Raw genomic sequence first — 52,003 nt, 5'->3', positions numbered from 1 at the left:
ATCTGTTTTGATAAAGTTATTGTTGAGATAAAGGCGGCGAAAGAGATATGTGATGAACACCGTGCTCAATTGCACAACTATTTAAAGGCAACAGGGATGACTGTTGGTTTACTGGTCAACTTTGGACACTATCCAAAAGCAACCATAGAACGTATTGTAAAATAAATTTCCGCTTAAAGGCAACCACGGACTACTCGGAAGAAGAAGAAAAGATGGTAACCACGGAACACACGGAACACACGGAATACACGGAAAAAAAGGGAAGAGGATAAGTGGGAAGGGTGTGTAAAATATTATTGGAAGAAGAAGTATATGCTTCATGAAGATGTATTATAAAATAAATGTCCGTGTATTCCGTGTGTTCCGTGGTTATTCGTATTAAAGGCAACCACGGAATACACAGATTAAAAAATTAAATATTCGTAGTTCAACATTAAATATTTTGCCAAAAATTGCAAAGAAATTACTGCTAAATGAAAACAGTTACCCTGTGAGCTGATTTTTGTTAACTTAAGCTGAAATTAATATACATTTGAAGATGTTAAACAGAAAATATCATATTTTGTTATTTGCGATAATCGTTGCCACCCCTCTTATCGTCTATCTCAATTCTCTGGCAAATACGTTTGTTTATGACGATTACCTCACGATAACTAACAATCACTTTATTCGTGAATGGCGTTATCTTACCGCACTTTTTAGCAAAAAATATGCTGCTGTATCTAATGAACTGACGTACCGCCCCATTGTTACCCTTTCGTATTTTATCGACTATGCCCTCTGGGGGTTAAGACCTGCAGGATACCACTTCGTCAATAACATTATCCACACCATAAATGTGGTTTTGTTGTATTTTCTGGCGCATCGGCTTTTTGGGAATCGTATAGTCTCTTTGATCTCATGCCTGATGTTTTCCATACATCCGGTATTTTCTGAGGCAGTAAATGCCATAAGTTATCGGGAGGATCTTTTATCTGCGACCTTTTTGTTGATTGCGTTTATTTTTTTTCTCAAATCTTCAGATAAAACGGCATGCATAAGGAATCTTTCTGCCTTTTATGCGGTATCCCTGATTGCCTATTTCTTTGCGTTATTATCAAAGGAAATGGCAATTACCTTTCCCCTCCTTGCATTTGCCCATGATTTTATTTTTAAAAGAAAAGAAATTGCCAGCCGCCAGTGTGCCGGTATGCTTCCGTGCAGTGTTTATTTTCTAAGGGGCCGTTTTGTTACCCACTATATTGGATACATTATTATTAGCGGCATATATTTGTTTTTACGATTCAAGGTATTTAAAAATTCGGGAGAAGTGATATTTTATCCTGAAAAAAGCATCTTTATAAACGCCCTTATGATGACGAAGGTAGTTGGGTATTACCTTAAACTTTTCTTCATTCCCATGCCCTTAAATGCGGATTATGTTGTTCCTGTTGCGTATTCTGTCTTCGATGGGGCATTTATTATTTCTCTTATGGCAATCTGCTGCACTATGGTGTTGGTGAAAAAAAGTTGTTTTTCCGGGAAGTGGGTTTTTGCTTTTACCTGGTTTTTTGTAACGCTTTTGCCCGTGCTTAACATTGCCCCTCTGTTAAATATAATGGCGGAAAGATATCTTTATATCCCGGGCATAGGATTTACCCTGTTTGCGGGCCTGGCATTTAACAAAGGCTTTCAATGTTTTTACAGAAGAAGGCATTATTTTCTGTCATTTGCTGTGATAATTTGTTTTTTGCTGATGTGGGGGACAATACTGAGAAACGGGATCTGGCTTAATGAATTTACCTTTAGCACGGAAACGATACGCCGTTCGCCAAAGAGTTACAGGATTTACAATGGCCTTGGATATTTTTATTACAATAATGGTTTAATCGATAAGGCAATTCGGGCATTTGAAGGCTCTATACAGGCAATGCCAACACATCCGAAGGCGCACAGCAATCTCGGCGCTGCGTATTCTCTGAAAGGAATGCAGGATAAGGCGATTGAAGAACTGCAATTTGCCGTTCGGCTGAGGGAGCAATACCCTGAAGCGCATAACAATCTGGGACTCCTTTATAAAAGAAAAGGCATGCCCGACATGGCGATTAATGAATATGTGGCAGCGCTTAAAACAAACCCCTATTATGCGGATGCGCATAATAATCTTGGAAGCGTTTATATTGACACGGGAAGGTATGAAGAAGCCCTTTCTGAATTAGAAAAGGCATTAAAAATCAGAAGCAACTTCGCGCTGGCGCACTATAATATGGCGGTAATCTACTTCAAAAAGGGCCAAGTGGAAGATGCGTATAATAAACTTTTGGAAGCATACAAGTTGGATCCCGGCAATGCCGACGTGCATCTCAGTCTTGGAGTTGTTTATAAAGACCATTTTCACGATACTGCCAAAGCCCTTTTTCACATAAAAGAGTCATTGCGTATAAATCCACAGCACAAACAGGCGGAGGAAATGAGGAAGGTTATCAGGGAATTAAATCCATAAGAAAGTCGGCAGTCTACAATCGGCAGTCGGCAATCGGCAAATTGCAGATTGCAGATTGAGGATTGAGGATTGGAAACTGGAGACTGAGGACTGTTTTCGTGCTTAGGCGGGTTAAAAGGGAGTGAAACCGCAGATTATCATACCATACACACTAAAACCACAATGGGATACCCCATTTTTTTTGTTGCAAAGAACAGATGGTCTTTGCTATACTTTGCCCTTATATTGTTTGTTTTAACGATGAGTTAATAGGTATTTACACATAGGGCAATGTGGGTATTTTTAAAGGATTTGGTGTTTCGATGATAAGTAAAGAAGCAAAACAGAAAATTATTAATGATCTTAAAATTCATGAAAATGATACAGGTTCTTCAGAAGTGCAGATAGCTTTGCTCACCGGACGAATCAATCATTTAACGGGCCATCTGAAGGTGCATAAGAAAGATCACGCATCGAGAAGAGGATTGTTGCAGATGGTAGGCAATCGTTCCGCGTTACTTAATTATTTGTCAAGAACAGACCGCGAAAGATACAAAAAACTAATAAATAAACTAGGTTTACGCAAATAAATCTAAATTCCTGGAGGAATCAATATACATACCCACACCAATGCATAAGACAATTAAAACTAACCATTCCTTTGCTGGTCAATGGAAAATTAAAGAACATAGATTGAGAGGTCAAAATGGCACAATTTAAAGTGGAGAAGTTGATCGGCAATAGAGCGCTTAGCATAGAAACAGGCCGGGTAGCAAGGCAGGCCGATGGCGCCGTATTAGTGCAATATGGCGAAACTATCGTATTGGTTACAGCGGTTTCTGCATCAGAAGAAAAGGGAAATGTAGATTTTCTTCCACTTACCGTCGATTACCGGGAAAAGACATATGCCGCCGGGAAATTTCCTGGCGGTTTTTTCAAGAGAGAAGGAAGGCCTTCTCAAAAAGAAATCCTCACCATGCGCTTGATAGACCGCCCTATCAGGCCGCTCTTCCCAGATACGTACTTCCGCGAAGTTCAGGTTATGTCAATAGTACTTTCCGCCGATAAGGAAAATGATCCTGATATACTTGCGATGGTGGGCGCTTCCGCCGCATTATCCATTTCCAGCATTCCCTTTAGCAAACCTACCGGCTCGGTAAGGGTTGGGCAAATTGAAGGGAAATTTATTATCAACCCCACACATGCCGAGTTGGCACAAAGCAGCATGGACATTGTTGTCTCCGGAACAGAGGATGCCGTTATGATGGTTGAGGCGTCTGCAAAGGAAATTCCCGAAGAACAGATGGTGGACGCCATTATGTTTGGACATGCGGCTATAAAAGAAATCATAACTCTTCAACACGAACTTATTGAAAAATGCGGAAAAGAAAAGCAAATTGTTGCTCCTTCCAGGATGAATAAAGAACTCATGGAAGAAATTAAACAAAAATATTATACCGCTATTGTAGAAAAGAATCTGACTCCGGGAAAAGGATACAGAAAAGAAGCGCTTGATGAAATACTTGCGGCCATAATTAATGAATACTGTGTAGAAGGCATCGAAAATGCACCTACACCAAAAGAAATTAAAGCAATATTTGAGACTGTTGAAACAGTTGTAGTCCGGGAGCAAATAGTATCCAAAGGATTGCGGCCTGATTCCCGTGGATTGAAGGATATAAGGCCTATTACCTGTGAGGTTGGCATTCTCCCCAGAGTACATGGTTCTGCTTTGTTTACAAGGGGAGAAACACAGGCAATTGTTGTGGCAACCCTAGGTACCACGTCGGACGAACAAAAAGTGGACGGACTTGAAGATGAATATTCAAAGAAATTTATGCTGGATTACAATTTCCCGCCTTTTTGTGTTGGTGAAACAAAGCCGTTACGAGGGCCTGGCAGGAGAGAAATCGGGCATGGAGCATTGGCGGAGCGGGCACTGGCAGAAGTCCTTCCGCCACCGAACAAATTCCCTTACACAACCCGTGTGGTGTCTGATATAACCGAATCTAACGGGTCTTCTTCGATGGCATCAGTTTGCGGCGGGACGCTTGCCTTAATGGATGCCGGTGTGCCTATAAAAGCTCCTGTAGCCGGCATTGCTATGGGTTTGGTGAAAGAAGAAAACAGTGTATGTATTTTATCTGACATACTGGGGACCGAAGATCACCTGGGAGATATGGATTTTAAGGTTGCAGGCACCGCTCAGGGCGTAACCGCTTTGCAAATGGATATAAAAATTGCTGGAATTACTGAAAAAATAATGCGTGATGCGCTGGCGCAAGCCAGGGAGGGTAGGCTTCATATTCTTCAGGAACTGGAAAAAGTCATTGAAAAACCGAGAGAAAAAATTTCTGTATACGCGCCAAAAATTGTACAGATTAAAATTAACCCGGAAAAAATCGGAATGATTATTGGCCCTGGCGGAAAAAACATAAAGAAAATACAGGAAGAAACCGGGGCAAAAATTGAAATTGAAGATGATGGAACGGTAATCATTTCCGCAACCCTTGCGGAATCGGCAGAAAAAGCAAAAACATGGATTGAAAATATGACGAAGGAAGTTGAGGTTGGGAAAACGTATAAGGGAAAAGTTTTATCAATAAAAGAATACGGGGCGTTTGTTGAAATAATTCCCGGGCACGATGGCTTGGTACATATTTCCGAGCTTTCCGACGGATATGTTGAAAAGGCGGGTGATGTTGTGGAGGTAGGCCAGGAAATAATGATAAAAGTAATCGGCATAGATGACCAAAAAAGAGTCAAATTGAGCAGGAAAGCTGCTTTAAAGGAAAGCGAACAACCCCTCACTCCTAAGAGTTAAAATTAACTATAATTGGGTATAATATTTGGGAAAATTTCAAAAAGGAGGACGTATTAGAGATTCTGTAAACAAATAATATATCTATTTTATATCTTTTTTATCTTTTTAGGAGGATGTAGAACCATACGGTAAAGAAAAATGTTGCTAAGTTTGTTCGTTTTTTTAAAGTGGTAAGTATTAAATATAAGGAGAATGAGATAATGGCGATTGGCAAGGTTAAGTGGTTTGATGCAAAAAAGGGTTTTGGTTTTATCGAGCAAGAGGGTGGAGGAGACGTCTTCGTTCACTATTCCAATATTGGCGGTGACGGATTCAAAACACTCGAAGACGGAGAAAAGGTGGAATTTGAAGTCGTCGAAGGAGCGAAAGGTCTGCAAGCCCAAAAAGTTAATCGCGTAGCTTCTTAAAAAATATATAAAATATCATTTAACGAGCCGGGAGGAAGCAAATTCAGCCATCTTCCTGGCTCTTTTTTTTAATAAAAAAGTGGTTCAATATCTGATCGGCGCTATTGCGTCTGTAATAATCGTAGTTCCGTTAGCATATTACTATTATAACAGGGGGATAATTCGTAAAACAAAAGAACTGGAAAAACGCACGATTGATTCTGAACGATTGGCGTTTGCCGGTACATTGGCAGGGGGACTTGCCCATGAGATTAAAAACCCGCTAAGCACTCTAAACATTCACCTACAACTTCTAAAAGAAGACCTGCAAAGTATCATTGGCGCTCCAGGAGACGACACCTGGAAAGTTTATAGAAAAATAGAGATTATCCAGAAAGAAGCACTAAGATTAGAAGAAATCCTGAATGATTTTCTCCGGTTTGCCAAAGGACAAAAACTGGAATTAGAATACTGTGATGTTAATGAAATTCTAGATGAAGTAATCAACTTTGCAACACCGGAAATCAAACAAAAAAATGTCGTTGTTCTTAAAAGCTATCATCCCGGTTTGCCTTTATGTTATATTGACAGTAAACTTATAAAACAAGCCTTTCTTAATATTATTATCAACGCGCAGCAGGCTATGGAAGATGGAGGGGAACTTATGATTCGAACCTCAAAAATAAAAAAGTCGGTACAAATAGATATCACAGATACAGGCCATGGCATTCCCAACGATTCGCTCAATAAAATCTTTCAAGTGTACTATTCTACAAAAACTGCCGGCACCGGGCTCGGGCTCCCTACTACGAAAAGAATTATAGAAGAACACAGGGGCACAATTAGCGTTCAAAGCCAGGAAGGCAAAGGTACAAATTTTACCATACAATTACCCATAAACCTCGAAAATGTCTCAGTATAATACAACAATTCTGATCATCGATGATAACGAAGAACATGCGAATGCTACGGCGGAAGCAATACAAAAGGTAGGATATAAATGTATTGTTGCTACCAGTGGCAAAGAGGGTTTAAAGATTATTGAAACAGAAGAGATAGACGTCGTAATTACCGACCTGATTATGCATGATTTCAGCGGCATGGAAATTCTTAAAGCGACTAAGGAAAAATTGCCCGAAGCGGAAATTATTTTGATAACAGGATACGGCACTGTGGAAACAGCCGTTGATGCCATGCGAAAAGGCGCCGCTACCTTTCTTCTGAAACCAATTAATATTAACCATCTGCGCGCAGAAATTAATAAACTCGTTGAAAAACAAAATCTGGTTAGAAATAACATATTGCTCCAGAAACAGCTTGATGAAAAATACGGCCTTACTGGAATTATTGGCAACAGCGCCAGTATGCAAAAGGTATTGACCATGGTAAATCAGATTTCCGGAACGAATGCCACCGTACTGATTACCGGGGAAAGCGGCACAGGGAAGGAACTGATAGCAAAAACCATACATAATAACAGCCTGAGGAAGCATAATCCTTTAGTAATCCTTAATTCTGCCGCAATTCCGGAAAATATTCTTGAAAGCGAATTGTTCGGACATGAAAAAGGGTCATTTACCGGGGCGTTGTATCAGCGGAAGGGGAAGTTTGAATACGCACACCGCGGCACTTTCTTTCTTGATGAAATAGGCGACATGCCTCTTTCCGCACAAGCGAAACTGTTGCGTGTGTTAGAAGACGGGGTGATTACGCGCATCGGCAGCAATGAGTCCATTGAAGTAGATGTGCGCTTAATCGCTGCCACTAATCAGGAACTTGGAAATCTTATAAAAGAAGGAAAATTCAGGGAAGACCTGTACTTCAGATTAAATGTTATTCGCATCAAACTGCCTCCTCTCCGCGAACGGCTTGAAGATATTCCATTGCTCATTGACGCATTTATTCGGGAATTTTCCAGATTATATAGTAAGGAAATTTTGCAAATTACCCCTGAAGCCAGAAAAATATTATTAAGATACCAGTGGCCGGGCAATATCAGAGAACTAAAGAATTGCATAGAAAGCATGGTAGTTATTACCACAAAAAAATATTTAGATGTAGAAGACCTGCCCGACCATATCGAAAAAAAGAGCGACGAGATGCCCGCCTCTCATGGTTTGATGGCGGGAATGACTATGGAGGATGCAGAAATAGAACTCATTAAATGCACATTAGCCAGTGTGGGAGGCAATAGAGAAGAAGCCGCCAGAATGCTTGGGATTGGTGAGAGAACTCTTTATAGAAAGCTAGACCTTTACCGCTTGAAATAAAAAAGATGGTAATAATTTAGTACCTTATCGAGAACTTCTTTGCATTTTTTGGCAAAATATTTAATTGTCCCTTTTGCAAGCTACAAACTACAATCTACAGTCGGCAATCGGCAGATTGCAGATCGAGGATTGAGAAATGCTGGCTATGCCAGTTTAGGTAACACTTGAGTCTTTTTCAAAAAACTAAATTGTTACAAAATATGAAAATCTTTCGAATAATTAATTCCGTATGTTAGAAATCAGAGTATGCGCCAATTGCAAAAGAAGTCTTTCCAAAATTGATATTGAATCAGGAAATGCATTGTATCAGGAAGGTGGAACGGTAATCTGCGGCGCTTGCCTTGCCGGACAAACAAAAACGGAAGAAAAATGTGAAGAAAATGACTATATCATGGAATCGATATTACGCGAAGTAAAGAATATTAACCGCACTCTTACCTATGAACCCGCCTCCTGGTTGCCAATCATGGCCTCTGTAATACAGTGTTTTGTATTTGGTTCCCTCATTTTTGCCTACCTTCACCGTAATGGAGATGTTCATTCCTATCTATTACTAGCCATTGTTTTTCAAATAATGGCGCTGACCTTTTTCGTGATAAAAAAATAACAGCGAAATGTTACTTGACTTTCACAGGCAGTGTTATATAATCAATAATCATTATTGAATGGTAATATTTTCATATTAAAGAACGGAGGGAAATATGGGTATACAAGTAGGGCAATGTGCACCTTGTTTTACACTGCAAGGTGTTGTGGGTGAAAAATTTGAGGATTTTAGTCTGGATAATTATAAGGGTAAGTGGGTGGTGCTGTTTTTCTACCCCCTGGATTTCACTTTTATTTGTCCAACGGAAATAACGGAATTTTCAAAGAAAGACGGAGATTTTAAATCGCTCAATACCCAGGTATTGGGGGTAAGTATTGACAGCGTATTCTCACACAAGACCTGGCTTAAGGATCTTGGGAAACTTAATTACCCGCTGCTCAGTGATATAACAAAAGAAGTCTCAAGAAAATATGGAGTGTTGATTGAGGATAAAGGTATTGCGTTAAGGGGCACATTTATTATTGATCCTGAAGGAAAAATAAAATACCAACTCGTTCACGATTTAGGTGTTGGAAGAAGTGTTGAAGAAATTCTGAGAGTGCTTAACGCTTTACAGACCGGAGAACTTTGCCCTGTTGAATGGAAACCGGGAAAGAAGACCTTGGGTAAGGGTTAATATAAATCCAAAGGCAACTATTCAGCGCAAACATATTGCGCTGAATAGTTGCCAAATATTTTTCAATACACGATTTTTGATGAAAGCTCCGATATCTATAATGTTCAATACCACGAAGAAAAGTCTTTTGTCGTTCCTCATACATCACACACCTTTTTTTACCTTTTCAAGGTTACTGATGGTCGCCTGAGATACCCTGGATTTCATAGCTAATGTAACCTGATAAATACCTTTTTGACTGGCATGTTCATGCAGAATAACCGCTCCAATATTATTAGGTATGATGCCACCAGGATTTCTTTGCAGATATCGAAAAAATATATTTTACCTGTCAGGAGGAAATTATGACAAAAACATCTTTTGCCGCAGTACTCGCAGCCGTACTATCTATTTGTGTTTTCATTAATCATGCACATGCCGTTATGACCGGACTTAGTACGGAAGAACTCACAAAATCATCGCATGCCGTTGTCACGGGTACTGTTGAGGATGTTCAATCGTACTGGGGCAGTGACAGAAAAACTATTTTTACCACCGCCTCAATAAAGATAAGTGAAGTTATCCGCGGTAAAGCCGTTCAAAACACCATTATCGTTGAGTATGAAGGGGGAGAAGTAGATGGCATTGGATTAAGGATATCGGACATGGCTGTTCTCAACAAAGGAGAAAAAATACTCTTATTCCTTAAAACTGTGAAAAGTAAAAAGGCGGAACAGAAAGAAGACGTATTTCGCATCGTCGGAAAGGCACAGGGAAAATATCTTATCGATAACCAAGGCATAGCGAGAAAAAGCGGTTTCTCTGTTATTGATGGTAAAGAGGTAATCGATAATGAAGTATCCATAGAAACTCTCATAAACAAGATAAAAGGAGTCGAATAAACATGTCAAAAACAAGATGGAACTATATTATTCCCTTTATCGTAATCATAGTATTAAATCTCTGTTGTTTAAAAATATATGGATTCGAAGTCAGTACCACAGACAGTGGAAATGAAATAAAATGGAAAAAGGAGACGGTAACGTATCTTATTAATACCACAAACAGCCCTTCCGGCAGCCTTGAAGCGCTATTGGCGGCGATGCAGACCTGGACAGAAGTTGACACATCTACATTTACATTCGTTGACGGTGGAACAACCTCAAAAAATAGTCACGGAGAAGCGGACGGCATTAATATTATTGATTTTGGGGTTATTAAGGAAGAAGGGGTATTGGGGCAAAATTCTTTCTGGTTTTATGCGTCCGGAGAGATGATTGACAGCGATATACGCTTTAACACCAAAAATACATGGAGTACTGACACCTCGTCAGACAAATTTGACGTGCAGAATGTAGGCACGCATGAACTCGGGCATTCCCTCAGTTTGGAGGATCTCTATCGCAACAGCGATTCGGGGAAAACGATGTATGGCTATGGTTCTCCCGGAGACACCAGCCAAAGGACGCTGCATCAGGACGACATGGATGGGATTACTTATTTGTACCCTGTAAATACGTCAAGTCCAAATACGACACCAGTGGTATCACCAACGCCCGGCGTAGCAACCGGTGCGCTAGCAGGGTTTGTAACGGATAATGATAGAGGGTTGGTAATAGCAGGGGCAACGGTGCGTAACCAGTCCGGGCTGTTCACCGCTACGACAGGTGCGGATGGATATTATCAGATTGATAATATCCCCGCCGGAAGTTATACGTTCATCGCATTAGCTACCGGATACGCTTTGAAAACAGTAACGGGTATAACGTTAACGGAGGGAGAAACATCTACGCTTGACTTTGCGTTATCGGCTGCCGTTGTTCCAACGCCATCTCCCGAAGAATGCCCTGATGCTTCAGAGGTTGTAGCAACGTCTGCGTCTGTTGATCAGGATACCTTGATTCTTGCAAAAGGCAGCAGCGGAGAAGTTACAATTATTGTGACTGATAATGATGGATGTACGGCAGAGGGCGTGAAAGTAACACGGAAGCTTTCTTCGGCTAACAAGAAAATGATTAACGTAAAACCTCTCAGCACAAAAACAGATGCAAGTGGCCAGGCAACGTTCACCATCAGGGCGAAGAAGAACAAAGGAGGCGCTAGCGTGAAGTTTAGCGTAGGCGGGGTGAAAGATAAACCAAAAGTAAAGATTGCCCTTACGAAGTAAAATCGCGCCCGGACAAAGTTTTTCTCCGTAATACTTTAGATTTTTCAAAAAGCTAAAGTGTTACAATTATTCAGGATGGTTTCTCATGTTTTTTCCTTTTCAATAGCGCACAACAAGCCTCTTAATTGATAAGACCCAAAGGCGGGGTCGTAAGGGGGTTTGTTGTTTGTTAATACGTTGGCGTTCGATTCCCAAATACCGAATTCCGGGCCCACTTTTTCAGGAAACCACCATCCATGTTCCACGCTTATCACCCGTGGATGAATATCTTCCGTTACCTGCGCCTTCATCCTGATGCTTCCCCGCGGCGAACTCACAATGACCCAATCACCATGGTTTATTCCCTTTTCTGCGGCGACCTCCGAATGCATTTCTGCCTGCGGATATGGCCTCCGCTTTCTCAGAGAGGGTATCTGTCTGTGTTCGCTCTGGAAAAATTCTTTTTTTCGGCTTCCCGTAATGAGCACATAGGGAAATTGTTCCGCCAGTTCAGGCGATTGCACCGGGCTTTCCGGGGGTTCTTTGTATGTTGGCAGTGGATCGTACCCCAATTTCTGTAATGATTTTGAATAAAGTTCTACTTTTTTCGAAGGTGTTCTGAATCCTTTTTCCTCATACCTTTTGTATTCATGCGGCGGATAAAAGAACCCTGTTTTTTTTAATGCCTGATACTCTACTCCTAAAGGTTCTAATTGATAATTCATTACGTCTTCCAGGCTTTCTTCGCTTCCTGGCAGGTGAAGCCGTTTGGAGAGTTCGTTGATTATCCATTCGTCCTGCCTGCACTCTGCGTGCTGCGTGATTTTTTGTTGAGCCATGACCATGTTTTCTACCACCAGGGGATATCCAATTACCTGTTCAACTTCAGGCCAAAATGCCGCGGGAAGGACATAATCCGCCAGTGCAGCAGTAGGCGTCATAAAAAGATCAGTAACCACCAATAGCTCCAGTCTTTGCAAACTTTCATATACCTCTCCCGGATTTGCTACTGTAGTCAAAGGGTTGTTTCCAAAGATAAGAAGCGCCCTTACCTGATACGGATCGCCCGTTCTCATTGCCTTAAATAATGCAGGGATGTGTGCAGACGGCATGAACGCCCTCCAGCCACCCAGTAGTTTAAATGTATCCGCCCCCAAACGCTTTTTCAGCATACCTTCCGGTAATTTCTCTTTGAGGGTAGGGTAGCTGCGAATGATATTTTTACCAATAATATCACCGCCAGGATTGTCGATGTTGCCTGTTAATGCGCGTAAAATGGCAATGCTTCTGACGGTTTGCAGGGAGTTTGTGTTCTGTTCAATGCCCAGTCCCCATTCTAATATTGCAGGTTTATTCAGGGCATATGTCCGCGCAGCATTTACGATGTCAGATGCAGCTACCCATGTAATCGTCTCCGCCCATTCAGGGGTGAACGCTTTTACATGTTCCCTAAGCTCAGAAAACCCATGCGTCCATTTCTCCACAAATTCTTTATCATAAATATTTTCCTTTATAATAACGTGCATCATTGCCAGTGCTAATGCAGCGTCAGTCCCTGGCCTCACAGGCAGCCACTGTTTGCAGCGTTTTGCAGTCTCCGATCTCCTGGGATCAACAGCTATGCCGATTGCACCCTTATCCAATGCCCTTTTGACGGAAATGGCCAATTCACCGTCCGGCCCCGATACCAGGGGATTATGCCCCCAGAATAAAATGCATTTTGGCGGTACGTCTCCATAGTAATCCCCGACGACAAAACCGCCATACATAATATTGCTAACCGTAATTCTCGGGATAAAACACTGCGCTAAACCAGGTTCATACCAATTCGGCGTACCCAGCGCATTTGCGAACCGCACGACATGCATGTAATGGTGTCTTCCAGTTCCTTGCCCCAGTGCAATCGATTCCGCACCGTGTTCTTTTTTCAAGGTGTCCAGCTTGCAGGCTATTTCTTCCAGCGCCCTTTCCCATGAAATGCTTTCCCACTGCATGCTTCCTCTTTTACCTTTGCGTACAAGGGGAGTTCTTAATCTGTCCGGATGATTTGCTATTTCGGGAGTCATTACTCCTTTAACGCACATCCAGCCCTTGTTCATCGGTGACGCCGGATCGCCCTTTACCTTTACCACCTTGCCATTTTTGACGGATACAATGACGCCGCAGCCGCCGTGACAGATTCTGCAAATACTTTTATAGGTTTTTTCTATATTGTCAGTCAATGTTATTTCCATAAAATAAAGGCATCAAACCACGGAACACTTGGCATACACGGAAATTTATTTTACAACACATCATGTGCGGGTTCAGGTTTGTAACCTGAACCAAACATTTTATGCCTTCTACCCATCCTTATATTACCAGAACAAATGACAAATAAATTCCTCATGCCAAACAGCGCTTTTATAATTCAGGCATTGGATTTTATCTCTGTTCATTCCCCCATTGTACGCATAAACTTATGGGTTCAGGTTGCAAACCTGAACCCGCCGAAGTGGAACGGGCCGTGTATTATTTACGCTGAATAGTTACCACCATTCTCTCTCATAATCTCCTTCCAATTTCTTTTTTTCAGTGTATTTAGTGTATTCCGTGGTTACCATATTTTATTTATAATTTAATGAAACCGTGTTAGCGCCATTCCCCATAACATTCCAAATCCCAGAGCACCTGCCCTGAGAACAAGTAAAAATGGAACACATAATCCAACGAGGCAATCTTTTCTGACTCCCAATATCATTAAAGGCAGGGATAGTAGGAAGAAAAATGTGCCTGCGCCAAATGCCGCATACAATCCGGTGAGGGAAAAAACAGAAAATGGTATGCTCATTAGGAATAAAAACAGAAAAAGAATCTGTAATTTTAATGTTTGAGGGGTGTAGGTATCTTTAAGCATCTTGCCGGGAAATTTTTTATATACTACCGTCCGCCAATATCCCCTCCAGAATTTGAGTCTTGCATACCTTTTTACCGAGGCGGGATGGTGCAAATGAAAAACAATGGCGTTTGGATTGAACACCATTTTAAATCCCAGCTTTGACATGCGGTACGATAATTCCGTATCTTCATTGTTCGCAACGGGAAAACTCGTGTCAAAACCGCCAAGCTGAAGAAACGCGTCTTTACGAAAACCCGCGGAATACGTGTCAACCATGTCGATTGATGCAGCCTTTTTCAGCATTTCAAACCGCTCTTCAAACTCAAGCTGGGCAAAACGGGCAACAATGCTTTTCTGCCTGTTCCTATATGCCCCTTTTACCGCCATTACGCTTTTATCGCTGAACGGCGCAGCCATTTCCCTTATCCAATCAGGTTCCGGCACACAATCGGAGTCGGTAAACAAAATAATTTCTCCTTTTGCCGCCATTGCTCCCTTGTTCCTTGCCGTTGCAGGCCCGCTATTTTCCTGCCGGAGATATTTTATATCATACGTCCTTGCAATTTCACCCGTTGCATCTTTTGAACCGTCATCTACCAAAATTACTTCATATGAAGCGGATGGATAATTTTGTTGTTTCAGGGCATGTAAGCACTGCCCGATTGTTTTTTCAGCATTATAAGCTGGTATTATGACTGATATGGAAAATGGCATACAATATTTTCGTCTCTGAATGATTTTCAAAGGGCTAACCAGAAGCTATCGAATGATAATTCCCGCATACCCTACCACCTGATCATAATCGCCGGTGACGTCCCCGCTCGTTGCGTAGCGTACGAGTATTGCTTCTTTTGCGCCACGTTCTTTGGAACAAGTAAGCATAATCACTGCAGGATATATCCCGCACATGGAAATGCGTAATTCGTTCACCTTGTTGTATAAGCCGTCTTCGTTAAGCGCTAAAATTTCATTGATGGCAATGTTATCTTTCCTGTTTGCAGACGCCTGCGGCTCATGATGCGTCATATCAGAAGAAGCCACTACGAGCGCATCGGGGTGCAATTTCTGCAGCATCTGGGATATGCACTTCCCGATGGTTTTCAGGTCCAGAATCTTTCTGGAGGCGATGGTCATTACAACTATCTCTGTTTTCTGGTTAAAATATTGAATAAAGGGTATTTGTACCTCTGCGGCATGTTCATACAAATGAGACTCCTTGTCTCTTTCTATAAGGTGGCAACTATTAACCAATTCATCCACTGCTTCCTCATTTACTGCAATCTCTCCAAAAGGGGTTATCCAGGAACCTCCTGGCCAAATTGAATAGGGCTTGCCATATCCGGTATGATTTGGGGACAATATCACTACCAAATCCGGTATCGTAATGTGCGAATATAAACTTCCGGCAATACTGCCGGAGTACATATAGCCCGCATGAGGAGAAACTGCCCCCAGAGCAGATTGTTTTTCACAATCCTTGATGATAAAAGTATCGATCTCATGTTGTAACCGGCTTTTATCTCCGCTGTAAAAAGACCCTGCTACTGCTGGTTGACGTATCATTTTATTTCTCTATTAAATTTAGTTGTTAATAAAAATAAATTGTACAAAAAATATCAAAAACACGTTAGCATTTATGGGGCAATGACGTATGTTACTGCTTTTCCCCCGGTTGGCTAAATAGTTGCCATAATTAGAGAAAATTCCTTGAAAACGATGATAACAGATGTTATCTTTTTTATATAAATTCCATTTCGATTCATCTGTTCCACAATTCTTCTTAAACAACCCTCCTCAAATCAGATTTGAAGAATCTAAACAAATGGCGGTGTAGCTCAGATGGTTAGAGCAGCGGACTCATAAGCCGCAGGTCGGGGGTTCGATTCCCTCCGCCGCTACCATACTTCCGGTCTTATGCGATGGAACATTGAGCATTAACTTCCAAAACCGTGCAACTCATGTTACGCACTAAGAAAAATGTTCAATATTCAATGCTCAAGATTCAAAAAACCTCTAAATTCCAAATCCTTATCCACATTTTTTATTAAGTCCTCCTCATCAAATGCAAAACAGGGATTGATTTCAATAAGTCCTTTTACATTATCATTAGAATCCTTCGGAATGGCAACCCCCGCTTTTCGCAACCATTGGCCAAATATATTTACCATGTCTTGTTGCGCTGTTGCGGGAGAATCGTCTCCCTCTGCATTTTTTACCGGAGAAAACTCCTCCTTGCGGACAACTTCCATAAGTACACCATTTTTCACATGCTTTAAAACGTCAAATATAAATGTTTCAAATTTAATGGCGTTATTTTCTTTTGGAGTAATCAAATTGCCGTTCAAATCAATGAAAGGAACCTTTTTTATTGCGAGATGATACGGAAGGTAGGTTTCCATTTGAAACAGCTTTTCAAGAAAGGCGATGCTGAATATGTGAATCGCAATATTTCCTGCATTATATTTTAAAGTGCCATCATTGTTTTTTGCATATTTGTCCTCCTGGCTCAGTTCCGAATACTCAACCACATGCAAGTGTCCGTCAAGATAAACAATCACCCCTACTTTTTCATCAGGGCTGCGTTTTTTAACCACCTTCGATGACACATCGGCGCTATCCATAAGATGATAGCCAATAAATACCGGGTCTGCCATTTTTATAAGCACGTTATCAACCTGGTGATAAAAGATGTGCTTAATACCCCGTTCTTTCATATCATTTATAATATTTCTTTCCTGAAGAGCAATAATTGTGCCTCCATGACCGTTCGGGCTCATTACAATATTTGACTTTGTATTCATCAAAATTTTTCCGTTCATATCTACCGCGGGAATCATTCGCTGTGTAAAGAAATATACCCGTTGTTGGTCAAGCCCGAAGAATTTGTTTGAACGGAAAAACTCCTTCGTATCGTTATCATTTGTTTCGCTTGTCATAATATACCAGGGAAACATTGCGTTGTATTTCATTTGAAGAGCGTATATTTTCTCGGCATGAAGTTGGAAAATGCTTTTCTTGTTGATTGGCGATATGGGGAGCATGCCCTTTGGCCCATCAATTCCCAGCCGCGTTCCCTGTCCCCCCGCAACGGTAAGGATGGCAATTTCTCCATTGCGCAAGGACTCTTCCCCCACCTGTTTCGCCTTTTCAGCGGCTTTTTTTTCAGTAATATTTTCCGGAATACCAATAATCGGTGGGGGTTGTAAATCTTTCTGAAACATGTCAGAAGCTGAAATAAAGCTTTCGTGAAAAAGTTTTTGTAAAAGAGTAAAATCTATTGAAGATATCTGTCCCAAAAGATGCAGCTTTTCGGCAGGAGTTATCTCGTTCCACCAGCTAAAAATGTGGGACTGGCCGGTTTGAAATGCCTTTTCTATAGGGTGCTTATAATCAGGATATGCTTTTCCAATATGGTCTTTGTTTACGATATTCATAATTTAATAGTAAAGGAATTTTAATTTTGCTTATGAGTTTTCAGGGTGGCGCAAACAAGGGAAAAACGCAGAATTTTGTGTCCCTGCTTCGTGCCCCTCCTTCCGGTTAATTAAATCGTCCATGATTGAACCGAAACGTTTTGCATGCTTCATAATGCCTGTCGGCAATCAAAAGCGTACAATGAAACAATAAATTTTATTATACGCTATTTTTTAAAATGTAAAATATTTATTTTCCCTCTTTTTTCTGCTTATGATTTATTATTTTTTCACCTCAGCGGGTTTGTAACTGTTCGGCTGTGCTCACGGCGAAGCCTGAACCACACGTTTAATACTTTCTATACTGCCTTTTTACGATTTAAATCGTACCTTACAAACCTAAGCTGGCATAGCCAGCATTTCTCTGTCCTCAGTTCTCAGTCTGCAATCCTCAATCTGCAATCTGCCGATTGCCGATTGCCGACTGTAGATTGTCGCTGGGATGCCTTGTATTATTTTGACTTCAGAGAGTCAAGTTGATAAAGTATTCAGGTGTTTTGTTCGTAATAGATCCTATAGCGGGAGAATATGTGGTGAAGTATTTTCTTTTATTCAAATATCGTATTCAGCAACTCTTTTTTAAAAATGAACGTTTGTTCATTTTCAGCGCCACCCCAAACGTCTTTTTAATAATTTTCCTTTTCTCGCTTCATCCGGTTTTACTCTATGCCCAACTTGCCAACAGCCCCTGGCCGATGTTCATTCATGATGCTCAGCATACCGGCCAGAGTACAGACACAAATAATCCGATTAAAAATGTGCTGTTTTGGAAATATAAAACGGATGGCGAATTTACCGCTTCTCCCGTATTAGGGGAAAATGGCGCCATTTATATTGGCAATATCACGGGTGAATTTTTGTCAATTCGTCCCGATGGCACAAAAAACTGGAGCTATGAAAGCGGAGATATCTACACCACTGCGATAGTGGATATGAACCGAACTATCTATTTTGGGTCTGATGATGCCTATTTCTACGCGCTGGAAGAAGACGGCGCCCTTAAATGGCGCTTTCAGGCAAATCAATCTATTAGCGCTTCCCCCGTAATTAACCCTCAAAGCGGTGTTTTATATTTCGGTGATGAAGGGAATTATTTATATGCCCTTGATACAAACGGGGATTTGCTACAACAAAGGAGGTTATCTGATGAAATATGGACTCCGCTGGCAATTGATAATACGGGAAAAATCCTTTTTGCCGGGACATTGGACGGTTTTTTTTATGCAATAAATACCGACACCTTTGCGACCCTCTGGAGTTTTAATACAAACGATTTTGTTACGGGGTCACCTGTTATTGATGAGGAAAACAAACAGGTTATTTTCTCCTCTGAGGAAGGGATTCTATTTTGTGTGGATAAATATAATGGCTTACTCATATGGTCGTATGTTGCCGACAAAACAACATTTGAGGAATCGGCTTTGGCAATAGACGCCCTTTCCGGGGCAAATGCGATTTACGCATCTTCATCAAACGGAACACTTCATGCATTAGAGAGAATAACAGGCGCTTTAAAATGGACATTTGAAACGGGGAACTTAATTACGGCGCCCGCAATTGACATAGACGGGACGATATATTTTGGCGCGGCAGACAAGAATATCTATGCAATTAATAGTAACGGAACACTAAAGTGGACATACAGAGCGGAAGCGGAACTCTTCGGACCTCCCTGCCTCGGCGGCAACGGTATTCTGTATATTGGGGGCGCCGGCGGAAATATTTACGCCATTGGTGTTTCTGCGGATAGCCCCATGGCTGATTTTGCCGCAGAACCTACCACCGGCGGAGCGCCCCTTACCGTTAAATTTACCGATGCATCTACGGGAGAAATTTCTTCATGGTTGTGGGATTTTGGCGACGGGGCTACAGATACTACGCAAAGTCCGGTGCATACGTATAATGAAACAGGAAAATACACGGTAAGCCTTACGGTATCTGGCCAGGCAGGTTCAAACACGAAAACAGTTGATAATTTTATTTCTGTGACGGATACGCTGGCGGCAGACTTTGCAGGAATCCCGACGTCGGGAGAGTGGCCATTGATAGTGCAGTTTATTGATAAATCCACCGGTGAAATAGCTTCCTGGTTATGGGATTTCGGAGATGGCAATACCGATAATGCGCAACATCCCATTCATGTCTATTCTGATGCGGGCAACTATACCGTAAGTTTGACCGTATCTGATGCTGTTTCTTCCGTAACAAAAACCGTTGAAGATTATATTTCCGTTTATCAAAGGAATTCATCCCTCGAAATCGACCTGTCTGCGACCGAAATAACGTTCGGTGAATCCCTGGCGGTTGACGGACAGATAACCCCGCCCACCCAGGCGGATGTTGTCATCACCTTTACTAAAAGTAGTGGAGAAACGGACACAAAAACGGTTACTTCCGGCAGCTCAGGCGTCTTTGATCTTTCCAATTACTATCCGTTATCGGGCGGAGACTGGAAGGTTACGGCAAGCTGGGATGGAAACGATGTTTACAAAGCAGCTAAAAGCAGCGAAACACCGTTGACGGTGAACCCGGCGGCGGTCGCTCTTACTATTGAACCATCATCCTCAACTATCCGGATTGATCAAACGGTTGATATCTCTGGCGTCATTACGCTGACGCCCGACAATGTAACTACAAGAGAAGCGTTCATTCAGGAAAATCTTAAACTGATACGGATAAATCCTGAAGACGCATATGAAGATGTATTTGAAACGCAGCCTTTTCTGTCGGATGACCAGCTTCTGTATAATTTTACCATGGTAAGTTTACCGGTAATTGGCGCATGGGAACTATTGACGGGATTTGATAATACGGAAAGTTTCGTTGGTGCTCAATCCACAAGCACAGAAATAGAGGTTGAGGACGTTACAAAAGAGGTGGCGGGATATGCCATCATCGTTCAGGGAAAGGTAAAGGGGGGCGCTGGAACAGATTCCCATAACCTCACAACGAATTATATATACAACAAACTTATTGAACGTGGCCTCACGGATGATGGGATACAGTATTTTAATTACGATACAAAACAAACAGGGGTAGATGAAAAACCCTCACACAACGCAGTCATAACTGCGATAGAGTCATGGGCAGGCGAAAAGATGAGTTCTCACCCTGCACCGTTATATCTGTTTTTGGTGGGGCACGGCAAGGAAGAAAAGTTTCCCCTGTCTTCTGAAACCCTTACGGCGTCCGATTTGTCAGATGCGCTTGATAGTCTGGAATCTTCGCTTAATGCTGAAGCGCAGGAGGAACCAATTGTTGTGGCAATAGGCGCCAATCGTTCTGGTAGTTTTGTTCAAAACCTGTCGAAGTCTGGGTCAAAACGTATTATTATCACGAGTTGTGATTCGAAAGAGATTGCGTATAAAGGGCCATTGGCTCCGGATGAAACGCTGCGGCATGGAGATTTTTTTGTCGTGGAGCTTATGAATTTTCTTTCTAACGGAGAAACGATTAAAAGAAGTTATGAAAAAGCAGCGGAAAAAATAGCCGAATATACTGAAAACAAGGACGGCAACGGAATGAATGGTGCAAGCGCCGGGAATGGACGTTACTTTGATGAATATGCCCAGCATCCATTGCTTGATGACAATGGAGACGGCGTAGGGACGTATGGCGTACTTTCCTCTAAAAATAACGCAGACGGGGCGCTGTCGATGGACATTATTATGGGCATTGGAACAGTAACAGCGTCTATAGAATTTACCGATAATATGGATACCGTTACTCTCGAACCGAAAGACAAGGGGCCTACATTAACCGCCGAGTTGAAAGACGTGTCTATCGTAGATGAGGCCTGGGTTGAAATAGCGAAACCGGGGCATAAACTGAAAAACAAGGCAGAGGTAACAGAGCAGCAGATAATAGATATTTCAAGTTTTAGTTACAATGAAGTCGATGTTGTTGAAAATGAATTCATCTGGAATGATTTCAGTAGTAAAAAGTGGGATAATTTCAAGGAATCGGGGGAATATGAGGTGTTTTATTTTGCGCGGGAAGTAGGGACGGGCGATATTTCTCTGTTTATGGAATCCGATGTGATCAGAAACAAGACGAAAAACCAGCCTCCCGCCTCATTTGATCCTGTTTATCCAACAGGTGGAACAGATACTGCAGTGGCGTTGACTTTTGACTGGGAAGACAGTTCTGACCCAGATAGCAATGAACCGGTGACTTATACACTGACCATTTCAACGGACGGGGCATTTGATTCAATATATCATCAGCAAAAAGGTATAGAAGAAAGTTACGCTGTTGTTGATAAAAAGGCTAGCCTGAGAGATGAAACAACATATTATTGGAAGGTGCTTGCCGTAGATGTTGACGGCGGAACAACTCTTATGGGAGAAAGTGGTGCAAGCGCCTCAGCGCGTAAAATCGCACATACTGATGAAACAGCATCGGCAAGCACCTTTACCGCAAAATTATCTAATGGTTACGCGGGGTTTGTCAAAGGAATTGTTTTTGAAAATGATACAAGCCTGGAACTTGGCGGTGCGATTGTCCAGGCAACAGGCGTTGACGGTTCATATACCGCCACCGATAGCGGCGCTTATGTTATGGAGTTAGATTCTGGTGAATATGCTGTTTCTGCACAGAAGTCGGGGTACATAAAAAACACAGAAACGGCAAAGGTAAATGCGCTTTCCACAACGAACACGGATATAGGACTGGAGGTTGATCCGAAGTCTTCATCTATTAGCGGTATGGTAACAGATAAAGAAACCGGAGAACCTTTGGAGGGGGCAACAATAACAATAAAGAAAAAATCTTTTAAAGAGGAAACAACCTCTGGCAGTGAAGGCAAGTATTCTTTTACTGAGTTGGAAGCAGGCAAATATAAGATGCTCGCAAAAAAAAGCGGCTATAAAAAATATACAAAGAATAAAATCAAATTAAAGACAAACCATGAGGTAAATAAAGAAATCCAATTGAAAGGTATAGGTAAAAAGAAGAAGAAAAAGTAACATTTTAGTAACACTTTAGTCTTTTGAAAAAGCAAAACGTTCGTTCCCTAGCTCCGCAGACTGGGACAAATGGAAACCATTCGCGGGTTCAGGTTTGTAACCTGAACCCCCACGTTTTATATTGTTCATGCCTGCCAGTAGGGGGGGATTCAGCCATTAAATACACATAACGTTATTCGCCATATAAACTATAGGTTCAGGTTACAAACCTGAACCCGCCTGGCGTAAGCTATATGCTTTCTGTCCTTCAGGCCTGTTGTAGGGGCGAAGCATATGCCATAACTCTTCATAAATGCGTTCTTACCCAAACCGGCAGATGCTTCGCCCCTACTTTTTTAAATTAAATCGCATCCCGTCGCTTGCGGCAATAATGTTGAGTCCCGTTTCCGCTGATAATTGTTCGGCAACCTGATGCGGGTGAGCCTTGAGCATGGTCATTCCAAAATGATTCAATAATGTAGTTTTTGGTTTTAGTGTAGTAACTATTTCTTTGACGTCTCTTATTGTCAGGTGATACAGCCACTTTCTTGTGTCGCGGTCGGCGTTATAGCGGACAACGTTGATAATCAATGTGTTGCCATTGTAGCACTTTAATAAATCAGGAAAGTAACGGGTATCGACGATATGTGAAATGGTATATTCAGGGGTAATGAAATTAATGCCGTATGTTTCACTTGGATGCTGATGTTTGAGCGGTGTTTCAAAGTAGACGCCGTCTGACAGTTGATAACGCCCGCCTTCTTTTATGATAGTTATTTTTGTGATATAGTTTCTTACATAGTGGAAAACAACCGGATCCTCCGTTAATGCATCTTCAGGGGCGTAGAGTGTACCTCTTTTCTTAAATCCTCCTTCAGTCATTGCTTCAATCATAACATTCACATCTGCGGCGTGATCCAGATGCCTGTGGGAGAGGATAATTGCATCCAGTTGCATCGGGTCCATCTTTGGCCTGCTTGAAAGGCATCTTACAAGGCATCCAGGGCCCGGATCTACCAAAACGTTGAAACCGTGTAATGAATACCAAATGCCCCCTGATGCGCGGAGTTGTTTTGATACGACAATCCTTGCCCCGGCCGTACCGAGGAATTTTATAAAATCTGTTTGAGTGGTCGTTTCCATAGTATATTTAAGAGAGTTTGTAAAAATATTTTGTTTCCGGTATTTTCATATTATATTATAGGAAGACGTTTTTTGTAACGTAATGTTGATATATTTTTATTAAATGATAGGAAACGCCTTTTTTGATTATCAAATCCAATTCAAAACGTACCCCCCTTTTTTCCTGTATCCTTGTCTTAATACCGGTCTTTTCCCTTCTGCTTTATATAAATGCCACTCACGGGAAATTTGTTTATGATGATTTCAAGGTTATCGTGGACAATGGTTTCATCAAGGATTGGAAGTATTTTCCCGCGTTGTTTTCTGCAGATTATTTTACCATTTCAGGGGAGATGAGTTACCGGCCATTCGTGACCTTTTCTTATTTTGTTGATTACAGCCTCTGGCAGCTCAACCCGTTTGGTTTTCATCTGACAAACGTTTTATTACATGCAGTAAATACCGCGCTTTTTTATCTTTTCTTCCGCCAGGTGATAAAAAATAAAAAGATACTGTGGCTTTCCACACTCTTTTTTATCACACATCCTATTCTTACGGAAACAGTAAATGCTATTGGATATCGCGAGGATCTTCTTTCCGCAACATTTATGCTTATCTCTCTCATCTGTTTTGTAAAATCTGACACATTGCTGTTGGAAAGCAATGGGAAGAAAAGACGTTTTGTCATGTATTATTGCCTCTCTCTGTTTGCATATTTTCTTGCGCTTTTTTCAAAAGAAATGGCCATAACCATGCCGGCAATTTTATTCTTATTTGTTATCTTTTCAGGCCAAGGGATGCGGCAAGGTCTTTTGCGAAGGGTAAAAGGTGTTTATATTGGATATTTCGCCGTTTCGCTGTTTTACATCGTGATACGATTTGTAGTATTAAGAAATCCGGCAGTGCAGGCGGAGTATAAGCCCGGGGGATTCTGGCTGAATATTTTTACGATGCTTAAGGTGCTGGCGTCCTATATCAAGGCGTCTTTCTTTCCATTTAACCTGAATGCGGACTATGTGGCGCCCCTTGTAAAATCTCCCTTTGAGCTGTCAAGCATGCTTTCGGTCTTATTTTTGTGCGCCGTTTTTGTCATCCTTGTGAAACTATGCAAAGTGAGGCATTTCTTTGCCTGCTGGATGGCATGGTTTTTCATCACGCTCCTGCCGGTTATGAATATTGTTCCTATCGGAAATATTATGGCGGAAAGATATCTGTATCTTCCCGTTATGGGCTTTTGTGTGGTAAAGGGGATACTTATCTACCGTATTACCGACACAACACTGTCTTCCCGTGCGATTCCTTTAAGAAAAGTGGTGCAACTGGTCATCATAATTTTTATGGTATGTAGCAATGGCTTTTCTATTATAAGGAAAAACGGGGACTGGCGGGATGAATTTTCATTGTGGACAAAGACCCTGGCAAGGTCTCCGCAAAGCCATCGTGCGCATTGCAATCTTGGAAACGTTTATTTGGAAAAGGGAAACATCGAACGGGCACAGAAGGAATATCAGGCCGCATTGCTCTGCAATGCTGAAGATGCCAGCATACACAGCAATCTTGGCATAGTATATACGAAACAGGGATTAGAACAAAAGGCGGAGGCAGAATACAAAGAGGCAATCCGGCTTGACAGATATTACGCGCAGCCGCATAACAATCTAGGCAATATTTATTACAACCGGGGGCAGCTTGATAAGGCAAAGGAGGAATATTTGGAGGCACTCAGGATAAAACCGGATTATTCGCATGCGCACAATGGGCTTGGCAGTGTTTACAATTCAATGGAAAAGCTTGATGAGGCCCTTGAGGAGTTTCGAAAATCCCTTCTGTACGACAGCACATATATCCTTGCCATAAATAATGTGGGGGTAAACTATGCAAAGCGGGGGAAGATGCATGAGGCTATTGAGTATTTTGAGAAAGCGATTGCGTTAAACCAAAATCAGCCGCAGAGTTATTATAATCTTGGCTTTGCTTATGAAAACCTGGAAGAGGGAGAAAAGGCTGTTCAGGCATACCGTAAGGCGGTTCAGTTAGACCCGGACAATTTTAATGCCCTTCTTGCGCTGGGTAATCTTTGCTACAGGATGGGTATGGCCGATGATGCGATAAACGTATTTCAACATATGATTGTTCGTTACCCCGGTGAGGTAAATGCTTATAAAAGGCTTGTATTTTTGTATCTTGTCAATAAGCAGGACGCCGAAAAATCAAAAAGGTATTTACAGGAACTCTTAAAAATAGACCCCGCACAGGCAGCGCAGGAGGACGTGAAGCAGGTTATTGAGTATTTTAAGCTGTCAGGAGAGTAAGCGTGCAGTCGGCAAATTGCAAATTGTGGACTGCCGATTGTAAACTGTGAACTGTGAATGGGTTGGAAAGTAAAAGTGGGCCCACAAGGATTCGAACCTTGGACACGCGGATTATGAGTCCGCTGCTCTAACCTACTGAGCTATGGGCCCCCTTTATTGATGTTTGGAATTATACCACAAATTACGACCATTTCAATTTCAAATTTATAGTATTATTGTGGTGGATTCGGTGCGAAAAAGCCGCACCTTAATCCACCTTACATGTTTGAAACACCAAGAATGGAATAGGGAAAAGATGCTTGTACAAAATAATTGCTTACTGGTATAATCTCAACGTTTTACAGGGGAAAAGTAACTTCTCAATAAGTTGAGGCAAAGAACTACCTTACAATCTACAATCGGCAAATTGCCGACTGCCGACTGCCGACTGCCGACTGCCGATTGTAGATTGTAGACTGTGTTAGGTATTGTTAACTATGTTAGGAAATGAGCGAAACCATGAAATCTGGAAGCAATCTGGAGAAATTACTCCGTGACGGAAAATTTGCAGTAACAGCGGAACTCGGCCCTCCAAGGGGTGCGGACAGAACGGTAATTGAAAAGAAAGCGGCGATGCTGAAGGGATATGGCGACGCCTTTAATATTACCGATTGCCAAACCGCCGTGGTAAGGATGTCAAGCATCGCTGCCGGCAGAATTGTGCTTGATTCGGGTGTGGAACCCATTGTTCAGATGACGTGCCGGGATAGAAACCGTATTGCCATACAGAGCGATCTTTTGGGCGCTGCGGCTTTGGGGGCAAAAAACGTATTGTGTCTCACTGGAGACCATCAGAAATTTGGCGACCATCCGATGGCAAAAGGCGTATTCGACATTGATTCCATTCAACTTATCCAAATTGTAAAAACACTCAGAGACGAGAAATTATTCCAGTGCGGACAGGAATTGAAGGCGGGGAGTCCCGCGTTTTTTATTGGCGCGGCGGAGAACCCATTTGCAGACCCTTTTAAATATCGTGCGGCGAGACTTGGTAAAAAAATCAAGGCAGGTGCGGATTTTATTCAGACTCAAATTATTTACAACGTAAACAAATTTAAAGAATGGATGAAAATGGTTACCGATATGGGACTTCACGAAAAGACCTATATACTTGCCGGTGTAGCGCCACTCAAATCAAAGGGCATGGCAAAGCATATGAAATATAACGTGCCTGGCATGGATGTGCCTGATGAAGTGATGGGACGTATGGACGCTGCTGCTGAAGCGAAAAGAGGGAAAGACGAAGGGATAAAGATTTGTCTGGAAGTAATTGAACAGGTGAGAGAAATAAAAGGCGTTGCGGGTATTCATATTATGGCCGTTGAGTGGGAAGAAGCGGTGCCTGAAATTGTAAAGCTGGCAGGATTATATCCGAGGCCTTTAGTATAAACACACGCTGTCAAGCAAGAGTACCTCAGACCAGTATTTAAGGGATTTCTGCATATCGTTTGTCGCAAGAAGAAAGGCGTGTGCGCCGCGTAATAAATAGTTATAGCGGTCATTGAGATTGTTCGATGTTATAGTAATAAAAACAAAAGGCAACGCTTTTTTTATTTTTGCAAGAAATTCTTCCACTCCTGCAGCGATTGACTCTGCATCAATAAATATGTTATCAATTTTATAGCCTTCCAGAACGCTCAGTGCGTGACCGGTGTCTTTTACGAAATATATCTTGAAACCCTCTTTCTTTGATATATCGCGAAAGAGCTGCTTCAATGGCGTGTTGTCGCTTACCACGAGTATTGCCTGAATGTTTTTTTTGTTCATCTGCATTAAATCTGCGAAGTTTTTCCGGTAAAATATTTTTTTGTACAACGATTCTACCAACAGGCTTATTTCTTTTTCCCCGCACCCCTGGTTAAAATAGTTATCTATTTCAAAGGGAAGCGCCTCCGTCAAATCATTTACATTGTTTATTTCAATCAGGAAACCCATGTCTGAAAATTCAGCCTTAATGTTTCTTATTAGTTCAAACCGTTCCACTTTCGCGGTATGGAAATCAGAAATCACTACATCACATCTGTTTCTCCTCAACAGCATAACTGCTTGTCCGGTATGTCTTGCCTCAAATACATGGTATCCTTCTTTTGCGAGGATTTCCTTCATCTGTTTAACAACCTTCTCAAACATAGAAACAATCAGGATGTTTAACCCGTTCTTGACGGAAAGGCGTTTTTTTATTAAATAGCAATCTTCCCACTCTTTCCGTAATTCATCCACCTTCGTACGATCAATCGCCAGGGCGCCTACATCATACATAACTCCCGTTATATCAGAACACTCGATAACCCTTCGTACCTCTGCATAAATTTGCTTTTGTGTTCTCTTGTACAAAAGATTGTCATCCACGTTGTTTGTTTTCTTTGCTGTGTAATACACCTTCCTCTGGACGTCTGTGCCGTCTTGCGTCTGTTGGATTTTAGATGACAAATAAAAGGTAATTATTAGTATTGTAGAAGGGATAAAGGGTCTTTTGGAGGTAAAACGTATTCCATGTTTAGAAATGTCTTTTATGAGAATGGGGACCTCTTCATGCATAAAATCGATTTGATCCCTTCTTACTGCAGAACAGAAACCTTCCGTGTCTAAAACAAATCTCTCCTCTGTGCGCTTCTGTCGGGCGTTTGTTCCTTCTTCCGGGTGGAAGAAGACCACAGGGCTTTCATTGTTCTCTAAAGATCCTTGTTTTGTTTCCGGCTCCTTCCTTTTAAGCCCTTTTTTATTCTTTTTTTCTTCCTGAATTAATCTGGAAATTATGCTTTTCGCCTCTTGAAGTTCTTCCAGGGATAATTCCGAAAGGGTTTCTTTCCATGATTTTTGCATACTGTATGCCGCCGTAACAAAAAGGAGATAATAGTTTCAATGCATTTTTGAAAGAGGTGGATTTTTCAGAAAATTACCGCATATGGGGTAAGAAGTCAAGCAAATATCCATCCTATGCCGCCATGGAAGGTGAATGATAAAAAGATGAATTGTTCGCTCAAATCTGTTTTTATGCGATGGTAGGCAATGATTCAACGAATGGATAGTTTGTGTATTACAGAAGACATTGTTGCGTTTCTATGACGCACCCTCTTTCAAAAGAGTCATTTGTTTTGCCAGTAAATGAAGATGGGTTTTTTCTTCGTGTAATAATTGTTCAAAGGCCTTCCGTCCGTCATCGTTTTTTGTATGCTGTATTGCTTCGCGGTAGTAGAGGATTGCATCCTTCTCTGCTTGTATGCCGATTTTTAAAGCGTCAACATCGCTTTTTATCTGCAAGGCAAGTCCTTTTGCCGCGCCTTTCCTGGTAAAGACGCTTGTATCCACAAGGTGCTTCAAATATTCATCTGTCGTGTAATCCTCTCCGGCGTATATTTGTTCCTGTGGCGAGGGCAAAGAATCATAAATCCTCTGGAAGGTATCCATATGATCTTCTTCATCATGCGCGAGCCTCGCAAAGATTTCTTTTACCCTGGAGTCTTTTGCGTTTTCCGCCAGGGTGGTATAAAAAACCTTGCCTTCTTTTTCCATGTTTATTGCAATTCTAAGGGCTTCATGGTCATTAAAGTTTTCGAACTCCATTGTAATAACACCTTCCTTTTGTCGTTATAAAAGTTACGGATACAATCCCCTCACGGTAAAAACGTCAGCGACCTTTTTAATTGCCAGCATCATGGCAGAGGTGCGTAGGGAATATTTGTTTTTTTGTGCGAAAGCATAAACATCATTAAATGATCTTTCAAGAAGCACTTTAAGTTTAACGTTTACCTCGTTTTTGCACCAGAAATAACATTGCACATCCTGAACCCACTCGAAATACGAAACAATCACACCTCCCGCATTTGCAAGGATGTCCGGTACGATCTTTATTTTCCTGCGGGAGAGTATTTCATCCGCCTCCGGGGTTGTCGGGCCATTTGCACCCTCGACGATCAGTTTTGCCTTTATTTTAGCGGCGTTCTTCTTTGTGATCTGCCCTCCCATTGCTGCGGGAATCAGCACGTCACAGGGTAGTTCCAGTAATTCAGCGTTTGTAATGTTTTCTGCATGGGGGAAAGAACCGAACCCCCCGGTCTTCCTGTAATGCTCTGTAATGGCGTTATGAGGCAATCCCCGGGGGTTGTATATTCCACCGGTTGAACTGCTGACGGCTACTATCTTACACCCCATTTCTTCTAAAAATTTTCCGGCGGCAGACCCGACGTTGCCATATCCCTGTATGACTACGTTAAGTCCCTTTAGTGTTTTTTTGTTTTGACGCACCGCGCTTGCGGCAATATAGGCAACGCCAAGCCCCGTTGCATCTGCCCTGCCCAGAGAACCCCCAATATTCAATGGTTTTCCCGTGACGATGCCGGGAGAACAAAAGCCTTTATTCATGCTGTAGGTGTCCATGATCCATGCCATGGTTTGCTCATTTGTATTGACGTCCGGCGCGGGAATATCAATGTCCGGCCCGATAATCGGCTGAATAGCATACGTATAGCGCCGCGTAATCCTTTCAAGTTCACCGCGTGAGAGTTTTTTGGGGTCGCAAACGACGCCTCCTTTTGCTCCGCCAAAAGGAATATCTACCAGGGAACACTTCCAGGTCATTTCCATTGCCAGCGCTTTTAAGTCGTCTAAAGTAAGGTCCGGATGATACCTTATGCCTCCCTTATAAGGCCCTTTGGCAGAACAATGCTGAACCCGGAACCCTTCAAACGAGGCTGTTGATCCGTTATCCATCCGAACGGGAACAGAGACGGTAAGGATTCGGGAAAAGTCTTTCAATATCTGATGAATATCCTCCCGGAGGTTCATCAGCTTTGAGACATTATTGAATTGTGTTAGCGCCGTTTGCCACTGGCTATTATCTTCCATCTTTTCCGGCATTTTGGACTCTCTTCATTAAGGGACTTGGAATTTTCCAGTAATTTATTAACACTGGGAGCATTCCCGATTTTTTGTAATCCGTCATTTTAATATGATGAAAAGAGAATATCGAACCGCAGAACAAGGAATATTGAATTACAACCGTAGAGACAGGTTTAAAACTCCAGGCGGGTTCAGGTTTGCAACCCAATGTCATTAAGTTAAGGATATTTGATTAAAAACAACCCCCTTTATCCCCCTTTTTTAAGAGGAACTTTTCTGGCAGGTTGCTTAACTTAATGACATTAGTTTGCAACCTGAACCCGCGAATGTAGTTTCCAACGCCAGTACGTTCCCAAGTAGCGGCAAGGCATGCCTTGCCGCTACTTGGGAACGAGCACGAAAAATTCATGTAGTGCGACGAACCTCGTCGCACTACAAATGATAATTTCCAGTTTCAAAGACTAAAGTGTTTCCGTATTTCACAATTAAAGGTACTAAGAATATTGTTCCCTCTGTGCCTCCGCTGTCCATTTCTCAACCAGGGTGTTTTCCGTGTTATAAATATTCATTGTAACAAGAGGCGGGAAGTAGACAGTAAGAACCACTAATCCATCATCATGAACATTTGATACACGGTGAATTGTCGAAATACCAATGCAGGACACTTCATTTGCCGAAACCGAATTCTTTGCAAACGGTGCGATCATGCCCGATGGTTGTTGCTTTTCAAATAATTCTTCCGTCATAGTCCCTTTGTAAACAAAGGCAATCCCAACAGAACCCCCGTGGTCATGAATTGGGGTGTATTGCCCCGGTTTAAAACATAACGCAACTACCTCGCATGTAGAACTGGCATGAAGCACATTTCTTTGATACCCTGTGCCGGAGAAACGTATATATTCCTCAATGGACAATTGTTCCCGGTGCAATCCCACGACACTATTTCTCAATTCCTCTTCGGAAGGTATTCCCTGCAATGATTCAAAACGGGCAATGTATTTTTTTAAGGAAGCGTTCATGGTTAAAAATTCATTGGCATATTTGGAAATGTAAGCAATTCAGGTTCATACTCATATTTGATCTAACAAAAACTAATTTCAAGTCCCTTAGCGGTTCAAATCTTCTAAATTGCGGCTTTGCAGCGCCGGGTTATTGTACAGAAAACCCGCCGTCTACAAATATAACTTGTCCGGTTATATAGTCAGACGCCTTAGAGGCAAGGAAGACAACTGTTCCGGAGAGATCGGAGGGTTGTCCAATCCTCTGTAAGGGGATTTTTGAAATAATTGCCTGCTTTATTTTTTCGTCTTTCAGCATTTCCCGCGTAGTTTCAGTTTCCATCGAATAGGGGGCGATTGAGTTGACATTTATGTTGTATTTTGCCCATTCAATTGCAAGGGCCTTTGTGAGTTGTATTACCCCACCCTTGCCGGAACAATATGCTGAAGACCGGTTTGCGCCAAATACTCCCAGGGCGGAACTGATGGTGATTATTTTGCCGCATTTCTTGTCTAGCATGTGTTTCCCCACCGTTTTCGCGCATAAATAGGCGCTTGTAAGATTTATTTCTATCATTTTATGCCAATCATCCAGGGACAGATCCTGTATTGAGCCGCCAATAAAGGCGCCGACATTACTTACAAGGATGTCGATAGTTTTGAATTTAGACAAAACCATTTCAACCATTTTTGTGACGTCTTCCGGCTTCGTTACATCTGCGGCAACCGGAAGTGATTTTACCCCGTTTCCCTCTATTTCCTGCGCCGTTTCTTCCACATCTGAAAATGTGCGGCTTGCTATCGCCACGTGTGCGCCCGATTCTGACAGGGCTAACGCCATTGATTTCCCAAGCCCTTTTCCTGCGCCTGTCACCAGGGCGACTTTATCGTGCAAATTAAATAGTTCTACACACATACGCACCGCCTGTACCTGTATATGAAAAAAAAGAAATAAAACAAGGTGTTTTCTCTCAGGAATCTGTTTTTTGTTTTAGAAGCACCTTGCCCAAATAATAATTTACTTGCCGGGCTTCGGAATCGCTCAGCAACTGCGGATCAAATGCCCGCATCGTTTCTATTACCTTTAGCCAGTCTGATTGCGTCCTCTTCTGTTGAAACACGCGTTCAAGTGTGTGACAAAGATGGCATTTGTTTAAAATTATCTTCATTCCTACCTGTGCATCCATTTTTTGTTCATCGATGCCAAGGTTTTTTATCAAAAATCCAAGCGCCTGTAATTCCTCCAGATCGCTCAGGCGAAGAGGGTCCTTTGCCCTCATGCGGGCGACATAATCCCTCCATTCCGCCTCTGTTTTAAAATGCGAATACACCCTTTCTAATGAATGGCAACTGGAGCATTTCGTCTGTACGACCTTTCTTCCTTCGCTTGCATTAACCTTTACCGGCTTGCCTCGTTGTAAAAGCACTATGTACTGGCTGCGGGCTAAAGTAAGGAGAAAATGCCCGCCGCTCATAATAACCGTTAGATATAAGGCAATCATTACGATCATGCCGTATATTGGAAGGCGAGGATAATATTTTTTAAAACCGCGGACAACACATATTTTTGCAACGAGCATCGGAAAAACAGCAAGTCCGAGATACGCATGAACTACATCCTTTGCCGTCCAGGTAACAGGGTCGCTCGTGATTTTCAATGACATTAAATAGCATATGAAGATATAAAGCACAAAGAATGCATAGCCAGCAATACGATGACCCCACCGGAAAAAATTTGGATAGTGTGTCTTTTTATTTCTGCCAAGCAGAATGATAATGAAGAGAACCGCAATAATACCTATAATGAGCAGGCCGAAGGCAAGTGAAGTAGTTATTTTGGGGTTCATTGAAATTGTTTGCTCCACGTCCAGGAGGGGTAATTAACTGGTGAAACTTTGTAACATTTTTAATAACGATTTTACCGCACGGTATAGGGGCGAAGCATTTGCATGCTAGAGCATGAACGCATGTATGCCAGTTATCGCAAATGCTTCGTCCCTACGGTTTCAAGTTTTACGCTTTTCTGCCGAAATTAACGCCAATTTCCTCTGCCGTTATTACCAGTCCTGTTTCCGTAGGCACTTTTTTTTGTCCGCCTGCCACACTGCTCAGCGGAACAGATTTAATGTCTTGTCCTTCCAGGCATACCATGCGTCCAAACTGATTGTTAATAATCAACTCTACCGCAGCGACGCCAAATCTGGTGGAGAGTATCCGGTCAAAGGCGTTTGGTGTACCCCCCCTTTGCACATGCCCCAGCGTTGTGACCCGCACATCTATGCCGGTGTTTTTTTTGATGTACAGTCCCGCCTTTTCGCCAGCGCCCCCGAGTCGTTCCGCACTCCCGCCTTCTTCTGCCGACTGCAAAATACACAATGCGCCGTCTATTTCTTTTGCACCCTCCGATACAACAACAATACTGGAACGGCAACCTTTCTTCTTCCTTCGGAGAATTTTCTGGCAAACCTCTTCCCTATCATAGGGTATTTCCGGGATAAGTATTACATCAGCGCCGCCTGCAATTCCAGATGCCAGGGCGATCCACCCTACATATCTTCCCATAACCTCCATCACCATCACCCGGTGGTGGCTTTCTGCGGTGGTATGCAAACGGTCCAGCATTTCAGTGGCAATCTGTACTGCGGTACTGAATCCGAAAGAGACGTCTGTGGAGAGGATATCGTTATCGATCGTTTTTGGTACGCCTACCACCGGACAGCCCATGTCATAAAGATGAGATGCGATGTTCAGCGTGCCGTCCCCGCCAATAACGATAAGGGCGTCCAGTTCCAGTGATTTTATTTTTTGCATAACTTCGGAGGAGACGTTTCTTATCTCCGTTTTACCGTTTACCGTTATTCGATATTTAAAGGGATTTGCCCGGTTTGTAGTGCCAAGAATGGTTCCCCCGACATGAAGAATGCCCCTGCTGTTTAATGGGGTCAACTTTCTAGTTTTATTTGGCAATACCAGCCCGTCATAGCCGTCTTCTATTCCTATTACGGCAATATCATGTCTTTGGACAGCGGACTTCACGATAGCCCTGATGACTGCGTTCAGTCCGGGACAATCTCCGCCACCTGTTAACACACCAAGTTTTTTTACATTATGTGACATAAGATATATTGCCCCCGGTGGGAAAAAGAACACGCCGTCATTTTCTCACAAATGACATTGGGTTTTTAAAAGACAAAAACCCAATGTCATTCATTTTACCCACCCCTAACCCCTCCCAAGAGGGGAATTTGATAAGTCCCCTTTTGGAAGGGATTAAAGGGTGGGTTTGTTCATCGCTTAACTAGAAATATTGAAACGCCGAAACTTGAATATAAAAGAGAACAAAGTTGTAAAAATTTATTAACGGTAACTTTTGATCTGCAATGGCGTTCATCACCGTTGCTTTTTTGATAATTTCCTCACGTACCTGGCCAGGGCCTCAATCTCTTCAGGCGCCAGCCTTTCATTCCATGCCGGCATTTTGTTCTTACCATTAGTGATGGAATGGAGAATTTCTTCGTCTGTTTTTGAATTTTGCCATGCAGGATCACATAAATCCGGCGCCTTTAATGCCTTTCCCCTTTTGTTTGCTTCTCCTGTCAATCCATGGCACTTGGCACAGTGATATTCAAAAAGATTTCGTGCATTTATGGCTTTTTCTTCCCCACGGGAAGGAGATGGAATGACGGAACCCGCAAACAAAAACAAGGCTGAAAAAATAAAAACAATTCTCAACACATGGGTTTTCTTATGTGCCATAATTACTTTATCCTCTTCCTGTTGTAAAAAATTCAGCACAAATTACTTTTTAAATCCTCTGATAACAGGCACCAAAGCCTTCACTTCTTCCGGGGTCAGTTTTTCCTTGAAAGGCATCATCATTTCCGGTGTGCCTTCATTTATCTGCTCAATTATTCGCTCATCACTCGTCTTTGCCTGCCACTCAGCATCTGCAAATTTACGGGCGCCCAGGCCTACGCCAAGATCTGTAGGGTTTCCATCCACACCGTGACAGGTTTTGCAGTGTTGTAAATATAATTTCATACCGTCAATGTTCGAGGCTTTTGAAACAGGCGTTCCGAAAAAAAAGGCGCTTGCGCCAATTGTAACGGAAAATAAAGCGAGGGTTAAAGTGCTTTTGTTCTTCATTTTTTCTTCTCCTGAAAAAAACCAATAGAATAAATAATAGCGATTCGTTTTTTTAATACCGGTCTTTAGAATAATCCTGCGAATAGATTCATTCACCGTATTTAATACTCATACGTAAGTACACGTATTATACCCATAGTATCTCCGCCGGTATTTGTTGTGCTGTCAGAAACCGAGACTACCTTTGTAATATTGTTTTGTTGTAAGAAATCGTTCACCTCCTTATCCAGTTCAACAAGTTCATTATGAACATGAAATATCTTCAGAGTGGAAGTAAATGTTTTTATCTTTATCATAATAATTACTCCTTGTGAAAAAAAGATTATGTAATTACATTTACTTCCCTCGTGCCTTCCCATATACCGTGGAGATTGCACCGGCTGAATGCCCTGAGTGTTCTGGAGCCTTCATGTTGCAGTACAATAGAAAGAGAGATATCCGGCTTTGTCATCACTGCGGTAAAATCCACACGTGAAAGATATATATGACCGCAGTATAAATCGATAAATTGTATAAAATGCCCGTTTTCCATTACATGCGGAGCCTCTCCGACTTTGATAGTTACGGTAAATGGTTCTCCCGCTTTTATCTTTTCGGGCAGTGTTATTACCGGTACATGTTTTTTTGCAGTCTCCGCCGGGCCGGTCGCCGCAGTGTTTATTTGACAAAACAACCCAGGTTCAGACATAGTTCTTTCCTCCATAAATCAGATGTTAAAAATAATAAAAATGATTGCTATAATCATTTCACCCCTGCGGGGTTGTTTTCCAAAAAACCAAATTGATACAAAATGATGCTTCCTTATTTTTCCGGCACATTTTTAATTGCTTTTACAGGACATGCGTTAATACACAGTTCGCATTGATCACATTTGTGTTGAAGTATCTCTGCCTTGTCAATATTCATGATAATTGCCGCGGGGGGGCATGCATATAAACATTCTTCACATCCAACACATTCAGTTTTCTCCACAATAATCATTGTTTCTGAGCCGTAGTTAATTGATACCCCTGGCGCTTAATCATACGCCAAATTCTCATATTGCCCGCGAATGGTGCGAATACTTTCCTATGCTTCCTTTACCTGTATCTTTCGTGGTTTTACATGCTCCGCCTTTGGAAGTATTATCGTTAAAATCCCATCAGACATCTTTGCCTCGATTTTGTCTCTGTTTATGGCATCCGAAAGGATAAAGTGCCTGTGATAATGTCCTATGTTGTATTCGCTGTATAGTAACTTCTCATCAGTGTATGCTTCCTGGGAGATTTCTCCATTAACTATCAATTCATTGCTTTGCATATCTACCGTAATGTTGTTGGCGCCCACCCCCGGCATATCTATAACGACAGTGAAATTATCCGGTGTTTCATAAATATCCGACAAGGGATAATACCAATCGCCTTTCCCCGTCACAATACATCTGTCAGGCGCAAGTTTCTTTTTTTTAACAACAGGGTGCTCTGTATTACTCATTGTAAAAATCTCCTCTTTTTAAGATTTTTTTATTTCAATTTGTTTCGGTTTTTTTTCTGCTGCCTTGGGCAATGTCACAGTCAGGACGCCATTTTTGTATGATGCCACGACTTTTTCAGCATCGACTTTTTCCGGCAACATAATAGAACGGGCAAATGTACCGAAGTTTCTTTCCCGGCGCAAATAAGTTACATGCCCTTCGCCCGTGTTTGGTTTTCTCTCTCCCTTAATGGTTAAAATATCATCCGCAACCTGAACGTCCAAATCGATAACCTTAATGCCAGGAATTTCTGCCCTTACAATAACGTTATCTTTATTCATAGATACCACTATTTGGGGGAATTCTGCACCCACGTATCCTTCCGTCCTGGACCCGGAACTTAGAAAATCAATCAAATCACCCATTTCGCGTTGAATATGAGTAAAGCCTTCTAAAGGATCTGTATTCTCCCAACGAATTAAATTCATTACGTCCCCTTTCCTGATAAAAAAAATGTTAAATTAAAACATGAACGATATGATTTTTCTAAAACGATAGATTGCCCAATCTATCGTTTTAGAAAAAATATCATTCCATAGCAGCGTATTATTTATATTGTGAACAAAGTTTTACCATCATTAGTTCAGGAATAATAAAAGATTACAACCGCCCGGCAGTGCAAATGCAGAAAACATATTGCTTGAAAAGGGATTAATTATTTTCATTGAATATTTAAGGATGCAATAAGAATGCCAATGAAAAGACCGGGACATTAGCCTTATATATTATCCTTATATTTTGAGTGTGGTCAATGCCCTCTTTTGGGTAGTGGTAGAAAAAAGGTGGATCAGTGCAAACGTTATTTATCCTCAGTGCACTGGTGCAATTTAAAAGATAGTTAACACTTTTGTTTTTTGAAGAATTGTGACAATGTATACTAATAACTTTTCGGTAGGCAGTCAGGCTTTAACAAACCGTTTGCCTGAAAGTTGTTTTACCAGTTTTTTAATTTCGAGGATCATTAATGTGCTTGAAACAATAGATGTGGGCAGTTTGGTGGATTGAATAATCTCATCAATATATATTGGAACGCTGGATAAAAGGGAAAAAATCTTTTTCTCATGTGAGTTGAGCAATAAATCCCTTGGGTCTTTTAAGGCAGAATCTTCGCCGGCAGGACATAAAGTATCTGCAACAGACCCTAATTCCTGGATAATATCGGTAATGTCTTCCGTTAGTTTTGCGCCTTCTTTGATCAATTTGTTTGTGCCCTGGCTGTAGAGACTGTCAACGTTTCCCGGCAAGGCAAAGACCTCCTTTCCTTGTTCCAGTGCCCATTGAGCAGTGATGAGGGAGCCGCTTTTCAGCGTTGACTCGATAACCAGCACGCCAAGCGATAAACCGCTGATAATTCTGTTACGCGGCGGAAAATTCCGATAGTCAGGAGGCGTGTTTATCGGGAATTCAGATATGAGTGCGCCGTGCTGTATTATGTTTTCTGATAATACGGCGTTTTCTTTGGGATAGACCGTCCCTAATCCGCAGCCAAGAACGGCTATCGTTCTTCCATTCGAGCTGATCGCTCCCTTGTGGGCCGCTGTATCTATTCCGCGTGCCATCCCGCTTATAATGCAGAAACCTTTTTGCGCCAGTTGGCGGGCAAACCGTTCTGCCTGTGACAGCCCGTAATAGGTGCATCGTCTCGATCCAACAATCGCAAAGGCTATAAGATCCGTTTCCAGCAAATTGCCTTTTACATAAAGGACTAGCGGGGGATCGTAAAGATTCTTCAGGTGCTGCGGATAATCGGCACTTGTATAGGGGATAATTTTTATATTATTTTTTTCTGCTAAGTCAATTTCCTGGTGTATATCAACGCGTTGTGATTCTTCCAGTATTGCACTTGCTATTTTCTCCCCTATGCCGGGCAATTTTTCCAATTCGGGTTTCACCGCCTGAAATACGGCGGCGATAGAACCAAATCTTTCAACAAGGGTTTGGTATGTCCTCGCCCCGATGCCCTTTGTCATATGAAGGCGCAGAATGGCTTCAAATTCAGTCAAGTTGCTTGTCCTTTATAAAGAAAGGGAAGAAGATTTTTAAAAGAAACATACTTCATAGAAAAACCAAAATACCCGGCACGCATTGCGGGTGATGTTTTTTTCGAGTCCATGGTTAGAAGGCTAAAGGGGTTTATCTAATATGCGGTAGAGAATTTCATCATTTACTTTATCAGAGATAATAACCTCGCCGATTTTTGTAGGGAGCACAAAACGGAGCTTTCCGGAGACCGTTTTCTTGTCAGTGTACAGCGCCTTTATAATATCCTCTGATTTCAATCCGGTTTGAATGGATAATCCCATGTTTTTCATTAAGGATAGCTGCCGGTCGAAAACGGAGGTATCCGCGATGCCAAGTTCAATTGCTATTTTTGTGGCATAAAGCATGCCTATGGCAACGGCTTCTCCGTGGCGATATCGTTTATAATGGGTAACTGTTTCTATGGCATGGCCTATGGTGTGTCCATAATTTAAAATGGCGCGAGGACCTTTCTCCTTTTCGTCCTGTTCGACAACATGGGCCTTTATCTGGCACGAAGTGGCAATAATTTTAAGCAATGCTTCATATTGTAATTGAAGAATAGCGTCCATTGATTTTTCCAGAAACGCAAACAATTCCGCATCCCGTATAACGCCGTATTTAATAACCTCAACGATTCCGGCAACCATTTCTTTTGACGGGAGGGAAGAAAGAGTGTTTGTATCTATGAATACCGCCTTTGGCTGATAAAAACACCCGATCATGTTTTTCCCTTTCGGGTGATTGACGGCTACCTTTCCGCCGATGCTGCTATCAACTTGTGCAAGCAGCGAGGTGGGAATTTGTATATAAGGAATACCGCGCATAAAGGTTGCTGCAATAAAACCGCTTAAATCCCCGACAACGCCACCCCCAAGGGCTACGATCAGGGATTTTCTGTCAAGTTTATGGGCAAAGCAGTTGTCATAAAGCAATAATGCGTTTTCTATATTCTTTTGTTCTTCTCCCGGAGGTAAGGAGAGTAATTTTACATCAAAATTGTTCTTTCGGAAACTTTCTGCAACCACGTCTCCGTAGATTCTTTCTATGTTTTCATCGGTTATTAAAAGTGTTTTGCATGGTTCCTTGTCTTTTGCGACAATCTCCCCTGCTTTCGCGAGGATGTCTTTTCCTATGTGGATATTGTAACTATCTGCGGAAAGATTTACATGAATAGTTTTCATACATTTTTGTCCATTGTTTAAGGTTTGTGTCGGTAAGAGGATAGACCACTATTTTGCCCTGGGCGTGCAGGTATTTGTGCAGCATCTTAAAGCATTTCATGTGTTTCTTATATGTCCCCTGGATTTTAAAAAAAACGAGACTGTCGCCAATTCTCAAGTCCCTTGTTCCTTGAAGAGACTACCATTTTTTGCCAAATACTGCAACAAGGCTTTACCTTAATTTAGACCTTCAGCGGCTTTCTTACGCCATGAAGACTTCAAGGCGCAAATTAAAAAGATTGATGACTTTGTGGCTAGTTTGAAATTCCTGGACGTTAAATCCTTGTTGACGTAATAGTCTATTTTATTATACATTTACAACATAAATTTCCATGATTAATCTAGATTATTCTATATCAATAGCTTATAGAATATCTACTTGAGTCAAGCGGATGCCTCAAAATATTTATTCTATCTCAAGAGTTGAAATATTTGACAATGTGTGAAATTTTACAAGGAGAAGTATATGGGTAAAATTGAAGAAACTCCTGAGTCTCTTAATCAGTAAAAGACAAAACAGAGGAAATGGCGCAAGATTTAAAAAATAATCAAGTAAGTAAAGGTAGGTTCAAATCTTTCACCTTGACAAATTTACTTCAAGTGTTTCAATGATTTTCAAAAGACTTTTACCCCCCCCGTTATTATATTATGGTTGAATTAACAAGCGTTCTTGATAGTGTTCGCAGGTCAGTGAACGGCAGTAGTTGCCGGCTTGAACGCTCAATGATTGGCCAGTTCCTGACGTCCGCCAGGATTGCACGGTTTATGGCGTCATTGTTTGAGCGTCAGAGGGAACACGTGCGAATCCTGGATGCTGGCGCCGGGGCGGGAGCTCTGTTTGCGGCGTGTGTTGAGGCAATGGTTTCAGGGAATCAGCGCCCGCTTTCGATTCATGTGGTTGCATACGAGAACGATCAGAAGATATTGCCCTACTTGAAAGAAACAATGGAATGGTGCAAATCGACCTGCCAAAAAGCCGGTATTCCCTTTCAGGGAGAAATACGGGCAGAAGATTTTATTGCGGCGGCCATAGCGCAGGCAGAAGAAGGTCTGTTCGCTGTCCATAGGGAGCGTTTCACTCATGTAATACTCAACCCCCCCTACAAAAAGATCAGCGGGGGATCGGCAACGCGCCAATTGCTTGATGCTGCGGGGTTTGAGGTGTCAAATCTTTATGCTGCGTTTGTATGGCTATCGGCCAAGTTGCTTGAGCCTGGCGGCGAATTGGTAGCGATTACGCCCCGAAGTTTCTGTAATGGGCCGTACTTCCGCCGGTTTAGAATTGATTTGCTGAATATGATGGGTTTACATCGTATTCACGTGTTTGGCTCGCGCAAGAAGGCATTCGGGGATGACGATGTGCTTCAGGAAAATGTGATCTATTATATGGTTCGGGGTAAACGAAAACCGGAACGATTAATAGTCTCTTCGTCCGAAGGTACGGACTTTGACAAATCAAGGAGCCGATCTGCTCCTTATGATCACGTTATTCCGCCCAGCGACCGTGATGCCTTCATTCACTTTATGCTGAACGATACAGATGACCGCCTGATGAAAAAAATGGAGGCATTTACGACTTCGCTCGTCATACTTGGGGTGGACGTCTCAACAGGAAGAGTTGTAGACTTTCGCGCTCAGGAACACCTCCGCTATTTACCGGAAGTGGGGACTGCTCCGCTTATATATCCTTGCCATTTTGTGTCTGGCTTCGTAAGTTGGCCCGCTGAATCAGGGAAAAAGCCAAACGCTATTGAAGTTTCGCCGCAGACAAAGGATTTACTGTTGCCAGCAGGATACTATGTCCTCACAAAACGTTTCTCGACAAAAGAAGAGCAGCGGCGTGTCGTGGCTGCAATATACGATCCCAACAGGGTTGAAGCTGCGCTAGTCGGGTTTGAAAACCATCTTAATTATTTCCATGCGAAGGGTAAGGGTTTATCGGCAAATTTGGCGAGAGGGTTGGCTTTGTATCTAAATTCTTCGCTCTTCGATCAGCACTTCCGTCTTTTCAGCGGACATACACAGGTCAACGCCACTGACCTTAGAAAGATGCGTTATCCTTCCCACGATCAATTGCTAAGGCTCGGTGCTCACGTAAAACATAAAATGCCCGATCAGGCAACGGTAGACGAGATATTGGAAAAGGAATGCGGTATCTATGGCTAAAAAAATCGACACAAAGAAGGCCGAACGAAAAATCAAGGAAGCACTGGAAATATTAGAAACGCTTGGTTTTCCCCGGCAGCAGCAGAATGAGCGTTCAGCATTGACACTTCTTTCGCTGTTGAACCTCAAGCCTGACGATGAGTGGGAGAGTGCAAGCGACCCATTAATTGGCATTACACCCATGATGGAATTCTTTGCTGTGCATTATGGCAAGCGATACGCGCCAAATACCAGGGAGACGGTGCGTCGGCAGACGGTTCATCAATTTATGCAGGCGGGGATGATTGTGCCTAATCCTGATAAGCCTTTGAGGCCGACAAATAGCCCAAAGGCGGTCTACCAGATAGAGACGTCCGCATTGAAGCTGTTTCGGGAGTTTGGGAAGCCAGGCTGGAATAGCCATTTGCGCGCGTATCTGCACACGGTTAAGACTTTGAAGAAACTCTATGCGCGAGAGCGAGATATGCGACGGATTCCTGTTAAGCTATTAAATGGCCGAGAGATCAGTCTTTCGCCGGGTGGCCAAAATGTATTGATAAAAAAGATCATAGACGATTTCTGTCCGCTTTTTACCCCGGGTGGACATGTAATATACGTAGGTGACACAGAGACGAAATGGGCCTATTTCGATTCTGATGCGCTTGAGAAGTTAGCCATTGAGATAGAAGAACATGGAAAGATGCCGGATGTCGTGGTGCATTACGTTGAGAAGAAATGGCTTGTTCTGATCGAAGCGGTTACCAGCCACGGCCCCGTAAACCCAAAGCGTAGGCGGGAATTGAAGAAGCTGTTTGCCGGGTCAAAGGCTGGCATAGTGTATGTAACAGCCTTTCTTGATAGAAGAACCATGATGAAACACCTCGATGAAATTTCTTGGGAAACGGAAGTCTGGATTGCAGAGACCCCGACGCATTTGATCCATTTCAATGGCGAACGGTTTCTCGGCCCATATGAGGATTAGGCTGCAGTCAGGGTAATGGACTGAAAATTAATACCCTTAATAACTTGAGGTACTCACAGTATTTCAATCAGAAAAGGAAATTGAAAGGACACCTCTGGCATGGAAGATTTTACTCCTGTATCCTTGATGAAAGACATTTTTATGCGGCAGTGAGATATGTGGAAACCAACCCTGTTCGAGCCGGCATAGTAAGAAAGCCACACAAATACCAATGGTCGAGTGCGGGCAGTTATGTGAATAATGAGGCAAATCCTATCTTGTCTCAAGATTGTTATCTGGAAAAAGAGATAGACGATTGGCCGGAATATTTAAAGGAAAAAGAGGAAGAACAAGTCATAGAGAACATAAAGAGGTGTTCAATGACAGGAAGGCCGTGTGGTAATGATGGCTTTATGAAAAAACTCGAAACATTATTTGGAAGAAGGTTAATGACTCTTCCATGAGGAAGGCCAAGCAAAACCAATAAATAGTCGCTGTCCCTATTCCAGTTCCTATTTCCTATTCAGGAGCAAACTGTCTTCCTGTCAATCATATACAGGCCGCTCCTACGGAGCTATTTATCTAGTGAATTTTTTTGCGCTACAAACAGACCGCCACTAAGGGGCTACATTGTTTATTATGCCCCCTGGATTTTAAAAAAAACGAAACTGTCGCCAATTCTCAAGTCCCTTGTTCCTTGAAGAGACTACCATTTTTTGCCAAATTCTGCAACAAGGCTTTACCTTTTGAAATGACTGCAACGTCAATTGTGGTACCAACTGTTTCAGCATCCGTGGAAATCTTTCTTTTAAATGATGGTAACGTTTACGCTGAATAGTTATGCAAACATTTATCAACGACTCCTTACGGTAAATTCTGCAACATTCGGCGAATAGCTTTAGCACTACAGCTACATTTTATCCTTGCTCCCTGTTAACCTTGCCAGGGTTGTTTCATTCATAATTGTCTATGAATAAATCTGCAGAAGCGCAAGCGCACATTACCCACTAACCCGAAAGCATACACCCAAAATAGGGTATTTACAGCGATAGTATTTTTAATATATTTAACTGGGTGTATGCGGTGGATTTTCTTGAAGAAGGGAATTCTTCTTTCCCTTCCAGTTATCACAAAAGGAGATCACGGTGTCCGAAGCCCGGTCGATGATTTGCAAGCCGGGTATAATGAAAGTCGTGATGCGGCAATATATTTATCGAAAAGGTATTCAAGTAGATAATTAAAGAAAGATATACGATAGGCACATAAAATAAAAAAATGGCGATAAGGGCAAACCCTGAGTAATGAGGGAACGTAAATTAAGGGGGCTTTTTAACTTACAAGGAAGTAGCTTTCTTATCGACACCTGGGAGGAAAAAGACAGCCTTACTGCCGAAGGTTTTGTGAATAAACATCTTTGCCGTAAGGCTTTTTTATTTTAAGAAATATTTCACTTTTCTTTCAAGGAAGGTAAGGGTGTGAACATGGTTCAAGTTGATGTACCGATAGCATTTGCCATAGGCCAACTCTTTGCAGATGCTGCCCAAAAGCAATTGCTGACCCGGAGACCAGAATATTACCTGAGCGCACTGGTAAAAAATAACCTGTTTCACATATTTTTCTTTAGCTGGATACCCGTTTATTTCCTGGTGAATTACTTTGGCTGGGAAACTACTCATATGTGGTGGTATAAGGATTCTATAACAGACTACCCTTTTTTTCTGCCCATATTTCTTTTGACATTCTTTTTCGCCGCAAACAGCGGGTTCTGCATATCAGTATTCCTAATTAGAAAGAATAAGCTTTCCTGGGTCAGAATCATGTATGTCTGTATATTCGCGTATACCTTTTTGTGGATATTTGGCCTTTGGACAAGGACAAGCTATCTTGGTTCTTACAATGAGTGGGTTCAGGGGACGGCAAGAAGGGTATGGGATACATCAGGAGGAGAGAATTTTATCTATGTGCTCTTTTTTACGCTGGTTGTATGGTTCATTCCGCTTGTCTTTTTTATTCTCAACCTTCGTTCCGAAGGAAAGCACCTCGATACATAAATTGGTAGATTCGTTTGGTCGTTTTTAAAAAATTAAAAATATTTGGCATTTGAGAGATGGAATTTCATTGTATTGTTAGGCCTGTTTAATTTTCTGGTTTGTCCATTTTAGGTAGCCATATGCTTACGTTAGGGTACATCGTTACCGGGTTTTTTGCTGCATTCCTCTTCTACTTGGTTCTGAGGAAGATCGTTCCCCTGCTGATAAACTATTTTGACAGGGCAAATTCCAACGACCGCTATCAACTTCCCATAGAGTATGAAAGGCCGAGATATTACACTGTTAACCGCAGTGGGGACGTGAATACTGCCGGAAAATGGCCAGGGTGGGACGGGTGGTATTTTCTGACACTTCTTGGACCAAAAGATTCCGCTCAACTAGTCCGCGGAAGTATCATGACCGGGATGTACGGTATAGAAGACATTGATAATTACCAAAAACTGATGCTAAACCTTTCGACTGATAGCGTTGTAGAGTGTTTCCTTATGTGGCCTCAACCTGAAATAACCCTATACTCCCATGAATATCTACCCAAATATCCGTATTTAAAAATTCAAACTGACCGCCTGGATGTAGCCGTAACAAACCGCGGTGAAATCACTGGAAAATGGCCGGAGTACTGTTTTGAATTAACAAATCCACAGGACGAAATCAGTCTTTCTTTACGATACAGAGCGCAGGACATAATCTGGTGGGCAGATTTACCCCGTCTCTTTACCTATTTCACGAGCTTTGGCAAAATGGAAGGTGAATTAAAAAAGAAGGGTAAAGTATTACAGGATATAAACTCCATGGGAAGCTTTGAGCACGGTTTTGCAAAAAAGTGTTTTAATTACGACCCCTTGTTTATTCCTGTGAGAATGTGGAAGCGATTATTTCCATTCAATAGTGTTCATTATCACTATGATCTCTTATTTACTGAAGAAGGACTTCACGGCGGGTTCATGCGCACCAATGCATTTGGAATCAAAGTGCGCAATTTTGGAGGTGTGTATTTGCCTGGAGGTGAATACGTCAAAATCAGAAAGGTTAAATCCATTACTTACGAGAAGCCAAAGCGTATGGAGATCGACTGTATGGCAAATCCAGTGACCTTTTATGAGCAGTGGCAGGTAAAGGCAATAACAGAAAAAGGCATTTTAAGTTATACCGCCAGACAGATTCATCCTCCCGCCCACATTGCCAGGCACATGATTTTCTGCAGCTTTCTCTTTGAAGGTTCATTGGGAGGCCGGCATCTTTGTGGTAAAGGATATGGGGAATATGTGCGCATGTAATGCGCTAAATCCGAAGCACGAAATCCGAAATTCTAAGCAATTTCAAAATTACAAATTCAAATGTTCAAAACCTCGTTTCGGATTTCGATGTTTGAATTTAGAATTTGTCAAAAACAACCGACAGTATTTATTATTCAGTACCAATTAACTCTTTTTTGTTGAGGCTATACTTCACTATGATATTGAGTGATAGTTTTTTCAAACGTATGTTTCTTATTGCAAGTCTGTGGAATCTGTTGGGCTGTGGATTCCTCTTTTTCCTGCCGGGTTTGGTCTTTGTTTCGCCGTACATGGGAAGGCCAGTCCCTCCCTTGTTTTGTCAATCATGGCTTGCCCTTGCCTTTGTTTTTGGCATTGGATATTACTTTGTGTATAAAGACATGTATGCCAATAAGAATATCGTTGTTTTAGGCATCATAGGGAAAACACTCTTTGCAATTATCTTTGCAGTAAACATGCTCTTATACCCGAATATACCGAAAATATTCTGGGGTGCAGTTGGTGGTGATGCAGTCTTTGTTATCCTTTTCTTCATGTTCCTTGCCTATGCAGAATAAAAGTCCAAAAAGTCATACAACAAAAAAACGTTTTGATACGGTCGTTATCGGCTCAGGTTTTGGCGGCGCAGTAGTTGCCTGCCGGTTGGCTCCGTACTTAAAAGATTCTCTCTGTGTTTTAGAGCGTGGTAAACGATACCACATGGGTGAATTTCCCCGTGATTTCTTTAAGCCAAAAGACTGGTGGTGGCGGGATGAAGGAGGTGACGGCTGGGCGGGCATCTTCGAATATACCAGCTACGACACGTTTGCCGTGCATCGGTGCAGCGGTGTCGGGGGAGGGTCTCTGATTTATGCCAATGTCCTCCTGGAACCGGTCAAAGAAATCTTTAAAGATTCCCGCTGGCCAAAGGAAGACCCGGAAGGCATGCCAATCAACTGGGAAGCGGAGTTTGAAAGGCAATGCCCAAAGGTGCATGATATGCTCAGACCCCAAAAAATCCCTTACAATCTTTTTAAGACACGGGCACTGAAACGCGCGGCAGAAAATATCCGTAATGGAGCGGCATTTGATACTCCCCCACTGGCCATATATTTTGGAGAAAGGGGGGTGCATCGGGATGATCCTTACGATCGAAGAGGCCCTGCCCAAATTGGCTGCGCCCTTTGCGGAGAGTGTGTTATTGGTTGTAATAACCATTCAAAAAATACCGTAGATTTAAATTATCTTGCCATTGCCCAAGGCCACGGCGCAGAGGTTTTTTCACAACATGTCGTTCGATATCTTGAACCCACTCCCGAAGGTTACATTGTTCATTTCACCAATCTGCGATGGCATTACAAGAATAGCATCATTGCCAGAAGGGTCGTACTCTCCGCCGGCAGCCTTGGATCAACGGAACTTCTATTACGCTGCAAGTATGGTTATAAGCGGTATAAATTTAAAACAGGGCCAACACTGCCCGACCTCAGCGATAAGCTTGGTCATTACTTTTCCGGTAATGGTGATTTTGGTGGGATTGCCACCTATACAGACGAAGTGGTCAACTTTGCTGAGGGTCCTACCATAACCGGCATGATAAATTACAGCATGGGACAGAACGGTCAGCGGTTTATCGTTGAGGAAGGTGGTTTCCCCGATATTTTGCGGTCGTATCTCAGAAGTAAATTTCCCGATTACAGCATTGCCAGAAAACTCTTTCAAAAGATCAAGACCTTTGTGGGGCTTGATCGGGGGCTAGGCAGGACATTCCCGGAATTGCTTGGACTCCTGGAATTTCGATCAGACCATCGCATGTTAATGTATTTGGTTATGGGACTCGATGCGGCTAACGGTAGGATGGAGATAAACGAGGAGGGCTACGTGAACATAAAGTGGAACCCTGAAAGATCATTGCCTCTGTACCACGAAATAGAAAACACCTTACAGAAACTCACGCATGGCATCAATGGAAAATTACTGGGAAACCCATGGTGGATATCCAGAAATAAGGTGTATACGGTACACCCTTTGGGAGGATGTCCTGTGGGTGGCAGTAGGAATGAAGGTGTGGTGGATTGTTATGGAAGGGTCTTTGGTTATAAAGACCTCTATGTCTCGGACGGCTCTGTTTTTCCTACCTCCGTAGGGAGTAACCCTGCCATGAGCATTGCTGCATGGGGTGAAAGGGTTTCAGAACATATTATTGCCACGGAATTGAAAAAGGGGTAACGCTATGCCTGATATCCGATATGTATGCCTGTCTGATATGCACCTGGGCGAGGAAGACAGTATATTGACGAATCTAAAAACTACAGGGAGTGAAACTGACCCATTAAAACCTGGTCCTGTAATGAAACAGATGGTTGAGTGTTTGCGTGGACTTATTTCGAAAAACGAGGACAGCAAAAAGCCGACGCTGATTTTGAATGGGGATATCCTCGAACTGGCACTCACTAACACAAATCAGGCCGCTATGGTTTTCGAACGCTTTATAGAGATGATCATGCCTCCCGGCGGAGAAATGTTCGAAAGGATAATGTACATTCCGGGTAATCATGATCATCACCTCTGGGAACTTGCACGGGAAACGCAATATGTAAATCACATGAAAAAGTTTAGGCCCGGCGAAGAGTTGCCTGTCCCCTGGCATACAACCAATATGTTTGTTGAAAACGACCCCTATAACTTGCCATCCTATTTCCTGACGAATCTCGTGAATAGATTTGAACACTTAAAAGATTTTGTCATTACCACAGCGTACCCGAACTTCGGTATAGTTTCAGAAGACCAGCAGAAGTGTGTCATGTTCCATCATGGTCATTACATAGAAACAATCTACCATGTCATGAGTATATTTAAAAACCTGTTCCATGAGAAACACAAAATGCCTGAAAACATCTATGATATTGAAGCGGAAAATTTCGCCTGGATTGACTTTTTCTGGTCTACCTTGGGCCGTTCCGGAGAGGCGGGACGGGATATTGAAACGCTTTACGAAAAAATGATTGATAGAGAGCGGTTTAAGAAGGCCCTTTCTGCCTTTGCCGATAATCTCGGAGAAAGATACAACCTGCCTGGAATTGACTGGCTTACCGTGAAAGGCCTGAAAGTACTCTTTGGGAACCTTGCAGATATGATGGCTGATAGGGAAAGGGCCTATGGAGATCAGGTATTAAGCAAGCAGACAGAAAACGGTCTTCGGAAGTACCTGAACGTACCACTGAAACAGCAGATCATAACGGAACAAGATCAAAATATCCCATCAGATGTAACCTTTGTATTTGGTCATACCCATAAACCTTTCCAGAACGATATGGTGTTTAAAGAATATCAGGGCTGGGTGAATGTGTATAACACCGGGGGATGGGTGGTAGATACCATAGAGCCGCAACCGATCCATGGTGGTGCAATGGTGCTTATCGACGAAGACCTCAATGCCGTCTCGCTCCGGTTATATAATGAAAATGCCGATCCGGATGCGTATGTGGTGACGGTTGTAGAAGCTGCGCATGCCGGTGAGGATCCCAATCCATTTCACAAACGAATTGCAGGATTGGTTGCTCCCGCCAGCGAACAGTGGAAGAGATTTTCCCGAATCGTGGCTCGCGCGGTATATGAACGTGCACAACTTTTACGGGCGCGGATACATGAAAAGAGTTAACTCGATTGTATATGAAGTTTCATTTTAATTATGCGGATTACAGGGCGGCATGGACAAACTTTGTTTGTCCGTGTTTAACTTAATGTTAGGAATTTCAATATTTTTAGTTAACCAACGCACAAACCCACCCCTACCCCTCCCAAGAGGGGAATTTGATAAGTCCCCTCTTGGGCAGAGGATTGAGGGGTGGGTAAAAATGAATGCCGTTGGGTTTTTGTCTTTTAAAAACCAAACCTAATTTAACACATATTATCATTTATTTATTTGAAAATTCGAATATCTAATGCAGCGAAAACTCTCTGAGATAATCATCGAAATAGCTATGCAAGGCCTGGTGAGCAAGAAATATGCACATTCTGAAGTTATGCATATACTGATGTTTCTTGCTCACATAGCATCGAATTGTGACACGAAGTCGTCTGACTATGTTCCGAAGGATCAATATATTGGATTTCTGAACCAATTCCACTTACCAGTAAGCAATATCCGTAAGGAATTGATTTCAGATGATTGGGATACGATCATCAATCAAATGATTGACTACAAACGAGAGCACTCCCCGGACGATCGAAGAGTCATTACTATATGTGAATATACGCCAGGAGGGACTCTGAGACTCGAGTGGCAAGAGGGGGCATAACGTCGGTATTAATAAGGATAGCCATAGAGATTGGTTCAGCTATTTAAGAGAAAAAGAGGATAAACACATCAATAAGAAACATAAAGAAGTGTTCAATGGCGGGAAGACTTTGCGGTGATGGTAGTTTTGCAGAAAAGCCTGAGAAGTTATTCGGAAGAGTACTACGGGCATTGCCGTAGTGAATGCTACTGAAAAAACATAAAATAGTCGATTTCCCTATTTATGTCGTAAAAACCTTTTCCAACAAAACATATCATTGCGAAACCGCTCAGGTGTCTGAAGGGGTCGCAAAATAAGAATGGAAATTTCCCAAATTAAGAATGGCGTCCCTCGAACTAACCGATTATCAACAATATAATCACTAATTGACAGGCTGTCCGAGAATGTGATCAGCAATGAAAATAAAACGCAAAGAAAATTGTGTGTAAATTAAAAGCAATCTATAAACAAATCAGGAAAAGGTTAAAATTTTTCCATCTAAATCATAATTTT

43 protein-coding genes, 2 tRNA genes and 1 riboswitch are annotated in these 52,003 nt (G+C 42.2%); of the genes, 23 read left to right on the top strand and 22 right to left on the bottom strand.

From position 1 onward, the window contains the following. The 11 genes from ABJL82_RS11225 to ABJL82_RS11175 all read left to right on the top strand — a co-directional run. Positions 1-165: GxxExxY protein (locus ABJL82_RS11225; RefSeq protein ID WP_347274786.1), on the top strand; the 165-nt coding region annotated here is incomplete at its 5' end. Positions 166-538: 373 nt separating this feature from the next. Next, positions 539-2,482 (top strand): tetratricopeptide repeat protein, encoded by a 1,944-nt coding sequence (locus ABJL82_RS11220; RefSeq protein WP_347274784.1) that lies wholly within the window; start codon positions 539-541, stop codon positions 2,480-2,482. A gap of 305 nt (positions 2,483-2,787) precedes the next feature. Continuing rightward, positions 2,788-3,051 (top strand): 30S ribosomal protein S15, encoded by a 264-nt coding sequence (gene rpsO / locus ABJL82_RS11215; RefSeq protein ID WP_347274785.1) that lies wholly within the window; start codon positions 2,788-2,790, stop codon positions 3,049-3,051. Between the two features lie 116 nt (positions 3,052-3,167). After that, positions 3,168-5,285 carry a polyribonucleotide nucleotidyltransferase gene (pnp, locus tag ABJL82_RS11210; RefSeq protein ID WP_347274783.1) on the top strand — a complete coding sequence of 706 codons (2,118 nt, stop codon included), beginning with the start codon at positions 3,168-3,170 and terminating at the stop codon, positions 5,283-5,285. Positions 5,286-5,485: 200 nt separating this feature from the next. Then, the gene (locus tag ABJL82_RS11205) at positions 5,486-5,692 is read left to right on the top strand and encodes a cold shock domain-containing protein (RefSeq protein ID WP_164995646.1); all 207 of its coding nucleotides are present in this window, start codon (positions 5,486-5,488) and stop codon (positions 5,690-5,692) included. A gap of 79 nt (positions 5,693-5,771) precedes the next feature. Then, on the top strand, positions 5,772-6,593 hold the full coding sequence (locus ABJL82_RS11200; RefSeq protein ID WP_347274782.1) for an ATP-binding protein: 822 nt from the start codon (positions 5,772-5,774) through the stop codon (positions 6,591-6,593). Beyond that, a complete protein-coding gene (locus ABJL82_RS11195; protein ID WP_347274781.1) occupies positions 6,580-7,941 on the top strand; it encodes a sigma-54 dependent transcriptional regulator in 1,362 nt (453 codons plus the stop codon). The genes ABJL82_RS11200 and ABJL82_RS11195 overlap by 14 nt, the downstream gene beginning before the upstream one ends. A 229-nt stretch (positions 7,942-8,170) precedes the next feature. Then, positions 8,171-8,548, top strand: coding sequence for a hypothetical protein (locus ABJL82_RS11190; protein ID WP_347274780.1), 378 nt, complete (start codon positions 8,171-8,173; stop codon positions 8,546-8,548). A gap of 94 nt (positions 8,549-8,642) precedes the next feature. Next, a complete protein-coding gene (locus ABJL82_RS11185; RefSeq protein WP_347274779.1) occupies positions 8,643-9,164 on the top strand; it encodes a peroxiredoxin in 522 nt (173 codons plus the stop codon). Between the two features lie 344 nt (positions 9,165-9,508). Continuing rightward, positions 9,509-10,045 carry a hypothetical protein gene (locus ABJL82_RS11180; protein WP_347274778.1) on the top strand — a complete coding sequence of 179 codons (537 nt, stop codon included), beginning with the start codon at positions 9,509-9,511 and terminating at the stop codon, positions 10,043-10,045. Between the two features lie 2 nt (positions 10,046-10,047). Then, complete coding sequence (locus ABJL82_RS11175; protein WP_347274777.1) at positions 10,048-11,310, top strand: carboxypeptidase regulatory-like domain-containing protein; 1,263 nt, start codon at positions 10,048-10,050, stop codon at positions 11,308-11,310. An 83-nt stretch (positions 11,311-11,393) separates the two neighbouring features. Here ABJL82_RS11175 and ABJL82_RS11170 read toward each other — a convergent pair whose 3' ends face one another. From ABJL82_RS11170 to amrB, 3 genes are all read right to left on the bottom strand, one after another. Continuing rightward, positions 11,394-13,523 (bottom strand): molybdopterin-dependent oxidoreductase, encoded by a 2,130-nt coding sequence (locus ABJL82_RS11170; RefSeq protein ID WP_347274776.1) that lies wholly within the window; start codon positions 13,521-13,523, stop codon positions 11,394-11,396. A 383-nt stretch (positions 13,524-13,906) separates the two neighbouring features. Beyond that, positions 13,907-14,881: a glycosyltransferase gene (locus ABJL82_RS11165; RefSeq protein ID WP_347274775.1), complete on the bottom strand. Its 975-nt coding sequence runs from the start codon at positions 14,879-14,881 to the stop codon at positions 13,907-13,909. A gap of 45 nt (positions 14,882-14,926) precedes the next feature. Further along, the gene (gene amrB, locus ABJL82_RS11160; RefSeq protein ID WP_347274774.1) at positions 14,927-15,730 is read right to left on the bottom strand and encodes an AmmeMemoRadiSam system protein B; all 804 of its coding nucleotides are present in this window, start codon (positions 15,728-15,730) and stop codon (positions 14,927-14,929) included. A gap of 261 nt (positions 15,731-15,991) precedes the next feature. On the opposite strand from amrB, the gene ABJL82_RS11155 reads away from it, so the two are divergent. Further along, positions 15,992-16,068: transfer RNA gene (locus ABJL82_RS11155), tRNA-Met, on the top strand. Positions 16,069-16,155: 87 nt separating this feature from the next. Here the strand turns inward: ABJL82_RS11155 and ABJL82_RS11150 are convergent. Further along, positions 16,156-17,601, bottom strand: coding sequence for a UDPGP type 1 family protein (locus ABJL82_RS11150; protein ID WP_347274773.1), 1,446 nt, complete (start codon positions 17,599-17,601; stop codon positions 16,156-16,158). 515 nt (positions 17,602-18,116) lie between these two features. Here ABJL82_RS11150 and ABJL82_RS11145 point away from each other — a divergent pair. After that, a complete protein-coding gene (locus ABJL82_RS11145) occupies positions 18,117-22,607 on the top strand; it encodes a PQQ-binding-like beta-propeller repeat protein (RefSeq protein ID WP_347274772.1) in 4,491 nt (1,496 codons plus the stop codon). Between the two features lie 327 nt (positions 22,608-22,934). Here the strand turns inward: ABJL82_RS11145 and ABJL82_RS11140 are convergent, their stop codons facing one another. After that, positions 22,935-23,729, bottom strand: a complete 795-nt coding sequence (locus ABJL82_RS11140) for an MBL fold metallo-hydrolase (protein ID WP_347274771.1) — start codon at positions 23,727-23,729, stop codon at positions 22,935-22,937. Positions 23,730-23,851: 122 nt separating this feature from the next. On the opposite strand from ABJL82_RS11140, the gene ABJL82_RS11135 reads away from it, so the two are divergent. Then, the gene (locus ABJL82_RS11135; protein ID WP_347274770.1) at positions 23,852-26,020 is read left to right on the top strand and encodes a tetratricopeptide repeat protein; all 2,169 of its coding nucleotides are present in this window, start codon (positions 23,852-23,854) and stop codon (positions 26,018-26,020) included. 76 nt (positions 26,021-26,096) lie between these two features. Here the strand turns inward: ABJL82_RS11135 and ABJL82_RS11130 are convergent. Then, positions 26,097-26,170 (bottom strand) — tRNA-Ile (locus tag ABJL82_RS11130). Between the two features lie 348 nt (positions 26,171-26,518). Here ABJL82_RS11130 and ABJL82_RS11125 point away from each other — a divergent pair. Continuing rightward, positions 26,519-27,448: a methylenetetrahydrofolate reductase gene (locus ABJL82_RS11125; RefSeq protein WP_347274769.1), complete on the top strand. Its 930-nt coding sequence runs from the start codon at positions 26,519-26,521 to the stop codon at positions 27,446-27,448. Here the strand turns inward: ABJL82_RS11125 and ABJL82_RS11120 are convergent. From ABJL82_RS11120 to aroB, 16 genes are all read right to left on the bottom strand, one after another. Next, the gene (locus ABJL82_RS11120) at positions 27,440-28,882 is read right to left on the bottom strand and encodes a hypothetical protein (RefSeq protein WP_347274768.1); all 1,443 of its coding nucleotides are present in this window, start codon (positions 28,880-28,882) and stop codon (positions 27,440-27,442) included. The genes ABJL82_RS11125 and ABJL82_RS11120 overlap by 9 nt on opposite strands. Before the next feature lie 237 nt (positions 28,883-29,119). After that, the gene (locus ABJL82_RS11115) at positions 29,120-29,623 is read right to left on the bottom strand and encodes a ferritin family protein (RefSeq protein ID WP_347274767.1); all 504 of its coding nucleotides are present in this window, start codon (positions 29,621-29,623) and stop codon (positions 29,120-29,122) included. Between the two features lie 33 nt (positions 29,624-29,656). After that, positions 29,657-30,916, bottom strand: a complete 1,260-nt coding sequence (locus ABJL82_RS11110; RefSeq protein ID WP_347274766.1) for a Glu/Leu/Phe/Val dehydrogenase — start codon at positions 30,914-30,916, stop codon at positions 29,657-29,659. Between the two features lie 476 nt (positions 30,917-31,392). Further along, positions 31,393-31,917: a cysteine dioxygenase family protein gene (locus ABJL82_RS11105; RefSeq protein ID WP_347274765.1), complete on the bottom strand. Its 525-nt coding sequence runs from the start codon at positions 31,915-31,917 to the stop codon at positions 31,393-31,395. 130 nt (positions 31,918-32,047) lie between these two features. Beyond that, the gene (locus ABJL82_RS11100) at positions 32,048-32,812 is read right to left on the bottom strand and encodes a 3-oxoacyl-ACP reductase family protein (protein ID WP_347274764.1); all 765 of its coding nucleotides are present in this window, start codon (positions 32,810-32,812) and stop codon (positions 32,048-32,050) included. Positions 32,813-32,867: 55 nt separating this feature from the next. Next, complete coding sequence (locus ABJL82_RS11095; protein WP_347274763.1) at positions 32,868-33,743, bottom strand: DUF6529 family protein; 876 nt, start codon at positions 33,741-33,743, stop codon at positions 32,868-32,870. Positions 33,744-33,909: 166 nt separating this feature from the next. Next, a complete protein-coding gene (locus tag ABJL82_RS11090; protein WP_347274762.1) occupies positions 33,910-35,013 on the bottom strand; it encodes an ATP-dependent 6-phosphofructokinase in 1,104 nt (367 codons plus the stop codon). Positions 35,014-35,286: 273 nt separating this feature from the next. Then, on the bottom strand, positions 35,287-35,652 hold the full coding sequence (locus ABJL82_RS11085; protein WP_347274761.1) for a c-type cytochrome: 366 nt from the start codon (positions 35,650-35,652) through the stop codon (positions 35,287-35,289). 42 nt (positions 35,653-35,694) lie between these two features. Continuing rightward, the gene (locus ABJL82_RS11080) at positions 35,695-36,042 is read right to left on the bottom strand and encodes a cytochrome c (protein ID WP_347274760.1); all 348 of its coding nucleotides are present in this window, start codon (positions 36,040-36,042) and stop codon (positions 35,695-35,697) included. Positions 36,043-36,143: 101 nt separating this feature from the next. Next, the gene (locus ABJL82_RS11075) at positions 36,144-36,338 is read right to left on the bottom strand and encodes a hypothetical protein (RefSeq protein ID WP_347274759.1); all 195 of its coding nucleotides are present in this window, start codon (positions 36,336-36,338) and stop codon (positions 36,144-36,146) included. Positions 36,339-36,364: 26 nt separating this feature from the next. Continuing rightward, the gene (locus ABJL82_RS11070) at positions 36,365-36,730 is read right to left on the bottom strand and encodes a class II SORL domain-containing protein (RefSeq protein ID WP_347274758.1); all 366 of its coding nucleotides are present in this window, start codon (positions 36,728-36,730) and stop codon (positions 36,365-36,367) included. A gap of 113 nt (positions 36,731-36,843) precedes the next feature. Further along, on the bottom strand, positions 36,844-37,014 hold the full coding sequence (locus ABJL82_RS11065) for a 4Fe-4S binding protein (protein WP_347274757.1): 171 nt from the start codon (positions 37,012-37,014) through the stop codon (positions 36,844-36,846). Between the two features lie 96 nt (positions 37,015-37,110). Continuing rightward, positions 37,111-37,515 carry an Hsp20/alpha crystallin family protein gene (locus ABJL82_RS11060; RefSeq protein WP_347274756.1) on the bottom strand — a complete coding sequence of 135 codons (405 nt, stop codon included), beginning with the start codon at positions 37,513-37,515 and terminating at the stop codon, positions 37,111-37,113. A gap of 18 nt (positions 37,516-37,533) precedes the next feature. After that, on the bottom strand, positions 37,534-37,983 hold the full coding sequence (locus ABJL82_RS11055; protein ID WP_347274755.1) for an Hsp20/alpha crystallin family protein: 450 nt from the start codon (positions 37,981-37,983) through the stop codon (positions 37,534-37,536). Between the two features lie 471 nt (positions 37,984-38,454). Next, positions 38,455-39,558 (bottom strand): DNA-processing protein DprA, encoded by a 1,104-nt coding sequence (gene dprA, locus ABJL82_RS11050; RefSeq protein WP_347274754.1) that lies wholly within the window; start codon positions 39,556-39,558, stop codon positions 38,455-38,457. A 120-nt stretch (positions 39,559-39,678) separates the two neighbouring features. Continuing rightward, positions 39,679-40,758, bottom strand: a complete 1,080-nt coding sequence (gene aroB / locus ABJL82_RS11045; protein ID WP_347274753.1) for a 3-dehydroquinate synthase — start codon at positions 40,756-40,758, stop codon at positions 39,679-39,681. A 687-nt stretch (positions 40,759-41,445) separates the two neighbouring features. Between aroB and ABJL82_RS11040 the strand changes: the two genes are divergently transcribed. The 8 genes from ABJL82_RS11040 (at position 41,446) to ABJL82_RS11005 (ending at position 50,871) form a co-directional block, all read left to right on the top strand. Beyond that, positions 41,446-42,963, top strand: a complete 1,518-nt coding sequence (locus ABJL82_RS11040) for an Eco57I restriction-modification methylase domain-containing protein (protein WP_347274752.1) — start codon at positions 41,446-41,448, stop codon at positions 42,961-42,963. After that, positions 42,956-43,924 carry a BsuBI/PstI family type II restriction endonuclease gene (locus tag ABJL82_RS11035; RefSeq protein ID WP_347274751.1) on the top strand — a complete coding sequence of 323 codons (969 nt, stop codon included), beginning with the start codon at positions 42,956-42,958 and terminating at the stop codon, positions 43,922-43,924. Before ABJL82_RS11040 ends, ABJL82_RS11035 begins: the two co-directional genes overlap by 8 nt. Positions 43,925-44,004: 80 nt before the next feature. Beyond that, on the top strand, positions 44,005-44,367 hold the full coding sequence (locus ABJL82_RS11030) for a hypothetical protein (protein ID WP_347274750.1): 363 nt from the start codon (positions 44,005-44,007) through the stop codon (positions 44,365-44,367). A gap of 812 nt (positions 44,368-45,179) precedes the next feature. Next, positions 45,180-45,297: riboswitch (cyclic di-GMP riboswitch) on the top strand. 87 nt (positions 45,298-45,384) lie between these two features. Continuing rightward, positions 45,385-45,954, top strand: coding sequence for a hypothetical protein (locus ABJL82_RS11025; protein ID WP_347274749.1), 570 nt, complete (start codon positions 45,385-45,387; stop codon positions 45,952-45,954). 119 nt (positions 45,955-46,073) lie between these two features. Further along, positions 46,074-47,231, top strand: a complete 1,158-nt coding sequence (locus ABJL82_RS11020; RefSeq protein ID WP_347274748.1) for a hypothetical protein — start codon at positions 46,074-46,076, stop codon at positions 47,229-47,231. Positions 47,232-47,407: 176 nt separating this feature from the next. Continuing rightward, a complete protein-coding gene (locus tag ABJL82_RS11015) occupies positions 47,408-47,788 on the top strand; it encodes a hypothetical protein (RefSeq protein WP_347274747.1) in 381 nt (126 codons plus the stop codon). Then, complete coding sequence (locus tag ABJL82_RS11010) at positions 47,778-49,439, top strand: GMC oxidoreductase (protein WP_347274746.1); 1,662 nt, start codon at positions 47,778-47,780, stop codon at positions 49,437-49,439. The genes ABJL82_RS11015 and ABJL82_RS11010 overlap by 11 nt, the downstream gene beginning before the upstream one ends. Positions 49,440-49,443: 4 nt before the next feature. Then, positions 49,444-50,871 (top strand): metallophosphoesterase, encoded by a 1,428-nt coding sequence (locus ABJL82_RS11005; protein WP_347274745.1) that lies wholly within the window; start codon positions 49,444-49,446, stop codon positions 50,869-50,871. Positions 50,872-52,003 lie beyond the last annotated feature (1,132 nt).

Origin of the sequence: Candidatus Kuenenia sp., from assembly GCF_039794105.1 — a bacterium.
Classification (GTDB): Bacteria; Planctomycetota; Brocadiia; order Brocadiales; family Brocadiaceae; genus Kuenenia.
The sequence above is the reverse complement of the archived record's forward strand: the minus strand, read 5'-3'. Positions and strand labels throughout refer to the sequence as shown.

Bases quoted from the DNA above. Each gene is read 5' to 3' on its own strand.
- ABJL82_RS11220 (WP_347274784.1), top strand. From the start codon at position 539: ATGTTAAACAGAAAATATCATATTTTGTTATTTGCGATAATCGTTGCC.
- pnp (WP_347274783.1), top strand. From the start codon at position 3,168: ATGGCACAATTTAAAGTGGAGAAGTTGATCGGCAATAGAGCGCTTAGC.
- ABJL82_RS11205 (WP_164995646.1), top strand. From the start codon at position 5,486: ATGGCGATTGGCAAGGTTAAGTGGTTTGATGCAAAAAAGGGTTTTGGT.
- ABJL82_RS11195 (WP_347274781.1), top strand. From the start codon at position 6,580: ATGTCTCAGTATAATACAACAATTCTGATCATCGATGATAACGAAGAA.
- ABJL82_RS11190 (WP_347274780.1), top strand. From the start codon at position 8,171: ATGTTAGAAATCAGAGTATGCGCCAATTGCAAAAGAAGTCTTTCCAAA.
- ABJL82_RS11185 (WP_347274779.1), top strand. From the start codon at position 8,643: ATGGGTATACAAGTAGGGCAATGTGCACCTTGTTTTACACTGCAAGGT.
- ABJL82_RS11180 (WP_347274778.1), top strand. From the start codon at position 9,509: ATGACAAAAACATCTTTTGCCGCAGTACTCGCAGCCGTACTATCTATT.
- ABJL82_RS11175 (WP_347274777.1), top strand. From the start codon at position 10,048: ATGTCAAAAACAAGATGGAACTATATTATTCCCTTTATCGTAATCATA.
- ABJL82_RS11170 (WP_347274776.1), bottom strand. From the start codon at position 13,523: ATGGAAATAACATTGACTGACAATATAGAAAAAACCTATAAAAGTATT.
- ABJL82_RS11165 (WP_347274775.1), bottom strand. From the start codon at position 14,881: ATGCCATTTTCCATATCAGTCATAATACCAGCTTATAATGCTGAAAAA.
- amrB (WP_347274774.1), bottom strand. From the start codon at position 15,730: ATGATACGTCAACCAGCAGTAGCAGGGTCTTTTTACAGCGGAGATAAA.
- ABJL82_RS11150 (WP_347274773.1), bottom strand. From the start codon at position 17,601: ATGAATATCGTAAACAAAGACCATATTGGAAAAGCATATCCTGATTAT.
- ABJL82_RS11140 (WP_347274771.1), bottom strand. From the start codon at position 23,729: ATGGAAACGACCACTCAAACAGATTTTATAAAATTCCTCGGTACGGCC.
- ABJL82_RS11125 (WP_347274769.1), top strand. From the start codon at position 26,519: ATGAAATCTGGAAGCAATCTGGAGAAATTACTCCGTGACGGAAAATTT.
- ABJL82_RS11120 (WP_347274768.1), bottom strand. From the start codon at position 28,882: ATGCAAAAATCATGGAAAGAAACCCTTTCGGAATTATCCCTGGAAGAA.
- ABJL82_RS11115 (WP_347274767.1), bottom strand. From the start codon at position 29,623: ATGGAGTTCGAAAACTTTAATGACCATGAAGCCCTTAGAATTGCAATA.
- ABJL82_RS11110 (WP_347274766.1), bottom strand. From the start codon at position 30,916: ATGCCGGAAAAGATGGAAGATAATAGCCAGTGGCAAACGGCGCTAACA.
- ABJL82_RS11105 (WP_347274765.1), bottom strand. From the start codon at position 31,917: ATGAACGCTTCCTTAAAAAAATACATTGCCCGTTTTGAATCATTGCAG.
- ABJL82_RS11100 (WP_347274764.1), bottom strand. From the start codon at position 32,812: ATGTGTGTAGAACTATTTAATTTGCACGATAAAGTCGCCCTGGTGACA.
- ABJL82_RS11095 (WP_347274763.1), bottom strand. From the start codon at position 33,743: ATGAACCCCAAAATAACTACTTCACTTGCCTTCGGCCTGCTCATTATA.
- ABJL82_RS11090 (WP_347274762.1), bottom strand. From the start codon at position 35,013: ATGTCACATAATGTAAAAAAACTTGGTGTGTTAACAGGTGGCGGAGAT.
- ABJL82_RS11085 (WP_347274761.1), bottom strand. From the start codon at position 35,652: ATGGCACATAAGAAAACCCATGTGTTGAGAATTGTTTTTATTTTTTCA.
- ABJL82_RS11080 (WP_347274760.1), bottom strand. From the start codon at position 36,042: ATGAAGAACAAAAGCACTTTAACCCTCGCTTTATTTTCCGTTACAATT.
- ABJL82_RS11075 (WP_347274759.1), bottom strand. From the start codon at position 36,338: ATGATAAAGATAAAAACATTTACTTCCACTCTGAAGATATTTCATGTT.
- ABJL82_RS11070 (WP_347274758.1), bottom strand. From the start codon at position 36,730: ATGTCTGAACCTGGGTTGTTTTGTCAAATAAACACTGCGGCGACCGGC.
- ABJL82_RS11060 (WP_347274756.1), bottom strand. From the start codon at position 37,515: ATGAGTAATACAGAGCACCCTGTTGTTAAAAAAAAGAAACTTGCGCCT.
- ABJL82_RS11055 (WP_347274755.1), bottom strand. From the start codon at position 37,983: ATGAATTTAATTCGTTGGGAGAATACAGATCCTTTAGAAGGCTTTACT.
- aroB (WP_347274753.1), bottom strand. From the start codon at position 40,758: ATGAAAACTATTCATGTAAATCTTTCCGCAGATAGTTACAATATCCAC.
- ABJL82_RS11040 (WP_347274752.1), top strand. From the start codon at position 41,446: ATGGTTGAATTAACAAGCGTTCTTGATAGTGTTCGCAGGTCAGTGAAC.
- ABJL82_RS11035 (WP_347274751.1), top strand. From the start codon at position 42,956: ATGGCTAAAAAAATCGACACAAAGAAGGCCGAACGAAAAATCAAGGAA.
- ABJL82_RS11025 (WP_347274749.1), top strand. From the start codon at position 45,385: ATGGTTCAAGTTGATGTACCGATAGCATTTGCCATAGGCCAACTCTTT.
- ABJL82_RS11020 (WP_347274748.1), top strand. From the start codon at position 46,074: ATGCTTACGTTAGGGTACATCGTTACCGGGTTTTTTGCTGCATTCCTC.
- ABJL82_RS11015 (WP_347274747.1), top strand. From the start codon at position 47,408: ATGATATTGAGTGATAGTTTTTTCAAACGTATGTTTCTTATTGCAAGT.
- ABJL82_RS11010 (WP_347274746.1), top strand. From the start codon at position 47,778: ATGCAGAATAAAAGTCCAAAAAGTCATACAACAAAAAAACGTTTTGAT.
- ABJL82_RS11005 (WP_347274745.1), top strand. From the start codon at position 49,444: ATGCCTGATATCCGATATGTATGCCTGTCTGATATGCACCTGGGCGAG.